At 38.7% G+C, this 57,671-nt stretch carries 53 protein-coding genes and 2 pseudogenes (2 of these 55 running past the window's edge); 48 read left to right on the forward strand and 7 right to left on the reverse strand.

The features are described 5' to 3' along the window. From ACY3XC_RS20400 to ACY3XC_RS20415, 4 genes and pseudogenes are all read left to right on the forward strand, one after another. On the forward strand, window positions 1-354 hold the 3' portion of the coding sequence (locus ACY3XC_RS20400) for a hypothetical protein (RefSeq protein WP_464870155.1). It extends 777 nt beyond the left edge of the window; the window shows 354 of its 1,131 coding nt (coding positions 778-1,131); its start codon lies beyond the left edge, outside the window; it ends in the stop codon at window positions 352-354. A 60-nt stretch (window positions 355-414) separates the two neighbouring features. Beyond that, window positions 415-600: a hypothetical protein gene (locus ACY3XC_RS20405; protein WP_464870156.1), complete on the forward strand. Its 186-nt coding sequence runs from the start codon at window positions 415-417 to the stop codon at window positions 598-600. Window positions 601-1,293: 693 nt separating this feature from the next. Further along, a pseudogene (locus ACY3XC_RS20410) lies at window positions 1,294-1,599 on the forward strand (hypothetical protein); the annotation flags it as partial. A gap of 897 nt (window positions 1,600-2,496) precedes the next feature. Then, entirely contained in the window at window positions 2,497-2,655 is a 159-nt protein-coding gene (locus ACY3XC_RS20415; RefSeq protein ID WP_464870241.1) for a transposase, read from the forward strand. A 788-nt stretch (window positions 2,656-3,443) separates the two neighbouring features. Here the strand turns inward: ACY3XC_RS20415 and ACY3XC_RS20420 are convergent. Continuing rightward, window positions 3,444-5,009: a sodium/solute symporter gene (locus ACY3XC_RS20420; RefSeq protein WP_464870157.1), complete on the reverse strand. Its 1,566-nt coding sequence runs from the start codon at window positions 5,007-5,009 to the stop codon at window positions 3,444-3,446. After that, on the reverse strand, window positions 5,009-5,365 hold the full coding sequence (locus tag ACY3XC_RS20425) for a hypothetical protein (RefSeq protein ID WP_464870158.1): 357 nt from the start codon (window positions 5,363-5,365) through the stop codon (window positions 5,009-5,011). Before ACY3XC_RS20425 ends, ACY3XC_RS20420 begins: the two co-directional genes overlap by 1 nt. A 226-nt stretch (window positions 5,366-5,591) precedes the next feature. Between ACY3XC_RS20425 and ACY3XC_RS20430 the strand changes: the two genes are divergently transcribed. The 17 genes and pseudogenes from ACY3XC_RS20430 (at window position 5,592) to ACY3XC_RS20510 (ending at window position 26,287) form a co-directional block, all read left to right on the forward strand. Beyond that, entirely contained in the window at window positions 5,592-6,833 is a 1,242-nt protein-coding gene (locus ACY3XC_RS20430; protein ID WP_464870159.1) for a helix-turn-helix transcriptional regulator, read from the forward strand. 109 nt (window positions 6,834-6,942) lie between these two features. Further along, window positions 6,943-7,932, forward strand: coding sequence for a LacI family DNA-binding transcriptional regulator (locus tag ACY3XC_RS20435; protein ID WP_464870160.1), 990 nt, complete (start codon window positions 6,943-6,945; stop codon window positions 7,930-7,932). Further along, window positions 7,925-8,803 (forward strand): ribokinase, encoded by an 879-nt coding sequence (gene rbsK, locus ACY3XC_RS20440; RefSeq protein ID WP_464870161.1) that lies wholly within the window; start codon window positions 7,925-7,927, stop codon window positions 8,801-8,803. Before ACY3XC_RS20435 ends, rbsK begins: the two co-directional genes overlap by 8 nt. Window positions 8,804-8,805: 2 nt before the next feature. Then, window positions 8,806-9,201, forward strand: a complete 396-nt coding sequence (gene rbsD, locus ACY3XC_RS20445) for a D-ribose pyranase (protein ID WP_464870162.1) — start codon at window positions 8,806-8,808, stop codon at window positions 9,199-9,201. A gap of 17 nt (window positions 9,202-9,218) precedes the next feature. After that, window positions 9,219-10,700, forward strand: coding sequence for a sugar ABC transporter ATP-binding protein (locus tag ACY3XC_RS20450; protein ID WP_464870163.1), 1,482 nt, complete (start codon window positions 9,219-9,221; stop codon window positions 10,698-10,700). Window positions 10,701-10,743: 43 nt separating this feature from the next. After that, complete coding sequence (gene rbsC / locus ACY3XC_RS20455; protein ID WP_464870242.1) at window positions 10,744-11,667, forward strand: ribose ABC transporter permease RbsC; 924 nt, start codon at window positions 10,744-10,746, stop codon at window positions 11,665-11,667. A 17-nt stretch (window positions 11,668-11,684) separates the two neighbouring features. Continuing rightward, window positions 11,685-12,602 (forward strand): ribose ABC transporter substrate-binding protein RbsB, encoded by a 918-nt coding sequence (rbsB, locus tag ACY3XC_RS20460; protein WP_464870164.1) that lies wholly within the window; start codon window positions 11,685-11,687, stop codon window positions 12,600-12,602. A 392-nt stretch (window positions 12,603-12,994) separates the two neighbouring features. Further along, window positions 12,995-13,552 carry a hypothetical protein gene (locus ACY3XC_RS20465; protein ID WP_464870165.1) on the forward strand — a complete coding sequence of 186 codons (558 nt, stop codon included), beginning with the start codon at window positions 12,995-12,997 and terminating at the stop codon, window positions 13,550-13,552. Window positions 13,553-13,796: 244 nt separating this feature from the next. Continuing rightward, complete coding sequence (locus ACY3XC_RS20470) at window positions 13,797-14,924, forward strand: C40 family peptidase (protein WP_464870166.1); 1,128 nt, start codon at window positions 13,797-13,799, stop codon at window positions 14,922-14,924. 204 nt (window positions 14,925-15,128) lie between these two features. Beyond that, window positions 15,129-15,302: pseudogene (locus tag ACY3XC_RS20475) on the forward strand (DNA-cytosine methyltransferase); the annotation flags it as partial. A 1-nt stretch (window position 15,303) separates the two neighbouring features. Then, the gene (locus tag ACY3XC_RS20480) at window positions 15,304-16,542 is read left to right on the forward strand and encodes a bifunctional metallophosphatase/5'-nucleotidase (protein ID WP_464870167.1); all 1,239 of its coding nucleotides are present in this window, start codon (window positions 15,304-15,306) and stop codon (window positions 16,540-16,542) included. A gap of 239 nt (window positions 16,543-16,781) precedes the next feature. Then, complete coding sequence (locus ACY3XC_RS20485; protein WP_464870168.1) at window positions 16,782-17,693, forward strand: DMT family transporter; 912 nt, start codon at window positions 16,782-16,784, stop codon at window positions 17,691-17,693. 129 nt (window positions 17,694-17,822) lie between these two features. After that, the gene (locus ACY3XC_RS20490; protein WP_464870169.1) at window positions 17,823-19,289 is read left to right on the forward strand and encodes a protein adenylyltransferase SelO; all 1,467 of its coding nucleotides are present in this window, start codon (window positions 17,823-17,825) and stop codon (window positions 19,287-19,289) included. A gap of 198 nt (window positions 19,290-19,487) precedes the next feature. Further along, a complete protein-coding gene (locus tag ACY3XC_RS20495) occupies window positions 19,488-21,863 on the forward strand; it encodes a polyprenyl synthetase family protein (RefSeq protein WP_464870170.1) in 2,376 nt (791 codons plus the stop codon). Window positions 21,864-22,178: 315 nt separating this feature from the next. Continuing rightward, window positions 22,179-23,918 carry an ABC transporter ATP-binding protein gene (locus ACY3XC_RS20500; protein ID WP_464870171.1) on the forward strand — a complete coding sequence of 580 codons (1,740 nt, stop codon included), beginning with the start codon at window positions 22,179-22,181 and terminating at the stop codon, window positions 23,916-23,918. Then, on the forward strand, window positions 23,915-25,705 hold the full coding sequence (locus tag ACY3XC_RS20505) for an ABC transporter ATP-binding protein (RefSeq protein WP_464870172.1): 1,791 nt from the start codon (window positions 23,915-23,917) through the stop codon (window positions 25,703-25,705). Before ACY3XC_RS20500 ends, ACY3XC_RS20505 begins: the two co-directional genes overlap by 4 nt. 408 nt (window positions 25,706-26,113) lie before the next feature. Next, window positions 26,114-26,287, forward strand: coding sequence for a hypothetical protein (locus ACY3XC_RS20510; protein WP_464870173.1), 174 nt, complete (start codon window positions 26,114-26,116; stop codon window positions 26,285-26,287). A 44-nt stretch (window positions 26,288-26,331) separates the two neighbouring features. On the opposite strand, the gene ACY3XC_RS20515 is transcribed toward ACY3XC_RS20510, so the two are convergent. Continuing rightward, the gene (locus ACY3XC_RS20515; protein WP_464870174.1) at window positions 26,332-27,978 is read right to left on the reverse strand and encodes an ABC transporter substrate-binding protein; all 1,647 of its coding nucleotides are present in this window, start codon (window positions 27,976-27,978) and stop codon (window positions 26,332-26,334) included. Between the two features lie 99 nt (window positions 27,979-28,077). On the opposite strand from ACY3XC_RS20515, the gene ACY3XC_RS20520 reads away from it, so the two are divergent. From ACY3XC_RS20520 to ACY3XC_RS20540, 5 genes are all read left to right on the forward strand, one after another. Further along, window positions 28,078-29,322, forward strand: a complete 1,245-nt coding sequence (locus tag ACY3XC_RS20520) for an MDR family MFS transporter (protein ID WP_464870175.1) — start codon at window positions 28,078-28,080, stop codon at window positions 29,320-29,322. A 16-nt stretch (window positions 29,323-29,338) separates the two neighbouring features. Then, window positions 29,339-29,884 carry a GNAT family N-acetyltransferase gene (locus tag ACY3XC_RS20525; RefSeq protein ID WP_464870176.1) on the forward strand — a complete coding sequence of 182 codons (546 nt, stop codon included), beginning with the start codon at window positions 29,339-29,341 and terminating at the stop codon, window positions 29,882-29,884. 137 nt (window positions 29,885-30,021) lie between these two features. Then, window positions 30,022-30,795 carry an amino acid ABC transporter substrate-binding protein gene (locus tag ACY3XC_RS20530; protein ID WP_464870177.1) on the forward strand — a complete coding sequence of 258 codons (774 nt, stop codon included), beginning with the start codon at window positions 30,022-30,024 and terminating at the stop codon, window positions 30,793-30,795. A 63-nt stretch (window positions 30,796-30,858) separates the two neighbouring features. Further along, entirely contained in the window at window positions 30,859-31,518 is a 660-nt protein-coding gene (locus tag ACY3XC_RS20535; RefSeq protein WP_464870178.1) for an amino acid ABC transporter permease, read from the forward strand. A 15-nt stretch (window positions 31,519-31,533) separates the two neighbouring features. Then, window positions 31,534-32,280, forward strand: a complete 747-nt coding sequence (locus ACY3XC_RS20540; RefSeq protein ID WP_464870179.1) for an amino acid ABC transporter ATP-binding protein — start codon at window positions 31,534-31,536, stop codon at window positions 32,278-32,280. Window positions 32,281-32,330: 50 nt separating this feature from the next. Here ACY3XC_RS20540 and ACY3XC_RS20545 read toward each other — a convergent pair whose 3' ends face one another. Beyond that, window positions 32,331-32,759: a VOC family protein gene (locus ACY3XC_RS20545; RefSeq protein WP_464870180.1), complete on the reverse strand. Its 429-nt coding sequence runs from the start codon at window positions 32,757-32,759 to the stop codon at window positions 32,331-32,333. A 362-nt stretch (window positions 32,760-33,121) separates the two neighbouring features. Here ACY3XC_RS20545 and ACY3XC_RS20550 point away from each other — a divergent pair, with 362 nt between their 5' ends. The 16 genes from ACY3XC_RS20550 (at window position 33,122) to ACY3XC_RS20625 (ending at window position 47,837) form a co-directional block, all read left to right on the forward strand. Continuing rightward, complete coding sequence (locus tag ACY3XC_RS20550; protein WP_464870181.1) at window positions 33,122-35,116, forward strand: IucA/IucC family protein; 1,995 nt, start codon at window positions 33,122-33,124, stop codon at window positions 35,114-35,116. Further along, complete coding sequence (locus ACY3XC_RS20555) at window positions 35,116-37,230, forward strand: IucA/IucC family protein (protein WP_464870182.1); 2,115 nt, start codon at window positions 35,116-35,118, stop codon at window positions 37,228-37,230. The genes ACY3XC_RS20550 and ACY3XC_RS20555 overlap by 1 nt, the downstream gene beginning before the upstream one ends. Window positions 37,231-37,236: 6 nt before the next feature. Further along, complete coding sequence (locus ACY3XC_RS20560) at window positions 37,237-38,460, forward strand: MFS transporter (protein ID WP_179161369.1); 1,224 nt, start codon at window positions 37,237-37,239, stop codon at window positions 38,458-38,460. 23 nt (window positions 38,461-38,483) lie between these two features. Beyond that, a complete protein-coding gene (locus ACY3XC_RS20565) occupies window positions 38,484-39,710 on the forward strand; it encodes a type III PLP-dependent enzyme (protein WP_464870183.1) in 1,227 nt (408 codons plus the stop codon). A 185-nt stretch (window positions 39,711-39,895) separates the two neighbouring features. Beyond that, entirely contained in the window at window positions 39,896-40,042 is a 147-nt protein-coding gene (locus tag ACY3XC_RS20570) for a hypothetical protein (protein ID WP_464870184.1), read from the forward strand. 127 nt (window positions 40,043-40,169) lie between these two features. After that, on the forward strand, window positions 40,170-40,673 hold the full coding sequence (gene hpt / locus ACY3XC_RS20575) for a hypoxanthine phosphoribosyltransferase (RefSeq protein ID WP_464870243.1): 504 nt from the start codon (window positions 40,170-40,172) through the stop codon (window positions 40,671-40,673). A gap of 30 nt (window positions 40,674-40,703) precedes the next feature. Beyond that, complete coding sequence (locus tag ACY3XC_RS20580) at window positions 40,704-40,934, forward strand: hypothetical protein (RefSeq protein ID WP_464870185.1); 231 nt, start codon at window positions 40,704-40,706, stop codon at window positions 40,932-40,934. Window positions 40,935-41,039: 105 nt separating this feature from the next. Beyond that, window positions 41,040-41,603: a LemA family protein gene (locus ACY3XC_RS20585; protein ID WP_464870244.1), complete on the forward strand. Its 564-nt coding sequence runs from the start codon at window positions 41,040-41,042 to the stop codon at window positions 41,601-41,603. Continuing rightward, the gene (locus ACY3XC_RS20590; protein WP_464870186.1) at window positions 41,600-42,352 is read left to right on the forward strand and encodes a TPM domain-containing protein; all 753 of its coding nucleotides are present in this window, start codon (window positions 41,600-41,602) and stop codon (window positions 42,350-42,352) included. Before ACY3XC_RS20585 ends, ACY3XC_RS20590 begins: the two co-directional genes overlap by 4 nt. A gap of 93 nt (window positions 42,353-42,445) precedes the next feature. After that, a complete protein-coding gene (cyoE, locus tag ACY3XC_RS20595) occupies window positions 42,446-43,384 on the forward strand; it encodes a heme o synthase (RefSeq protein ID WP_464870187.1) in 939 nt (312 codons plus the stop codon). Window positions 43,385-43,568: 184 nt separating this feature from the next. Further along, window positions 43,569-43,715 carry a hypothetical protein gene (locus tag ACY3XC_RS20600; protein ID WP_165979194.1) on the forward strand — a complete coding sequence of 49 codons (147 nt, stop codon included), beginning with the start codon at window positions 43,569-43,571 and terminating at the stop codon, window positions 43,713-43,715. 14 nt (window positions 43,716-43,729) lie between these two features. Continuing rightward, entirely contained in the window at window positions 43,730-44,197 is a 468-nt protein-coding gene (locus tag ACY3XC_RS20605; protein ID WP_179161377.1) for a cytochrome c oxidase subunit II, read from the forward strand. Between the two features lie 19 nt (window positions 44,198-44,216). Then, window positions 44,217-45,899: a cbb3-type cytochrome c oxidase subunit I gene (locus tag ACY3XC_RS20610; RefSeq protein WP_464870245.1), complete on the forward strand. Its 1,683-nt coding sequence runs from the start codon at window positions 44,217-44,219 to the stop codon at window positions 45,897-45,899. Window positions 45,900-46,015: 116 nt separating this feature from the next. Continuing rightward, a complete protein-coding gene (locus ACY3XC_RS20615; RefSeq protein WP_464870189.1) occupies window positions 46,016-46,648 on the forward strand; it encodes an SCO family protein in 633 nt (210 codons plus the stop codon). Between the two features lie 3 nt (window positions 46,649-46,651). Then, entirely contained in the window at window positions 46,652-47,209 is a 558-nt protein-coding gene (locus ACY3XC_RS20620) for a hypothetical protein (RefSeq protein WP_464870190.1), read from the forward strand. Window positions 47,210-47,231: 22 nt separating this feature from the next. Beyond that, window positions 47,232-47,837 carry a methyltransferase gene (locus tag ACY3XC_RS20625; RefSeq protein WP_464870191.1) on the forward strand — a complete coding sequence of 202 codons (606 nt, stop codon included), beginning with the start codon at window positions 47,232-47,234 and terminating at the stop codon, window positions 47,835-47,837. 33 nt (window positions 47,838-47,870) lie between these two features. Here the strand turns inward: ACY3XC_RS20625 and ACY3XC_RS20630 are convergent, their stop codons facing one another. Together ACY3XC_RS20630 and ACY3XC_RS20635 are read right to left on the reverse strand one after the other, a co-directional pair. Then, window positions 47,871-48,950: a UvrB/UvrC motif-containing protein gene (locus tag ACY3XC_RS20630; RefSeq protein WP_464870192.1), complete on the reverse strand. Its 1,080-nt coding sequence runs from the start codon at window positions 48,948-48,950 to the stop codon at window positions 47,871-47,873. A gap of 84 nt (window positions 48,951-49,034) precedes the next feature. Beyond that, window positions 49,035-49,400: a DoxX family protein gene (locus ACY3XC_RS20635; RefSeq protein ID WP_464870193.1), complete on the reverse strand. Its 366-nt coding sequence runs from the start codon at window positions 49,398-49,400 to the stop codon at window positions 49,035-49,037. A 272-nt stretch (window positions 49,401-49,672) separates the two neighbouring features. Between ACY3XC_RS20635 and desA the strand changes: the two genes are divergently transcribed. The 4 genes from desA to ACY3XC_RS20655 all read left to right on the forward strand — a co-directional run bounded on the left by desA (window position 49,673) and on the right by ACY3XC_RS20655 (window position 53,815). Then, window positions 49,673-50,704 carry a Delta(5) desaturase DesA gene (gene desA, locus ACY3XC_RS20640; RefSeq protein ID WP_464870194.1) on the forward strand — a complete coding sequence of 344 codons (1,032 nt, stop codon included), beginning with the start codon at window positions 49,673-49,675 and terminating at the stop codon, window positions 50,702-50,704. A gap of 144 nt (window positions 50,705-50,848) precedes the next feature. Further along, window positions 50,849-51,982 carry a sensor histidine kinase gene (locus ACY3XC_RS20645; RefSeq protein WP_464870195.1) on the forward strand — a complete coding sequence of 378 codons (1,134 nt, stop codon included), beginning with the start codon at window positions 50,849-50,851 and terminating at the stop codon, window positions 51,980-51,982. 3 nt (window positions 51,983-51,985) lie between these two features. Next, a complete protein-coding gene (locus ACY3XC_RS20650; protein ID WP_045522398.1) occupies window positions 51,986-52,585 on the forward strand; it encodes a response regulator transcription factor in 600 nt (199 codons plus the stop codon). 465 nt (window positions 52,586-53,050) lie between these two features. Next, a complete protein-coding gene (locus ACY3XC_RS20655; RefSeq protein WP_464870196.1) occupies window positions 53,051-53,815 on the forward strand; it encodes a MerR family transcriptional regulator in 765 nt (254 codons plus the stop codon). 78 nt (window positions 53,816-53,893) lie between these two features. Here the strand turns inward: ACY3XC_RS20655 and ACY3XC_RS20660 are convergent, their stop codons facing one another. Beyond that, window positions 53,894-54,481 (reverse strand): YdcF family protein, encoded by a 588-nt coding sequence (locus ACY3XC_RS20660; protein WP_464870197.1) that lies wholly within the window; start codon window positions 54,479-54,481, stop codon window positions 53,894-53,896. A 146-nt stretch (window positions 54,482-54,627) separates the two neighbouring features. On the opposite strand from ACY3XC_RS20660, the gene ACY3XC_RS20665 reads away from it, so the two are divergent. After that, window positions 54,628-55,731 carry an MFS transporter gene (locus tag ACY3XC_RS20665; RefSeq protein ID WP_464870198.1) on the forward strand — a complete coding sequence of 368 codons (1,104 nt, stop codon included), beginning with the start codon at window positions 54,628-54,630 and terminating at the stop codon, window positions 55,729-55,731. Further along, a protein-coding gene (fdhF, locus tag ACY3XC_RS20670; RefSeq protein ID WP_464870199.1) for a formate dehydrogenase subunit alpha crosses the window boundary here: on the forward strand, window positions 55,732-57,671 show its 5' portion. The gene runs 223 nt beyond the window's last position; the window shows 1,940 of its 2,163 coding nt (coding positions 1-1,940); its start codon is at window positions 55,732-55,734; its stop codon lies off the right edge, out of view.

The following is a 57,671-nucleotide window of genomic DNA, read 5'->3' on the forward strand; positions in this document are numbered from 1 at the left end:
GGTGGAGGTACTCTTATTGCGTTCGGCGGCGGAGGCGGCGGCGCTGGGGTTTTCGCTAGTGGTAGCGCTAGTCTCGGCGGTGGAGCAGGTGGCCAAGCTATTAATTCTGGAGGTGCCGGAGGAGCAGGCGGTGATAATGGAGGACCTGGCGGTTTCGGCGGAGGCGGCGGAGGCGGCTTTGCAGGCGGCGGAGGCGGCGGCTACAGCGGCGGTGCTGGCGGTAGTGAGGTAGTCGAATTACAAGCTAGCGGAGGCGGAGGCGGCGGCTCTCGTAATAATGGAACAAACCAAAACAATTCAGCTGGAGTTGGTTTTGGAAATGGTCAAGTTATTATTAGCTTTTTCGGTTTTTAAGGAGAGTCAACAAGCTTATAAAAATCGAATTTAAATTTTTGGGTAAAAGGAGGAGAATATATGAGTTTTGAAGAAGCATTTAAATCACTGGTAAATTGGCTGGAATCTGGTTATGGCCGTCCATTAACAGAAGATGAAAAAACACATGTCTCTGAAATTTTTAAAAATTTAGAAGCATCTAATAAAGATTTTTCTGACCTAATGAACAAAGTACAAAAGTTAAAGGTAATACCTAGAAGCAAATAACCCTCCATTTAAGCAGGTCCGATTAAGATTCATTTACTGCTTTTAAGTTAATACAACCTTAATTGGAGAGGAGATTTTTTGAAACCAGGTTTAAAGTCGGGCAAAAAGGTTGTTCCAATTATTAGAAGGAAAAGCTCAGATCTAAATGCATCTGAGCTTTTCTATGCAACAAAAATTTCTTAAACGTGGACTTAAACTATTTTAAAATTTATTTGTATTTTTCAAAAATTAAGGAACTTAGGGAAATCACTATAACCGTTAAGGATTAACCGCATGGCAGTTTTTAATGAGTAGATTCATGATGAGGACGCCTTACTTATTACAATGGTATATCGTGCTTCATCAGAAAAGGAGATAAATCTCTGTTAAGGAGGTTGATTTTTAATGATTTTCTAAAGATTAGTTTCTGTTTAATGTTGATAGAGTATTTCTCCGAATTGTTCCTATTATCAAAATGGACGAAACCTATTCCCTATAATCCTTTTATAAACACTGATTATATTTAGAGCACTTTTAAAAAAGGGCTCTTTTTAGTATAAAAATCCGCATTACAATGGGACAAGCGTTGAGTTATGTAAACATTAGCAGAATAAAATAGTAAGGAATAGTAGGTTAAAACGTTATTGGCATGTTGCTTTTAACACATCTATTAAGACCTATGTTCAACTAAAAATTTGAAAGGAGATATTTATAATGGCTTTTCCGAATATTCCCAATATTACTCCGCTTATTTCTGTGACTACTGAGCAGACGGTTCCACTGCTTTTAGCTTCCATTGCTTTGGAAGAATTGGCTCTTGCCCATATCATGAACGCTGAGGCAGAAAAGCTTCAATTTGTTCTAGGCACATTAGAAACAGGAGTTACGTTTACTCCTGCTGAGGTGTCATTAGGGGACCTTCTTGATGTGAATGCTAGTGTTCGAAGAACTCTTCGTGACGTGATCAAGAAGGAAATGCTTTTAGAATTCAAATTTGACAACATTATGGATTTAATCGCTGTAACAGATGGAGGAGGAGTAGCTCCACTTGCTTGTGAGTGTGGTATTGCCTTACCTGGTATCGTAACGATTCCTGGTATAGCAGTTACTATTCCTATTATTAGCCCTCTCCCTATCACGGCTTCAGCCGCGCTGAATTTGAGCATTTGTCCTAATTGTCAAGCAAACGGTTCATTTTTCAATTTAACATTGAGTGCAGCCGTAGCTACTGCTATTTTAAATATTGGTGCAGCGAACATTACAAGTGTTACGTGTGACAATGGTGTTGTGACCATTACTGGTACCGCAACTTTAAGCCTTAATGGAATTTCGATACCTGTTGATTTTAATATTGTAATTGATAGTAATACTGGTACAGTTACTGTATCCTTAACCGACCCTATTACAGGAGTTATTGTACTGAGTGCACCGATCCTAGGAGTAGTAGGATTAGTTTTGACTGATTGTTAACCGCATTCAATCAGGAAGCTTTTAATAGACTAGAAGAGACAGCATTTTTTGCTGTCTTTTTATGTGGGAACAAGAATGAATGAACTAGGTAAAAAGATCAAACTGGAAAACCGGACTTTGAAGCGATGATAAGCTGGTTCCAATCAAAGCAAAACAAAATAGAAAATGGCACATTGAGTTACGTTGTATTTGATGTTAATAAATATAAAGAGAAGACTGTTACTCGGCTGCCCTTGATTGAAATGGGAGCTGCTGCTGGAGGAGAATATCACAGAGGTTAGTAGTTTAGTAGTTAAGGCGAAATACTTTAGAAGGTAATGGTTCGACTTACTTTGATTTGGTCCGGCAGTAGACCGCAACTTAAAAACGGAATTTCTGTTTGTATGCAGCCCTGGGAATTTGGGGCTATCACGCAGGGCAACTGATTAAAAAAGAGGAACAAATCCAATTATTATACAGTCTGGTGGAACAGAAGGTTTTTATGGACGGATTTCTAAGCAAGGTAATAAAAATCTTCGATTTATAGTGTATACAGTTGGAAAACTACTAGCTCAACATAATCAAGATTTACGACCATATTATGAAGGTTTGAAAGCGCGTGGATAGCATGCACGAAAGGCTTTTATAGCATTAGGAAATAAGTTTATAAAAATAGCCTTTTCGATGTTAAAGCACAGAAAATCGTTTGAATCTAAACAAAAGGGTTATTCCATACTTCAAGAAATTAAGAAAAAGCTTCAGCACACAAAAATGAATACTTATTTAAACATTGCTTTAGCCGGATAATTAATAAAAAATAATGAATCTCTCTTCTGGGGTCAAGGGAAAATCGACTCTAGTGCCGGAGGCTATGACCTCGAGTGACAGCATGATTTACCTTGTCCTGTAAGTGCGAATTGTACGTTAATATTGACCGGTTTGAACTAACCAGGTTGCATCTCTGCAGTATTGAAGCAAGGTAGATTTCTATTCAGATCCGAGAAGAAGAGATTCATTCATAGTGTTTTCTGTCAGTTGCTTATTGTGAATTTTTTACATTTGATTACATGAGGTGTATTTCCTATACTCAAAAATCAAAAATTCTTACTTGACATAGTACGCTGTCACTACCCGAAAAATCTTGTTTCATAAGAATGGTTCACGGAACAAATACCATGGTAAATAAATGGTTACGGATTTTTCTTAATGATATTTGGTCCAATTCCCAAAATTGGCTCATTTTCCATGAAGTACACTTATTAATCTAGTATATTCTTCGACAAAATCTAACAAACTTCGGTTAGTGACAGGCACCGAAGTTGCTATTTAGAAGATTAGGCCATATTCTAATGCAAAAAAGGGTGTCCAAAAGCGATTTGCTTTTGGGACACCCTTTTTTTATACCTTTATTTTTTCTATGCTACTTCCGATTCTTTAGAGTGAACTTTTTTCATAAAGTCATTTACATCGGCAGGTACTCTGCGATCAAGCTTTGAAACGATATAGACAGATAGGAATCCAATTGGCACTGTAATTAGTCCTGGTACATTGAACTGCAGGAACTCAGGAAGAGTCGTCTTAAAGAAAATCATGTACATCGAAGCTAGAAGGCCAGCAACAAGCCCGGCAATTGCTCCTTTCTCTGTCATTCCTCTCCACCAGATGCCTAAGATAAAGATAGGAGTAAACGTACTGGCAGCAACGGTGAATGCTAGTGCGACCAGATGGCCGATGGATGCTCCTTTTACCATGAGACCGAGAGCACCGTATAAAATACCAAGGATAATAATTGCTACTTTACCCGCGAGTACGCGCTCTTTCTCTGTGATGTTCTTACGGAAGAAAGTTGCATACAAGTCATGTGCTAAGGCGCCAGAGCTTGCGATGAATAATCCTGAAAGGTTCGAGAAGACGGCTGCAAATGCTCCTGCGATAACAAGTCCAAGCAGCCATTCTCCACCTAATGCCTGTGCAGTAGATGGAACAACCATATTGTTTCCGCCCGCAATAAGGTCCTTCATAACAGCTGAATCTACATTGCCGCTTAGAAAAATAGAGCGGCCGACTACTCCAAGGTACACAGCGAATAAAAAGAACACGCTTGCAATACCAATTGCCATAAGAGCGGACTTACGCGCTGCTTTTGCACTTGGATTTGTATAGAAGCGAAGCAGGATGTGAGGAAGTCCAATCGTACCGAGTGAAAGTCCGATTGTCATTGATATTGTTTGCCAGAAAGATGGGAAGTAGTTTCCTGTACCGGTCCAAACAGAACCATCAAATGGTATATCTTTTCCGTCAACCGAAAACGCTGAAGTACCGGTAATGCTACCTTTAAATTCATTAATAGCTGCTAGAATCTCCTGATAATGAAGTCCGCCATAGATGGCTGCGCCAACCATGAGGAGAAAGGCGCCAAGACGAATCCATAATTCGAGCGCTTGGTTAAGAGTAGTACCCTTCATTCCACCGATACCAACATAAAAAATCATAACCGAACAGGTAAAGATAATTCCAAATTCATAGCTTGTACCAAAGAACATGCTTAAAATTTGTGCGGCACCCAATAACTGAGGAGCTGCATAGAAACCTGAAATTGCAAGTACTACAGCGACAGCAGCGAGGCGGGCACGTTTGCTGTGAAAACGATAGGCCAAAAAGTCTGCTACTGTATAGGCTCCGAACCGGCGCAGTGGACCTGCGACGAACATAGCAAGAAGAGTCAGACCAATTGAGAAGCAAAAGGCATAGTAAGCGCCATCATAACCAAGCTGATAGGTTAGACCGGCAATACCAAGAAAGGTTGCAGCACTTAAATAATCTCCGCCAATGGCTGAACCGTTTGTAAACCAGCCGAAGCTTCGTCCGCCAACGAAATAATCAGATGCAGTCGCACTTCTTTTTGATAAATAGGTGATATAAACAATCGTTCCCATGAGGAGGATTGTTAAAAGCATTTTAGGTTCAAATAACATGGCCATCAAATAATTCTCCTTTCTTCAGGGGAGCCAGAATTTTTTTGATAGTTTTTTAAACGTTTTTCATAAAGAGCAGTGTGAACGTAAGCAATGATAAAAGCCATTGCCATTGCAACAACACTGGTCAAAAACCAACTATATGTCATGCCGCCCCACATACGGGAAAACATAAAATCACCTGCGTACCAATTCAATATCGGAATTGCGAGAATAAAAATATAGTAGAAGACCGTAAGTTTAAGACCTGTACTAAATTCACCTTTCATGATTTTCCTCGTTTCGGGATCGAGCGGCTTTAATTCGCTAACATCGATTGTATCTGCTGCAACATAGTTGTACTCGGTATACTCTCCAGCCATATGTTACTCCTCCTTAATATTATTTAGGCTTTTGCCGTGTTCTAGTACCCCTTCCTTAGCCCGGCAATGATACTATAAAATTGATTTTACGTCATAAAATGGACATATACCTTACAATAAATTATCAGAAATGTACAAATATTTACCATAGTCTAATTTTTGTACTATAATTTGTATAGGAATATAACTTTAAATGCCACTTTTTAGAAAGGGGGGAGAATATCGAATGTATTCAATAAGTCTAGCAGTGGAAGATGAACTGGAATATGAAAAGCTGGCAGACTGGGTTAAAGAAGAATTTATGGGAAGTTGTTTACTGGCAGAACCTGAGTTGAATCAACATGATGTACATATAGCTGTTATCGAAGTGAAAAAATGGCATGATTGGGTTAAAATTCACCGATTCCGCAAACGTAATAAAGAATGCAGGATTATTCCCTTACTAGACCCAACCTTATTGTATACTTCACCGCTTGCCATTGAGTTCAAGCTAGAGTACTTACTAGTGAAATCCGTGAAAAAACATATATTTCTTCGTACATTGAAACGAGCTATTAGTGAGCTGTCAATGACGAATACTAAATCAATTGATTATGATGAATTCTTTTATCAGATTCATCAGGAACAAAAAACGGAGCGGAACACGTTACCATTTCAAGAGGCATTTTTGCGCAGGCTGCTTGCTGGCGATAAAACAACGGAAGAGGAATTAATTGAATCTCGTTTTTTTCTTCCAGGTGAGGCGATGCCGAATGTGGTTTGTTTTATTCAGGGATTTGTCCGAAGCCCTGGCAGCAGAGAACAGGAAGGCTGGGCACCGAGGGAGATTCAGGTTTTTTTTAGAAACCGCTTTCAAGGTTATCAGCTTACTTTTCTACCCTACCGAAAACATTTACTTATGCTCATCAAGGTGCCTCCCGAGTACGGTTCCTTAATACACTGGAAAGAAGGGGAGAATAGAATCCTTGATACTATTCAAGCTTTGGAAAAAGAGTTTGGCATTTATCTATATATAGGTGTAGGCTCCATCTACCGTGAACCGCTCCTCTTGCACCATTCCTATCGTGAAGCATGCAAGGCTAGACGCACCACGCCGTATGACAGGCCATCACTGCGTTATTTTGAAGAAATTACAAAGGATGTTCAGATTCAGAAATGTACAGACTATATTGCTCGGTATTGTATCGAGGATCTTTCGTTAAAACGGGTAGCCGATCAAATTAATCTGAGTGTTCCGTACTTTAGTCGGATATTTAAACAAGAAACAGGACGTAATTTTGTTGAATATGTCACCTTTGTCCGTTTACAGCGTGCAGTGTGGCTTTTGCGTCATACGAATCATACGATTGAGTGGATCGCTGAAGAACTAGGTTTCAATACACCAAATTATTTTAGTGGTACCTTTAAAAAGTATGTTGGCCTTTCTCCAAGAGAATACAGAGCGACAGAAGAAATTATCTTTGTTTAAAAAAGGCAAAGCATCTGCACAAATTGTGTTGGTGCTATTTTTTTATGTTGCGTGTGAAAAAAGATTATGCTACTATATGTGTAACCGGTTACACATAAGGAGTGAATCGATGGCTACCATACGTGATGTCGCAAAAAAAGCTGGAGTATCTGTGGCTACCGTTTCAAGAGTATTAAACAATAAAGGTTATGCACATGAAGATACTAGGAAGCTAGTAAACGAGGCAATTAAAGCATTAAACTACAAACCAAATGAAGTGGCAAGATCTCTTTATATGAAAAAATCAAGATTAATTGGATTATTGCTTCCGGATATTCGAAATCCCTTCTTTCCTGAGCTAGCTCGTGGAGTAGAGGATGAAATGCAAGCGCAAGGCATCCACTTGATTATCGGAAATGCTGATGAAAAACCTGAAAAAGAAATAGATTATATACAGACTTTTAAACAAAATAATGTAATAGGTGTTATTTCTGCAACAAATCAAGCTGAAACAAGTCTTTACGAAGACTTATCTTTTCCTGTTGTTTTTCTTGATCGGACAACTAATAGTCATCCTTCAGTTTATTCAGATGGATTAGATGGGGGGAAAAAGGCAGCACAAGAAATAATCAAAAGGGGAAGTAAGCGAATTGCTTTACTCCGAGGACCTATTGAACTAAGGACAGCGCAAGACAGATTCAAAGGTGCAGTGGATGAATTATGCAATGCTAATGTAGACTTTCAGGTGATTACGTCATCGTTTAGTTTTCACGATGCAGAAAAAATGGCCAAAACATTATTTGAGAAATTTCCTGAAACGGATGGGATCATTGCCAGCAATGATCTAAGTGCGGCAGCCATACTACATGAAGCACTAAGAATTGGAAGATCAATTCCTGATGATTTGCAAATTATAGGATATGATGATATACCGCTTAGCAAGCTGCTGTTCCCGCCACTTTCTACCATTAGACAGCCGGCCTATGATATGGGAAGAGAATCAGCAAAGTTATTGATGAAAATTATTAATAAAGAACCGTTAGAGCAAAAGAATATTCAAATGCCTGTTACATTTATTGAAAGGCAAACGACAAGAAAGGTTGAGAAGAAAAATGGTTAAAATGACGATTATTGGTAGTTCTTCTATGGATTTGGTTGTAACCGCTTCAAAGCGGCCGAATAAAGGGGAAACGATTCTCGGGGAGAGCTTTAAGACAGTCCCTGGCGGCAAAGGAGCTAACCAGGCTGTCGCAGCTGCCAGGCTAGGTGCTGAAGTGTATATGGTAGGATGTGTAGGTGACGATGGGTTTGGGGAGGAAATAGTTAACAATTTCACAGCTAATGGAGTTGTTACAACCTATGTGGAACCGGTTACACATTTAGAGACAGGAACAGCACATATTACCCTGGCAGAGGGTGATAACAGCATTATTGTGGTTAAAGGTGCTAATAATTATGTCACACCTGAATTTGTTGAAAAAGCACTGGATGTAATACGAGAATCAGATATTGTACTAATTCAGCAAGAGATTCCTGAGGAAACAGTGGAATTTGTAACCGAAATTTGCTTTCTGAATAATGTGCCCTTATTACTAAATCCGGCACCAGCAAGACACATTAGTAAAACTGTGATTGAAAAGGCAGCTTATATTACACCAAATGAATGGGAAGCTTCTGTTCTTTTTGAGAACAAGGATATCCATGATGCTTTAAAAGAGTATCCAAATAAATTATTGGTGACTGAAGGTAAAAACGGAGTCCGCTATTATGATGGTGAAAATGAGGTGCTTGTCCCGGCTTATGTGGTTGAGACTGTCGATACAACTGGTGCAGGTGATACATTTAATGCCGCATTTGCTGTTGCGGTAGCAGAGGGTAAAAGCATAAAAGATAGCATTCGTTTTGCTAATCGGGCTGCATCATTGTCTGTAACAAAATTTGGCGCACAGGGTGGAATGCCGACAAGAGAAGAAGTAGAAGGGAATTTATAAAAATGAAACGTTATGGAATTTTAAACAGTCATATTTCCAAGGTGTTAGCTGATCTTGGTCATATGGATTATATTGTGATAGCGGATGCTGGTTTGCCCATTCCTGATGGAGTTAAAAAAATCGATTTAGCACTTAAAACAGGAATGCCTTCATTTATAGATGTAGTGAATGCGGTTGATGAGGATATGGTTATCGAAAAAGTGATGATTGCCTCTGAGATAGAAGAAAGAAATCCCGAACATGCCAACTATTTAAAAGGTAAATTCGCTGATAAGGAAATAGAACATGTTTCCCATGAGGAGTTTAAACAATTAACAAAACATGCTAAAGCAGTCATTCGTACAGGTGAAATTACACCATATGCAAACTGTATTTTACAATCTGGAGTATTTTTCTAAAAGATGAGGTGATAAACATGCGTATTACGATGGAAAACATCTATAAAGCATTTGGAACCAATCAAGTTTTAACAGGTGTTGATTTTGATTTATTAGATGGGGAAGTACATGCCCTAATGGGGGAAAATGGTGCAGGGAAATCAACAATGATGAACGTTCTTACAGGACTGCATGCGGGTGATTCAGGGGTCATTAAAATTGATGGGAAAGAGACCTATTTTAAGAACCCAAAAGAAGCGGAGCAAAGTGGAATCACTTTTATTCATCAGGAATTAAATATTTGGCCTGATATGACGGTTCTAGATAACTTATTCATTGGCAAGGAATTAAAGAATACATTTGGCCTTTTAAAAATAAATGAAATGAAATCGCTGGCAAAAAAACAGTTCGATAGATTAGCTGTATCTATTCCGTTAGATAAAGAGGCGGGAAGCTGTTCTGTTGGGGAGCAGCAAATGATTGAGATTGCGAAAGCATTAATGACTGAAGCAAAAGTGATTATCATGGATGAACCTACAGCTGCATTGACAGAAAGGGAAATCAGCAAACTTTTTGATGTTATTTCTTCATTGAAAAAAGAAGGAGTATCGATTGTATATATTTCTCATCGGATGGAGGAGATTTTCTCCATTTGTGACAGGATTACAATAATGCGTGATGGGAAAACCGTTGACACGAAGGCGATTCCGGAAACAAATTTTGATGAGGTTGTCAGGAAGATGGTTGGAAGGGAATTAACCGACCGTTTTCCTAAACGAAATCCTAACCCGGCTGAAACCGTTCTTGAAGTAAAGGGTTTAACAAAAAAAGGGCATTTTGAAGATGTGAATTTTTCTGTTCGTGCAGGGGAAATAGTCGGGGTTTCAGGCTTGATGGGAGCCGGAAGAACAGAAATTATGAGGGCAATTTTTGGCCTGGATGGAATTGATGGCGGTGAAATTTGGTTGAAAGGTAAGAAGGTAACAATCAAAACACCGGAACAAGCTGTCAAGGCAGGAATCGGATTCATTACAGAAGATCGGAAAGATGAGGGATTAATCTTAGATTTCTCTATAAGAGATAATATGGTTCTGCCAACCCTCTATAGCTTCGCTCCAAAAGGGATTATCAATGAAAAAAGTGAGACAGACTTTGTTAATATGCTCATCAAACGCTTGACAGTTAAAACGGAATCCCCAGATATTGCCGTAGGAAAGCTATCAGGAGGAAATCAGCAAAAAGTGGTCATTGCCAAGTGGGTTGGGATAGGGCCGAAATTACTAATTTTAGATGAACCAACTAGAGGAGTAGATGTTGGAGCGAAGAGAGAAATTTATCAACTAATGAATGAATTAACTGATCGGGGTGTAGCTATCATCATGGTATCTTCAGAATTACCTGAGGTCCTTGGAATGAGTGATCGAATCCTCGTCGTTCATGAAGGAAAAATAAAAGGTGAATTATTGAAAGAAGATGCGACCCAAGAAAAAATTATGACATTGGCAACAGGAGGTCAGTAGGATGAATTCTATTAATGCAGGTACAAAACCTAATAAGACAAATATGATGAATGCCATCACCCAAAAGTTAGGACCGTTACTTGGTTTAATTATCTTAGTTGTGATTGTATCGATATTAAATCCAAGTTTTCTTGAACCTTTAAATATATTAAATTTATTAAGGCAAGTGGCGATTAATGCACTTATTGCGTTTGGTATGACTTTTGTTATTTTAACAGGCGGAATTGATTTATCTGTCGGAGCTATTCTTGCATTATCCAGTGCATTGACAGCAGGAATGATGGTATCAGGAATAGACCCGATCCTTGCGATATTAATTGGATGTATTCTAGGCGGCTTGATGGGAACGGTAAACGGATTATTGATTACCAAGGGGAAAATGGCACCGTTTATCGCGACTCTAGCAACAATGACAATCTTCAGAGGACTAACACTTGTTTATACTGGTGGAAACCCTATTACTGGTCTTGGTGATAATTACCTGTTTCAGTTATTTGGCCGTGGTTATTTTCTAGGAATACCTGTACCAGCGATTACGATGATTGTTACATTTGTTGTCTTATTCATTATTCTTCATAAAACTCCATTCGGCCGTAAAACATATGCGATTGGTGGAAATGAAAAAGCAGCATTAATTTCAGGGATAAAAGTTCCGAATGTAAAAATCATGATTTATAGTCTTTCAGGTATGCTTGCAGCGCTGGCCGGTGCAATCTTAACATCTCGTTTAAATTCAGCCCAGCCTACTGCGGGTACTTCCTATGAGCTTGATGCAATTGCTGCCGTAGTATTAGGAGGGACAAGCTTATCAGGGGGAAAAGGAAGAATTTTTGGAACATTGATCGGTGCTTTAATTATTGGAACCTTAAATAACGGTTTAAATCTTCTTGGAGTATCATCCTTTTATCAAATGGTGGTTAAGGGGATTGTTATCTTAATTGCAGTATTACTTGACCGTAAAAAGTAGCATAAGGAGAGATCACGATGAAAAAATTAGTAGCTATATGTCTATCACTAACACTTTTGCTCCTAAGTGCTTGTTCCATGCAACCGCCTGGGTGGGCAAAACCAGATAAAAAAGAAAGTTTAGAAGATATTAAAATTGGCTTATCTGTTTCTACATTAAATAACCCATTTTTCGTTTCTTTAAGGGATGGAGTGGTGAAAGAAGTAGAAGCATTGGGTATGGAAGTTATTATTGTAGATGCACAAAATGACTCTGCGAAACAAGTGAATGACGTGGAGGATTTAATTCAGCAGGGTGTAGATGCTCTGCTCATTAATCCAACTGATTCTGCGGCTATTTCAACGGCTGTCCAATCAGCGAATAATATTGGTATACCGGTAGTTACGTTGGACCGTTCAGCAGATAAAGGGAAGGTAGAAGCATTAGTGGCTTCAGATAATATAAAAGGCGGGGAAATGGCCGCAAATTATATGATCGAAAAGCTTGGAGAAAAAACACAAGTTATTGAATTAGAGGGAGTTCCAGGGGCATCGGCCACACGTGAAAGGGGTAAGGGATTTCATAACGTAGCAGATCGGAAATTGAACGTAACGGCTAAACAAGCAGCTGATTTTGATCGTACGAAGGGATTAACCGTTATGGAAAATCTTCTGCAGGCAAATCCTGATATTAAAGCTGTATTTGCTCATAATGATGAAATGGCTTTGGGGGCTATCGAGGCAATTAATAGCTCTGGTAAGGAAGTAATGGTCATTGGATTTGATGGGAATGACGATGCCATAAATGCGATTAAATCAGGAAATATGGAAGCAACAGTTGCCCAACAGCCAGAGTTAATTGGTAAGCTTGCTGTAGACGCTGCAAGAGACGTTTTGCAGGGTAAAAGCGTAGAGAAAATCATAGCAGCTCCACTAAAATTAGTAACAAAAGAATAGATAATTAGGAGTGCCTGTCACCCCCTCGCAATATGTCGGTAAATTTTCGACAAAATGGGGGAGTGACGGGCATTTTATATTTAGAAATGGAAACAGGTTGTATTCAGGAATGGGACTTTTTGATTAAAAAAAGTGAAAAATGTTGTTTAATGGAAGAAAAAGCAGGATTTTAATTTTTAAAAATGAATATATATAACAAGTAGTATCTCCAGTTTTTCTAAGTTGTTTTGACAGTTTAACTAAAAAACATACGATTATGAAACGGTAATAGGAAAACCAATCGATTCTTTATAACAGGAAGACCTTTCCTTAACTCATTAAATGCAGACAGAGAAGGATCGGAATAAGTTTATTCATCCAGCCCAATCCATTTATGAAAGAAGGTATGCCGTATGAACGAAAATTTTTTTGCTGACTATAAAAATTTTATTGTTGCACCGGTCGATGAAAAGCTAAATGGTAAAGAATCATATGATCCAAAAAGTTACTCTTCACATTATATCATGACACTGTCTATTTTTAATTCACGTATAACGAATTGGAAAGATGCTAGTAAATATGATATAGATATTGACAAAAGTATTAAAACGGTTCTGAAGGAATTTAATATAAAGCACCATGAAAAGTACCATCTTCAATTACTTGAATTAGATAGGTTTAAAAACTATTTTGTATTGGCACTTTCCTCAAAAGCAAAATTTGAAACAAAGGAGGAAAATGACAGGATATCTTTTATTGTTGATAGAATGCTAACGAACCCTTTTTATGTTGGACAAGGGTGGTTCAACTTAATTGGTGAAAAAGGAAGAATTGCACGAAAGCTCTTTTGTTGTTCCTTCATGAAATATGTAATAGAGAACAAAGATCATTTGAAAATAGACAAAAAATTAGGAAACATCAGTGAATTCACTCCTAAAAATGATGAGATTAAGCTTGTAAAAAATCTCTGAAAAAAATAACTGCTACATAGGAATTTATAAGCGTTATCAATGAAAAGAATGGCAGAAGGAAAGGCGGAATTTAATCTGCCTTTCTTTTTTTGCTCTAATATTACCAATGTGTCAGATTATTCTACATTAAATTACAATTTAATTACAAAATCGACTGTATTATTGTTTTTAGTCCTTTTGGAATATACACTAGGAATATATTAGAAGTTTTAATAAATGATAGTTTCCAAGAGGAGATTTAATAATGATAAAAAAGTTTATTAAATATATGGTCGCTACTACAGTGCTCGCTACAACCATTCAAGCTACACCTGCATTTGCAAATCCAGAAGTACCAGTGACAAATGGACAGATTGATGCTGTTAACAAAAATATTGATGACCTTGAAACAAAGTTTCAACAATTAGATAACGAAATCTCTTTATCTATGGAGAGAAGTCAAATACTAAATGAAAAAATTGTCACACAACAAGGTAAAATTGAAGAGACAGAGATTGAAATTAAAAAAGCTGACGAGGATTTATTAAACCATAAAGAGGTTTATTCAGAAAGATTAAAGAGCATTCAGGTAAAAGGAAATCAGTCAGTCGTTACTTACGCAGAACTTTTATTTTCAGCTGGCAGCGTCTCTGAGTTTTTTAATCGTTTTACTGCTATTTCTAAAATAATTGAAAATGATAATGAATTACTTGAAGGTTTAAGAGTAAAGGAAGTAACGTTAAAAGAGGCTAAGGAACAATTACAAAATCATATTAACCAATTAGAAAAGAGTAAAGTAGAATTAGCTAAAGAACAAAAACAGATTGAAGAAAACAAAATAAAAATTTCACAAGATTTAGAAGCTGCAAAAGGTGAATTAGAGAATTTAAGGGCCCAACAAGAGGCGCAACTGGCTGCTCAGCAAGCAGCATTACAAGAAACTGCTTCAGAAACTCAACCACAACCACAATCTCAAGCGCAAGTTTCAGTAAATACGCAATCAACAGCACCATCTGTCGCTGCATCCAATGTGACAAATTCTGCAACAGCAAATAGTGTTATTGCTAACGCTAAACAGTATTTGGGCGTTCCTTACGTTTGGGGTGGATCAACGCCAAGCGGGTTTGATTGTTCAGGATTTACATCATATGTGTTTCGTTCCGTTGGCATTAGTCTTCCAAGAACTTCTCGTGCACAGCAAAATGTTGGAACCAGAATTTCTCTAAGTCAGGTACAGCCTGGAGATTTAGTTTTCAGAGGTTCCCCTGCCTATCATGTTGGAATTTATATTGGAGGAGGACAATATATTCATGCTCCTCAAACAGGTGATGTAGTGAAAATCGCTCCATTTAACCCGTCTAAATTTTCTAGTGCTTCTAGAGTTTTACATTAATGACGGCAATTTTATTGAAGTATTAAAAGAAGGCAACTAACCTAAATGGTAGTTGCCTTTTAGTATGCTTTTTTACCATTAAATTTGTCATTGTCACTTGATATAAATATAAAGAGATATTGATTATCTATCTTTTAAATTTGAGGGATGTTAAAATCTAATTGTTGGATAATAAATGTGAGGAGCTGTTTTTTAAATGGAACACATTTCCAAGCAATTCTCCCATTAAGAGGAAAAATCCTTAATGTTGAGAAGGCACGTTTAGACAGGATTCTATCTAATAACGAGGTTCGTTCCATGATAACGGCAATTGGAACAGGTATTGGAGAAGATTTTGATATTGCAAAAGCTAGATATCATAAAATAGTCATTATATCATTTGAATGTTGCTGCTTCCGTCTATGGAAACCATGAATTTGATCATGGTTCACAGAATGCCAAGGATCTTCAGGAACAAGCAAAGTTCCCGATTTTGGCTGCTAACATCTTTTATAAAGATAGTGGCAAGCCTTTTTGTGATCCCTATAAAATTATTGAGGTAAATGGGATCAAAATTGGTATAATTGGAATTCTTGGTAAACGGGCAGCTGAGCAAACCATTTTTCGAGAGAATTTTGAGGATATCGAATTCAGGGAACAAATTCCAGTTATCCAAAAATATGTCGACGAAATTGAGCCTAAAGTGGATTTAGTGGTCGTTTTAGGACATGAAGGGCAGGCAGCAAAACAAGGACTGAAAGTCGATACTGTCAATGTTGAAGAAAAATTCGCAACCGATGTGGAAGTGGCGAATAAGGTAAAAGGAATTGACGTATTAATTTTTGGACATGCTCACTTACCTATTGAAACACCGTATGTAGCCCAGGAAACAGGGACACTTCTTGTTTCCACACGCGGTTTGGGAGTTGAAGTAGGCTACCTGAATCTGAATATTGAGGATGGTAAGGTAGTCAAACATACTGGCCATTTGGAACACATTTATGATGGTAAAATCAAACTAGATACAAAGGTTGCTGAGCGAGTTGATTATTGGAACAATGAAATCGCTCAAATTACTGGGGAGGAAATAGGTTCTACTCCAAACATGATCACAAGAACCTATAATGATGATTCTGCATTAGGGAACCTAACCGCAGACGCCATGCGCTTTGCGACAAAAGCAGATATTGCTTTTCAGCATCCGGGCGGACTCCGTGCAGACATTGATAAAGGTGATATCACGGTTGGAGATGTGGTTTCAGTCCTGCCATTTCCAAATAACGTCTATACGATGAAATTAAAAGGAAAAGACCTGCTCACGGTACTGGAGCAGAGTGCTGAAATGGAATACGGTATTCTCTCACCATCTGGAATTTCGATGACCATTGATGCTTCCAAACCTGCTGGGTCCCGCGTCTTAGAAGCAAAACATAATGGGGCCGTCATTGACCCAGACGCTGCCTATACAGTAGCAGTTGACGCTTTTATCGCCCTAGGCGGGGATGACTTTACCGGATTTATAAATGGAACTGATTTAAAAAGTGCGGATATGACAGCAAGTGAAGCTGTCATCACCTATTTCAAAGAGTCAGAAAAGGTGAACTTGGAGCAGGAAGACAGGGTTATGATCAAACAATAGGTCCTAAAAACAGACAAGTGAATAAAAGTTGTTTAAGTTTAAGGATGAAATATTAGAGGATGAAATATTAGAAGATTTCATCCTTTATTTTGATATCTGAAAATCAACTAACTTCAGGGTGAGCCTTGTACGTGAGTTGTATTTAATTCGCATTACTAAATAATATGCTATAATGGATACTGTTTTAATCTAAATAAGTTCATCAATGTCCAGACAGAAAGGTAAGGTTCATCAATATAATGATAAAGAATAATAAAGCATTCCTTAGTTTATTTTTAGTATCTGTTTTATGGGGATGTAATTATCCCATTAGTGCTTATTTGCTTCAAGGCTTTTCCCCTGTCTTTTTGTCAACCGTACGCATTTGTTTCACATCGCTCTTTCTACTCATAGTTGCAATGGTCCATAAAGGAATTAGACGACCAACTTGTTCCGAATGGAAACTACTATTTGGTGCTGGAATCTTTGGTACTTTGATTAATCAAACCTTCTATTTTACAGGACTTCACCATACAACACCTGCAAATGCCTCCCTAATTATTGCTTTGGCCCCGATCGCCACAATTTTTTTAGAACGTATTATTTTTAAAGTGAAATTTACCATAAAAAAATCAACTGGTGCCCTAATCAGTTTAATAGGTGTTTTTTCGATTATTGGCGTTGCAGGTGGATCAATTGGGATTTCATGGGGCGATTTAAATATTGTAGTAGCGATGCTCTGTTTGTCTATTAGTCTCTTATTTATTCGAGCGTTGTCAAAAACAATGAACACTTATATCATTACCATTTATGCGACAGTTCTTGGGAGTGTATTAATGATTCCTGCAGCCGGTGTTGAAGGAATGGTAAGTGGAACTGTTATAAGTCATTCCGTGATTATGTGGGTTTTATTGATATCTGCCGGTATTCTTGCACAAGGAATTGCTGGATTTTGGTGGAATAGAGGTGTCTCCGAGGTTGGTGCCGGAACAGCATCCATCTTAATGAACATTCAACCTTTTGTCGCCATTCTTGCTTCCCATTTTATTTTAGGAGATCCCATTCTAGTCAGCCAAATTCTTGGTGGAATCTTAGTTTTACTTGGAGTGTTTATTGCAAATATGCCATCAGGTAAAACTGAATTGGTTTTAGAACCAAATAAAAGTTTATAGGAAACAAGGTTTGGCTTACCATAAGTGCTTCGATTTACAAAAAAATTATTAATGGATTTGTGATGGGCATACTTTAATATGATTAAAGGTTAAACTAGTAAGAAAGATAAAAGTAGAAAAGGGGATACGATGACAAAGGAAAAAGCAGAAACAGGATGGAATTTTGATAATAGTTATGCTCGGTTGCCTCAAACATTCTTTTCCAGCCAGAATCCAACTCCTGCACGTTCACCAGAGTTAGCTATTTTTAATGAGCCATTGGCAAAATCTCTTGGGTTGGACATACAATCCTTGCAAAGTGATGATGGTGCAGCTATATTTGCGGGAAACAAAATACCCGAAGGTGCTTCTTCGCTTGCTCAAGCATATGCGGGACATCAATTTGGACACTTTACAATGTTAGGTGACGGCAGAGCGGTGCTTCTTGGAGAACAGATAACACCCACGGGTGAGCGATTTGATATCCAGCTTAAGGGTTCAGGAAGAACGCCCTACTCCCGCGGCGGCGATGGCAGGGCGGCACTTGGACCAATGCTGCGTGAATATATTATCTCGGAAGCCATGCATGGTTTAGGTATACCCACCACAGGCAGTTTAGCAGTGGTAACAACCGGTGAAGAAATTGCACGTGAATCTTATTTGCCTGGTGCTATTTTAACCCGAGTAGGTGCTAGTCATCTTCGTGTTGGTACCTTCCAATATGCGGCAAGATGGGGAAGCGAAGATGAGCTGCGTGAGTTGGCAGACTATGCAATAAAACGCCATTATCCTGAAATTGAAAATGATGAGAACCGTTATCTCTCGTTTCTTCAGGAAGTGATTAAACGTCAAGCGATGCTGATAGCAAAATGGCAGCTGGCAGGTTTTATTCACGGGGTAATGAATACCGACAACATGACGATTAGTGGCGAAACCATTGATTATGGACCTTGTGCCTTTATGGATACCTATGATCCAGCTACTGTGTTCAGTTCTATTGACCGAGAAGGCCGCTATGCCTATGGGAATCAACCGAATATTGGTGTCTGGAATCTAGCAAGGTTAGCTGAAGCTCTCTTACCGCTGCTACATGAGGATCAGGAAGAGGCAGTTACGCTCGCACAAGATAAGCTTTCCGACTTTGCTCAGGTTTTTGAAACGAATTGGCTTGAGGGAATGAGAGCCAAATTAGGATTATTTAATGAGGAGGAACAAGATAAGTCCCTTATTAAAGATCTGCTAGATATGATGCAGAAGCACCGTGCTGACTATACTAACACATTTAGAGCTCTAACTTTGGATAAATCAGAAGAAACCACCCTACATGAAACGACAGGATTCACTCAGTGGCTTGAACGGTGGCAGGCAAGACGAGGCAGGCAGCCGGAATCAAAGGAAGCTTCCATCCAGTTAATGAGGAACAGTAATCCTTCGGTGATACCTCGGAACCACCGTGTAGAGGAAGCGCTGGAAGCAGCGAATAATGGAGATTATACTGTGATTGAGAGGCTTCTTGAGGTCCTATCTAATCCATATGCGTACTCTCCAGAACAGATAGAATATACTGCTCTGCCAGCGCCATCACCTCGTCCTTATCGAACCTTCTGCGGAACTTGAGAATACTAAATTACAAAGCAAAAGCCTTTCTAGCCGAAAGGCGCATTACGATACGAGTAACAGAATTTAATTTTCCCTCAGATGTAAGGTCTGGGGGAATTTTTTAATTTAATTTGCAGTTTAATAGTTATAATGCTAATGCTTACGTGTATTATTAATATACATACAAAAGTGAACGTGAAGTTGAGGTAATGTTTAATGATTAAGACGTTATTAATAAATGAAGATAAGTGCTATGCAAGTGCTGAGCAAAAGGCAAATGAGTATTTTCAATCACTTTACCAGCAAGTTAAGAAAAAAGACTATATTCCTACGCTAACAAGAGATATACAATCCTGGAAGCACAACCATATTCATCATCATTCATTATTCTCTTTTTTTTCTCGTGGTAAAAGTAAAGCAGACCCCCGAGATTATCACAATTATATTAAATATTTGGATTACACTGGCAAACTAGACCATTACCTCGATCGTAGCATATCTTATATTTTTATGCGTGATTTGGGTAAAGCACTGGATGCAAAAGAGACGCAGGTTAGAATTAAGAGTATTGTTAACAGTTTAAAAAACAATCTTACGCAGCCAAGGGAACATCGTGAAAATAAGCATGAAATTTTCTCTATGGCCTGGTTATACAGGTGGGCCCAGCAGGAATCTATTGAATCTGCGATTATCTGGATGATAAATAAACTTAAGACTGTATCCAATCACCTTCCAGAGGGGATGGATGCTAATCATGCCCAGCGAAAACTTATCAAAATTATAGCTGGAGTTGTGATGCATGAGATTGAGGAGATGGGTGATAAAACTTCCACTGAAGAACGTACTCGCAGACTTGATAGAGCCATAAGGATAGGTTATGCCTATGGTTTGACCTATCCTTATATTGATGACCTTCTCGATTCAAAAGTCTTATCCGAAAAAGAGAAAAAACAATACTCTAACTTGATTCGTAGCACCCTTACCACAGGAGCAGTGCCGAAACTCCGTGGGGAGTGGGACGATAAGAACATAGCTTTGATTACGTTCATTCATTCGGAGCTTCGAGAGGGATTTGAATATATTAAGGCACAACAGCAGCCAGAGACGATTAAATCATTTTTCGAACAATCATATGTATTTTTTCATTCACAGGAAGTGGATCGTGAGAAGAATTTGTCTTATGGAAATTACACAAATGAAGAGCTTTATATTCCGGTTATCCTAAAATCTTCTTCATCACGATTGATCGTTCGCTCTGTTATTAATGCTGCTGAAGATGAGGGATTCGACAATCGAACCTTCTTTTATGGCATTTACAACCAGCTGGCAGATGACTTTGCTGATATGTTTGATGATTTGCAGAATGGTGCCGTAACACCCTATACCTATTATCTGAAATACCACGATAAAAGGGCTGATCTTATTAACCCATTTGAATTATACTGGAGTGTCATTTCTAATTTAATTCATCGTGTCTATCACTCGGATAAAAAGGCATGTGAAGTAATTTTAGATCGAGCAATAAACGGGTTAAAGAGATTTAAAGAACGAATGGGCGTAAAAAAATACAATGAAGTGATGGAACTTTTTTCTTCCGGAAATTCAAAATTCAATACCATTATTCAAAAGATGGCAGCTAAAGCAGACGACGTGGATTTCTTCGATAAACTCTTGCGTGACCATATGATAATCAATTTGAAAAATGAGAGAAAAGAGCAAGAAGAATTCTTAGATTTAATCGAAAATGTACGCAGCCAGATCAATCATCTTTTACCAATCCCTAAAGATGATACTTTGAATGGTCCAATTGTTGAGGCTGCAAACTATAGCCTAGAGGGTGATGGAAAGCGATTAAGGCCTATTATTACTTGGATCATGGGCATTAAGGAATACGGATTAAATCAGCCGGCAATTGTACCGCTAATAAAATCATTGGAATACATGCATACTGCCTCACTGATTTTTGATGATCTGCCTTCACAGGATAATGCTGCTATCCGCAGGGGACGTCCAACTCTCCATATGGTGTACGATAGTGCCATAGCTGAATTAACAGGCCTCTATCTAACACAGAAGGCAATAGAGGAACAAGCATCACTTGAACAGTTCAATTCGAAAACCGTGCTTAGCTTGATACAATATTCTTCTAGATTGACTGAAGCAATGTGTAAAGGGCAGGCAATTGATTTGAATTCCAAAGGGAAAGTATTAACAGTAGAAGACTTAAATACTATGTGCTTCTATAAAACTGGACTTGGTTTCGAGGCTTCCCTAATCATGCCTGCCATTCTTGCAGAAGCGAAAGAATCCGAGTTAGCAGCCTTGAAAAAGTTCGCCTATCATGTTGGCATTGCCTTTCAAATAAAGGATGACTTGCTGGATGTGGAGGGTAATTTGGACTTACTTGGAAAAGACGTTGGAAAAGATGTGGAGAATAATAATTCGACTTTTGTATCAATCTTAGGTTCTGATGGTGCCAAAAAAGTGATGTGGGAACACTATTGTGATGCGGTGGAAACCTTGCAGGAGGTTCCGAGAAATACCACCTTTCTAAAGCATTTGTTGAATTATATTGTGCACCGGGATCATTAAGATTTTATTCAGAAGAAAGGTAACAACCCAACGGTTGTTGCCTATTTTTTATTTTAGCTTTGTTAAATTTTATTGTTGATTATTAGTACAACGGTATAAAAGGTCGATGAAAGACATATCAGGAGAGTTCCCATTGAGATTAGTCCTTCAACGGGTCTTCGTGAGAAAAATCAACATCTTTCTTTAACAAAGCTTCATTTAAAACTGTGTTTACCTTCTTACTAACCAACATTAAAAATTAAAGCAACCATTGAATAAAATTAATGAATATTTTTACTTTTTGTAATACAATAAATTCCTGCGAGGGGGAATATTATGAATTTATTAAAAACGACAGTAGAGCATTTTAAACCATATTGGAGAAAGCTTTTGCTTGCCCTGTTTTTTTCTTTAGTAGGTGGAGCATTTACGATTTTGCCTCCTATATTGGCAGGAAAATTAGTGGACGAAGTAATTGGGGCAAGAGAGACGACCTTTTTACTATGGATTGTCGCTGGTGTTCTAGTCGCTTTCTTAGGAAAATCACTGTTTGAAACCTTGCAGGAATATGTACAAGTGAAAATCGGCTTAGATGTGATTACCGACATGCAGATTCGAGCTTTCAAAAAGCTGCACCGTACACCAATGTCGTTTTTTACAACCACACCAAGAGGTGATATGTTATACCGTCTAACGCATGATGTGGAGTCCATTCAAAACTTAAATAATACGGTGGTGCCGCGTATTTTACAGCAGGTTATTGGTGCGATTGCCGCATTTTCTGCGGTATTTGTTTTGTATTGGCCAGCAGCTATCGTGATGTTTGTTGTTTTTGCTATTTATATTTTTCCTTCGTTTAAATTAGGAAAAATTATGAGAAAAATGAGTGCCACGCAGAGAGATATGAGTGCAGATATGTATCAACATTTACAGGAAAGTATTGAAAGTATTCGATTAGTCAGGACTTTTCAGACACAAAAGGCTGAGGTAGAAACACAGCAAAAGAAATTGTCTGATTGGAAAAACTTCTCCATTCGTGCAGCTTTGATTGGAAAAGTTAACTGGCGCTTAGGAAATTTGTTCAATATTGCAACTCCTGGTGTTGTAATGTTAATTGGTGGATTTTCGATTTGGGAAGGAAATATAACCATTGGAACCCTCGTTGCTTGTCTTAGCTTTATTCCAATCATGTTTTTACCTGTCCGCTCATTAGCTGAAAATGCGCTAACCATTCAGCAGGCGATACCTGCTTTGCAAAGAATCTATGAATATTTCGATTTACCCGAAGAGCATGAGGAGACTCTTCCGTCCTTCGGAGAGGTAGAAGGACGGATAGACTTAGAAAATATCTGGTTTACTTATCCAAACAGTGATAAAAAAATCCTAAAAGGCGTTTCGCTCTCCATGGAACAAGGGAACCACATTGGGATTGTTGGTACAAGCGGAGGCGGAAAGAGTACACTCATTCAAATTCTACTAGGATTATATGAACCAGATAAAGGGGCAGTCCTTATAGATGGGAAGAACCTTTTCTCCTATAATCGAAACAGCTTTAGACAGCAGGTAGGAGTTGTTTCTCAAGAAACCTTTCTGCTAAACAGCTCGCTTCGCAATAATCTTTTATATGGCAAAAAAGAAGCGACGCAAGAAGAATTAGATAAAGCAGTAGAAGCTGCTGGATTGAAGGAATTAATAGAATCCTTGGAAAATAAGTATGAAACCGTGGTCGGTGAACGCGGCTTGAAGCTCTCTGGCGGCCAGCGACAACGTGTAGCGTTAGCAAGGGCTATTTTACGCCAACCACCTGTTTTAATTTTTGATGAAGCGACTTCATCCTTAGATGGGGAAACAGAGGAAAAGGTTCAAGAGTCACTTGAACAACTAATTCCAGGAAGAACCACCATTACGATTGCCCATCGATTAGTTACGGTTAGGAACGCTGATAAAATCCTCCTCTTAGACCAAGGCATGGTGGCGGAACAAGGGACACATGAAGAACTGCTTGCATTAAGGGGGCTGTATTACGAATTATATAAAGCCCAATATAGCGAGTTAGAAAAGGAGATGATTGGATGAATGGAAACACCGTCTCCCAACCAAAACAGAATCGTGATGGCCGCAGAGTGCTGGCTTTCTTAAGGCCCTATAAAAAGTGGGTCATTGCCGACTCAATTGTTATTGCGATTAGCCAGGTTTTTTCAGCATTAATACCAACGTTAGCGCTTAGCTGGTTAATTGATACGATTATTCCGAATGAAAACCACTCTTGGCTGTGGGGGTTAATGTGGTTATTAATCTTTTCGGCCATCTTTGATTTAGTCATGATGGTCATTGATGAATATTTTTGTCACCAGACAGCTAAGACGGTAACCAATTGGCAAAAGCTGCGTCTGTTTAGTCATCTACAGGTGCTTCCTTATTCCTTTTACCATAACAATTCATTTGGGGAACTACTGGCAAGAGTTTCGGATGACCCAGATACTCTCCACAATTTCCTTGCCTGGGAAGGTTCAACTTTTATGGCAAGTGTCCAGGGGGTTATCATTTATAGTCTGGTGCTGCTTTGGATACATCCTTATTTAATGATTACCAGTGTGGTTCTAGGTATTATCTTTTATTGGACCTCTAATTATGTGGGAGCAAGGACTAGAGCTGCCTCCGCGGATGCAAGACAGGAAGCTTCCCGATATCTTGAAAGACTGAGAGAATCGGTTACGGGAATCCATTTATCGCGGGTTATGGGTGTTTCTGAAAATGAGGTTGAAAGTGTCATTGCTATCAGGAACTCCTTCGTTAAGCATTCCATTAAGGAACTAAAGGCAAGAATGCAATCGGTAGTGGTCATTGCCAGCTATAATGGGTTTGCATTAGGAGTTGTCTACTTAATTAGTACTTTATTAATTTGGAATGACACTTTAACAAGTGGACAAATGCTTACCGCGGGCGGATTAGTCACGATTGCGGCCAACGAAATGCAAAAGCTGCTACGTAACTGGCTATCGGTGAGAAGAACGGGACCCGCGCTAGATCGTTCAGATATTCTCCTTTCGCATCAGCCAGCGGAAGCAGAAATAAAGGAAGGCATTCGTGGTGAAAGGGCAAGCGGCAGTATTAGACTGAAAGAGGTAACGTTTGCCTACCCAGAAAAAGAAGAAAATGTCTTATCAGGTGTTACGTTTGATATTCAAGCGGGTGAAAAAGTAGCCTTGGTTGGGCCAAGTGGTTCAGGTAAATCTACCATTGTTGATTTACTATTTAGATTATATGAAATGAATAATGGTCAGATTGAAGTAGATGGCAGAAACATTACCGAATGGGATACAGCATGGCTGCGGTCACAAATAGCGATTGTAACGCAGGATGTTCAATTACGAAGCGGTTCACTGGCGGATAATCTAAGAATCGGAAAGGCAGATGCTACGGACGAGGAATTACTAATGGCCTTGCAGGATAGCGGACTGGAAGAACTGGTCGAAAGCCTGCCAGAGGGCTTGAATACAAAGGTCGGGGAACGAGGAAGCCTTCTTTCTGGAGGACAGAAGCAACGATTATCGCTGGCTAGAGCAATCATTAAAGACGCACCAATCCTCATTCTTGATGAAGCAAGTTCAGCGCTCGATCCGATTACAGAAACAAAGATAAATGAGTCTGTTTTGAAAACCGGTAAGAAACAAACCATCCTCATTATCTCTCACCGTCTTTCTACAGTACTATCAGCAGATAAGATTATTGTTCTTGAAAATGGATCAATTGTCGAACAAGGTGGACACGCGGAGTTGCTGGAAAATAACAATGGTGTCTATGCAAGATTGTTTGGAAGAGAAGCGGAAATTGGGGAAGAAACCATTAACACCCCTGCATAATAATCCTATATTAAAAAAGGCAGCCCTGTGAAATTTTGGGAGCTGCCTTTTTTTTTAGGTAGTTTTTAAATACTTTTTAAATCTTGAGAGATACTATTTTTGAATTGGCTGTGTTAAAGCAGAATGTTGATTTTACTGTGTATAGAAAATAAGCGGAGAATTTCCGTTTAAATTGGGAAATAGTCATTTTTACCTTCATAATAAGCGGAGATTTCCGCTTATGGTATCCAAATCATTGGATTTTGTCATATTTAAAGCAGGTAACCGGAATATTTCCGCTTATATCGGCTTCTTAAGGTTCCTTTATATACAATAGCCGGAAATTCTCCGCTTATGAATGATCAACCCTACACGAAAATCAACATTGAATCATAACACAGCCTTTGAATGAATTAAGGAGGTGCACATATGCCAAAGGCGAAACAATACGTTGACCAAAGTATGTCATCGGTACAAAATACGGTAGATACATTACAGCAAGCACTAAGTACCACTGAAAAGCCAGATAACAAAAACAAGATTCAACAAGCAATCCATTCCCTTCAGTCTGTTCAGGAACAATTATCAGGATATCAAGATTAATAAGAAGAATACCTGACATTCGAAGGTCAGGTATTCTTTTTGTACTAATATTTAGGCTTCATCCATAATTTTGATAAATCTACATACCCAAAATGCTTAATCTCGACGTTCATCAAATTAATGGAAAATGGTATTTGCCGCTTAGAATAATAGAGTGGAACGCAAAGGGAATTTTCAATTAAATACTTTTCTATTTTCAAATGCTGACCAATCCATTGTTCAAAGGGTAATTCATCATAGGCTTGAATACATTTCTGTAGATAAGAATCACTTTGTGTTAATTTTCGAAGTGGGGATAGGTTATTTTTAATAAAATTAAAATAAGAAAAACTTTGGTTTAACTCAAAAATTTCTCCATGAATAAATATATCTGCCTCTGCTTTTAGATGATCATGGTACAGGGCATCATGAAACGATACTTCTTCTATCTCTGTATGTATTCCACCATGTTCGAGGATGGATTTTAACCAAAAGGATACATCCTTTGCATATCCTGTGTACTTCATTCTTAATGGCTTTGAAAGTGAGGGCTTTGCAATTTTTGGCATCGAATAAGGCTTTGAATAACCAATTAAACATCCAGAGTTGTTTTCTGAAATACGTGAATCTAAAGTAGAAATTAGTGAGCGATTTTCGTCTATCAGCATATGGATGTAATCACGTACTTCTTTTCTAGCGATATCCGATTGGCGATATGGATTCATCACCACAATACCGAAGCCAGAATCACTTTCAACTTCGAACGTGCCTACCTCTCTTGATTCATGTGCACCATAATAAACATTTCCAAACTCTCTCGAAACCTGAATGAATTCAACACTATCCAATAGTGGACGCTCCCGATAATAGTGTTTAAATGCATGTAGTACAGTTTTCTCTTCAGAATTTTCCCCCATATAGAAACTACCGGTTCCGATGACCTGGCCGTTGGATTCTTTATAAATACTAGCAGTCATCATACTTAGGAGCGGTAAAATATATGGACAACCATTAGGAAACTCAAGCTCAACAACGAGTGAAGCTGGAGAGGTTATTTTTGTAACTGGTTTCCAAAGTTCAGCATATATGATATCTTTTTGCATTCGAATAAAAGATCGGACGACGTCCTCTGCTCTTAGAATGGAACCATCATGAAAGGCTACATCTTTTCTTAAGTACAATGTCAACTTCGTTTTCGTTAATTCCCAGCTATGGGCTAGCTCAGGGGTTATTGAATTATCTTCCTCCAATGCTGCTACTCGGTTATATATGTTTGCTACTAGATTTGCGCTATGTACATCTGCAGCCTTTATTGGGTGATACGTTAGGAAACGGTAAAATCGAGGAATAATGAGTCGGTCCTTCCCCTCTTGATGAAACCCAAACTTGGATTGAAATTTAGTCATCAATCGCTGTTTTGTTTCAGTCGACCAGTTAAACAATAACAATTTACTTACTTGTTCAATCGAATAGCTATCCAATTTGGATATGAACTGTTTTTCATAAGCAGATTCTACATCCTTCTTCCATTGCAATTTCGAATCGTTTCCTCTTCCTCGACCAGCCTGAAACGTTAGCCAGCCTTCTTCTTGCCACTGACTCAGTTTGCGACGGGTTTGCTTTGCGCTTAGATTTAGAATCTCAGCCAGATCTTGTACTTTGACTTCCCCCGTAGAGGATGAATTCCATATTGTTAATAAATAATGGTCCATGTTTTCATTCCTTTAAAAGTAGACATTTTTTTGAAAATTGGTCATTTTTAAACTGTTACGTCTAGTTTACTATAAGAATTATGAAAGGTGTTGATAAATATGGCTTGGAAAGACTATCCCCAAAACATTAAAGTAAGATTGATAACGTCGTTTTTTAACCGAACGATTGCCAGCTCTGTAATGCCGTTTATGGCGCTATTCTTTGCGCAGCATAAGGGTGCGGTATGGGCAGGTATTTTCTTAGCAATCACGGTCATCATAGGCTTTTTTATAAACTTTATCGGCGGCTATATTTCTGACCGCTTCCCTCGGAAAAAAATAATCATCTTATCGTCAATGTCCAGTGCGCTAATGTTTGCGCTAATGACGGTAAGCATATTGCCTGACGAAAAATGGATTGTATTATTTGCGATCAGTTATATCATTTTCACAATCACCAGCAGTCTCGGCCGTCCTGCTGTACACGCGATCATCATTGACTCGACAACACCCGAAAATCGAAAGAGTGTATATGCCCTCGATTATTGGCTGGTTAATTTAGCAATGGCTATCGGAGCTGCATTAGGCGGACTTTTATATGTGAATCATCAATTAGAGCTTTTTATCACATTAACGATTGTGTCCACTAGCTTACCGGTTGCCTATGGCATCTGGCTACAAGATACACGTGTGAAGCTGCTTGAGAAAAAACATGAAAACATTTTTGTAGATCTTTTCCAGAACTACAAAGTTGCATTTCAGGATAAACCATTTGTCATGGCTGTGGCAGGGTCGATGTTTATCTTTGCAGCAGAATTTTCTTTAAATAGTTACATAGGTGTTCGATTGGCGGAAGAATTTAAGTCTGTGTTTGTAGGCGATTTTGAGGTTGCTGGCGTAAGGATGCTTAGTTTTCTAAATATCGAAAATATGCTGATGGTCGTGGCCCTAACCTTCTTTGTTACGAAAATGACGGATAAATTTCCGCCTCGGAAGATGCTGCTGCTAGGACTCCTGCTCTATAGTGCAGGTTATACCATTGTAACATCGGCGAATATCTGGTATGTCTTAATATTATTTAATGCTATTGCAACAATTGGCGAGCTTATTTATTCACCAATTGCTAATGCTGAAAAGGCAAATATGATGCCGGAGGATAAACGCGGTTCCTATTCTGCTTTTTCTAATTTGGGTTTTAGCGGTGCAGATTTAATCGCTCGTGGTGCCATCGTATTGGGCGCATTTTTAGTACCGACGATGATGTCTGTTTTCCTTGGAATGATATTAATGGTGGGGACATTCCTTCTTTATAGTGGACTTTTTGTAGTCAATAAAATCAGAGTTCAAAAAAATATGTCAATGTAATTTAGGGGGCTATGGGTTGCGAAAAGTCGAGATACGAAGACCTAGAATAGAGGACATAGTGGAACTGAAGCGATTTTTTAGGATTGTCATTACCGATACCTTTCGAAGAGAAGGACTAGCGGGGTTAATTGACGATATCGAAGCTGAGATTGATAGTAAGAAAAAATATTTGCAATTGGATTTGGATAGCAATGGCGAGAAAAGGTATTTTTTAATAGCTTTAGCTGAAAACAAAATTATCGGCACAATAGAATATGGTCCTGCTAGTAAACTGATTCATGACTGTACCAATGGAAAACTGGGGAATTTTGTTGAAGTAGGAACGGTATTTGTGCTCCCTGATTATCAAAGACAGGGCATAGGAAATAGGCTGCTGGCTGAAATGCTTCATACTTTACAGACCCGGGGAATCGTAGAATTCTGTCTCGACAGCGGCTATAAGAATGCCATAACCATCTGGAAAAAGAAATTCGGCGAACCTGATTATTTACTAAAGGATCATTGGGGGCAAGGGCAGGACCATATGATTTGGAAAATATCAACGAGTGGAGTCTATTCTTAAAGGAATAGGCTCCTTTATTATTATTATTATTTTTCTTACTATTGTATTCGATAATATTATAGTGTTATAATGTGGTAGTATGATAATATGGTAACGCACTAAAGTGAAATTAATTTAAATAAAAGGGGTAAATTTAAATGAAAAAATTAGCAACTATGTTTCTTATATTAACTGCAGTACTTGTTATTTTTACGGGTTGCTCAAAATCATCAAGTAAAGAGGAAGATAAGCTTGTCATCGGAATTGATGATAAATTTGCGCCAATGGGGTTCCGCGATGAGGATAACAATATTGTCGGTTTTGATATCGATTACGCTAAAGCAGCAGCAGAGAAAATGGGAACAGAAGTTACATTCCAGCCAATTGATTGGAAAACAAAGGAAGCAGAGCTGAGCAGCGGACGAATTGACCTAATCTGGAATGGATACACGATTACGGACGAACGGAAAGAGAAAGTCCTTTTCACAAAACCATATCTGAAAAATGCACAGGTAATTGTTACCCTTTCTGATTCAGAGGTTTCTAAACTAGATGATTTAGAAGGGAAAGTAGTTGGTTTGCAGTCACTTTCTTCAGCTTCCGATGCTTTGAATGGATCACCTATTAAAGAAAAGGTTAAGACAGTAACGGAATTTGCTGACAATGTACAGGCTTTAACAGATTTAAAAAATGGACGCTTGGACGCAGTGGTTATTGACGAAATCGTCATCAATTACTATATGACGAAAGAGAAGGAAACCTTTAAGGTACTTGATGAATCACTTGCTCCTGAAGAATATGGTATTGGTGTTAAAAAAGGCAATGAGGAATTACTTGAAAATCTCCAAAAGGCACTTGATGAAATGAATGAAGATGGAACAGCTGCAGAAATCTCAAAAGAGTGGTTTGGAGAAGATAAAGTACTAAAGTAATATGAAAATAAGATAAAACAGGATTTCCTTGGGGAACCCTGTTTTGTTTTTGGAGGAGTTTTTATGACGTTAGACTATTTCACGTCCATTTTGGTACCAATGCTTGAAGGTGCCCAGATGACTGTTTTATTATTTATTATTGCGATTATCGTCTCAATTCCGCTAGGTTTCCTGCTGACTCTTGCTGTTAAAAGCAGCTTAAAGCCTTTATCATTTCTAGCTCAGGGCTATATTTATATCATGAGAGGAACCCCTCTATTACTGCAATTATTATTGATCTGCTTCGGTCTGCCAATGCTGCCAGTGGTCGGAGAATATTTAGTTTTAGATAGATTTGTTGCTGCTTGTTTAGGGTTCGTATTAAATTACGCAGCTTACTTTGCAGAAATATTCCGTGGCGGTCTTTTGGCCATTGATAAAGGACAATATGAGGCATCAAAGGTTCTTGGTTTAAGTAAATGGCAGACAACAACAAGAATCATTTTACCACAAATGTTTCGGGTAACACTCCCTGCGATTGCGAATGAATCCGTGACCCTCGTTAAGGATACCGCACTGCTCTATGCAGTTGCCGTGCCAGAGTTGCTTCATTATGCTCAGACAGCTGTGAACCGTGACTTTACGATTGTCCCATTTTTCGTTGCTGGTTTGATTTATCTCATAATGACGCTGTTTTTAACTTTTGTATTTAAAGGTATTGAAAGAAGATACAAATTTGAATAAGAAGGATTGGTAAATGTGGCTATCATTGAAGTATCCAACCTGAAAAAGTCATTTGGGAAGGTGGATGTACTAAAGCAAATAACATTTGACGTGAACAAAAATGATGTTGTAGCGATTATCGGTCCTTCTGGGTCGGGGAAAAGCACGCTGCTTCGGAGTTTAGTTCACTTAGAGGAAATAAATGCAGGAAGCATTAAGATTTCTGGTGACACTTTTGTTAAGGATGGAGTCTACGCAAAACCGCAGGATATCAAAAAGATTACCGCGAAAATGGGTATGGTCTTCCAGCATTTTAATCTATTCCCACACCTGACGGTTAAGGGGAATCTAGAAATGCCTCCAAAATTGGTAAAGAACGAGCCGGTTGCATCCATTCAGCAAAGAAGCACGGAGCTGTTAAGGAAAACTGGTCTGACAGAAAGAGCGGATGCCTATCCAGCAAGTCTTTCAGGCGGTCAAAAACAAAGGGTGGCAATTGCGAGAGCACTGATGATGAATCCTGAAATCCTACTATTTGACGAACCTACTTCAGCTTTAGATCCTGAATTGACGGGAGAGGTTCTTGAAGTCATGAAGGCATTAGCACAGGAGCAGATGACAATGATTGTTGTGACACATGAAATGGGCTTTGCCAGGGAAGTGGCAAACCGGGTAATTTTCATGGACAACGGCGAAATTATTGAAACTGGGCACCCTTCGGAATTGTTTACAAATCCTCAGAACGAACGGACAAAAGCCTTCTTAAGCAGAAGCTTGAAATAAGGAAAAAGGATACAGCCATGAAAAGGCTGTATCCTTCTTTGTGTGTAAAATTAACTTCCATATTCTCCGGTATCGTGGCTTATCTGCCAGTGGATCCCGAATTTATCCGTTACTTGTCCATAAAGTTTAGCCCAGAAGGTTTCTTGGAGCTCCATCGTAACCTTTCCACCTTCTTTTAGTTGATCATACCAAGTCTGGATATCATCTGAATTTTTGCTGACTAAAGCCATTGTTATATTATTGCCTTCAATAAATGGTGAACCAGGGAAGTTATCAGAAAACATGACAGTGCTTCCATCAATGTTAAGTCGTGTATGCATAACCCAATCTTTTACTTCCTCTGGCATTTGATAATCAGGATGTTGCGGTTGTTCTCCAAAGGTCATGATATTCGGTGTTTCAGTCTTAAAAACCTTCGCATAAAATTCTACTGCTTCACGGGTGTTACCATTAAAAACAAGGTAAGCATTTACTGGCATTCTACTTCACTCCTCTTATTGGGCTATGTACAAAATCTATTCTATCCGTTTAATTCTAGCTTAGACGACTTTCTCCTTCTTTTTATTAATAAAATAAATTCCTTTAGGAAATGGTTATCAAGTGTCGAAGATCCAGCTGCCATCAAGGGTGGCTTTTCTTAATTTGTCTCAAAATTATATCAGACTTTCACGCTATTACAGTGAAAAAATTTTTTTAAGTTATTCTATAGGACTTAAGTTGGTTGACAATGGTAATCATTATCAATTACGATAAAACTCGAGTTAGGTGTTGATAACGATTATCATTATCAACTGAATGAATGGTATTTAACAACAAAATGTCTGGTAAAGGATGAGTTGAAATGAACACGATACATACCAAAAGTACGAGAATTAAACAAAATGAGGTATTGGATGAAGAAGAATCAAAAACTTTAGCTTACATTAACGAAGATCCTGAATTGGAAGAATTGTACTTAATGAATGTTCAGGAAGGTAGAAGAGGTATCTCACAACGGTTATTTCAGGCACTCATACGAGAAAAACTAATCGAAGAAGAGAGAGTTTCATGGCTGGAAGGCGCTAGAACAAGTATCTGTATTAAGCTCCCCAGTGGAAAAACGCTGCAGGCTGTCGTCAAAAAGAGGCATTCACTTGGAAGATTTGATCTAGAAGGGGATGTAATGGAGTATCGTCAAGAGCATTCTAGAGTCATTATACATCCAGCCGAACTTCTAGTGTTGGTAAGGCAAGAAGGATTGTTAAAAGATGCAGAGGAAAAGCAGTTTCACCGATTTAAAATGGAGATTCAAAACGGAGTGGCTAATCTAACCTTAGCATTGGCAGGTGCTGCTCGAAGAAAACGAGAGTTAGTTACGATAGCTAAATTAGAACGTATACAGACTTCCTTAGAATGGGTGCTAAAACAGAGTAAGGACAACAAGAACTTTAGTCCACTCGCTTTTTTTGAACAATGGGTCGTTGAAGGTCATCCCCTGCATCCTGGAGCAAAGACGAAGTTTGGTCTTGGGGTAGCAGATGTCATTCGGTATTCACCAGAATGGGGTGCCACACCAGATGTAGCTTTTATAGCAGTTGACAAAGAATATTGCCAAACCACATCCATCGATGAACACACTGTGACAACACGTCTAAACCAAGAGTATGAGGGCTTACAATCATTTGTTGGAAAAACATTACACAAGCAAGGATTAGACCCTAACCAGTTCGAATTGATTCCTGTTCATCCTTGGCAGTTTGATCATACTTTATACACCATGTACAAAGAAGAGATCGAACAAAAAAGAATTGTTCCTATTTCAGATTTTCGTATTCCAACACAGTCATTGGTCTCTTTTCGCTCGTTAGCCCCCATCCAAAACCGAGGGCAGAGAAAGCATCATCTAAAAACAGCGGTAAATTTACAAACCACCAGTGCTATACGTACCGTTTCACCCAATTCTGTGGAAAATGGGCCCATTCTTTCAAAAATAGTAGCCAGTATTCAAGAAAAAGAGAAGAATTTTGGCGGAAGCTTTGTTGTACTTCAAGAACGAGCAGGTATCTATTTTCGACCAATAAATCCAGCATTGTCGGAAGAGGATCGATGGACACTACAAGCAAATTTGGCGTCCATCCTGCGGGAGAATCCTGAGAACCATGTTAAAAACGAAGAGGAAATTCCCATGGTTGCTGCGGCGCTTCTAGCGGATTCACCGATTAGCGGCAAGCTTATTGCTGTTGAACTAATAGAGGAACTTGCTGGCCATCATGGTTTGTCTGATCTAGCAGAGGCGGCAGCTTTATTTATCCTAAGATATGCTCAAGCATCGATACCAGGCTTTTTAACTTTGATGGTGCGTTATGGAATTAGTTTAGAGGGTCATATGCAGAATAGTGTTTCTGTTTTTCGAAATGGTGAGTTAGTACGTATTCTTATAAGGGACTTCGGTGGAGTTCGAATTTTACCAGAAAGATTAAAGAAACAAGGATTTCAAGCAGAGTTTTATCCGGGTTCTTCAACAGTGACGGAAAAGGTAGACCAACTGCGGAATATTATTTTGTATTCCGTCATGCAGAACCATTTTGCCGAATTGATTACATGCATCGTCCGTGCCCTGGGAATCAATGAGGAGAACCTTTGGAAACCGGTGCATGCAGTATGTAAAGCTATTTTTGAAGATCTGAAGAAAGACCCTTACATTGGAGAACAGGCTAAAGCAGATGAGCAGGCTTTTTTCCACCCTATGATTTCTTTAAAGGCCCTAACAACTATGAGACTAAGAGGAGACATTACTGCCTATTCGTTTATGAAAGTTCCCAATCCTATGATGGAATCGAAAGGAGAGATTCAGTGATGAGCGCAAGTTCAACTCAACTTCTGGAGTACGATGTTTTGCGTACGGCATTTATGAATTTCAGACAAGGAAAAATGCTGCAGGATGAATTGAAAATTCTTAATTTTCTCCAAAACAATTATCCTGATATGGTCCCTGCATATGAATTATCTCTCACAAGAGGGCGTCTAGGGATTTTGCGCCGGTTAGCAGGAGCCATGTTGCGTGAAGATATCATGGGACTTCATTCAAGTTCGCATGATCTGTACATTATTGATTCCATTTATGCACTAAATGTTCCAGCCATAGATGAGTATTGGCAGATGATGATTCAAACACTCCATACATATGGCTTAGAAAGTGGTGAAATCTACAAACTATATCCTCTTTGTGAGAGAGAATGTCTTGTTATTCCTGTAAGTCGAACCTATGCATTTAATCGGGTAGAAGTAGATGGTATTATTTTGCATATCTCTAAAGATGGAGTGAGAACAATAGAACACGCAGTTGAGCTGCTTCACTTGATGCGCCGAAAGGAAGAGTTTGAACAAAGCGCTTGGGTAAAACTGGCTTTAGAATTAGTAAACGGAAGTGCTAATTTAGCACTTTCATATGCCTATTGGGAACAGATGAAAAAAGAACTTCAACAAAAAGCAGATGAACATGGAATCACAACTACAATCGATTGGGTACTGTCACAAAAACTGCAAGATCATAAATTTGATTCAAGTTTGTTTTTTGAACAATTATCCGTTGAAGGGCATAATCTTCATCCAGGAACCAAAACAAAAATAGGCATGGAACCAGAAGATGTGTTTCGTTACGCTCCAGAATATAATGGTGTAGCTGATATTCAGTTTGTCGGAATACGGAAGGATTATGCGGAGTGGGGCGTTATAGAGGAAAATGAAGAGGATGCGAATGCTCTTCTCTTTAAAGAGTATCCAGAATTACCAAAGGTAGTTGAACAAGAATATTCAGAACAAGGTCTTTGTGTTAACGATTATGTGTTGGTCCCTGTGCATCCATGGCAGCTGGAAAAGGCGATACTAGAAATTTACCACCAAGAAATCAAGAAACAGATCGTTGTACCTATAAGAGGTATGAGGGTACCATGCGGTTCAACATCCTCTTTTAGAACGGTAGTACCTCTTGCGAATGGGGAGGAGCCTAAACATGCGATTAAAGTAGCCGTCAACAGCCAAATGACTTCTACTGTGCGTACCATATCCGCAAATACCACAAACAACGCGACGGTCTTTACTCGACTCATTCGTTCGATTATGAAACAGGAGGAACAAGACCTGATTGAGAAGTTTGTCCCTGTTTGTGAATGCGCAGGATTTAATTTCAAATTCAAAGAAGCAGAAAACCCCACAGGTATTCATTTGCAAAAAAACAGAAATCTTTCTGCTGTTTTACGTTTGAATGTAGACACATTTGTAGCATTGGACGAAATAGCCGTCGTTGGCAGCTCCCTTTTTTCTGAATCACCTATCACGGAAAAGCCGATTCTCGTCGAATTAATTGAAAGATTTGCTGAAGAAACGAATGAAATGTCAATTCGTACAGCAGCGTTCCAGTTCGTCTCAGAGTATGTTTCTGTTGCACTTCCAGGCTTCCTTACTCTCATGACAAAGTACGGAATTGGTTTAGAGGGTCACTTGCAAAACAGTGTTATGGTATTTAAAGATGGTCGCCCAGTTCGAATGCTATTCCGTGATTGGGGAGGAGCAAGAATTTATCGAAGCAGGATCGAACAACATCAAGGTCAAGTGTCATTTTATCCTGGTTCCGTTACGCTAACGGATAGTTTAAAGGAAATGCATAACAAGGTGTTCTACACCGTATTACAAAATCACTGTGGTGAGTTAATACTACAAGTATGCAAGTATTTTGGGTTAGGGGAAAGAGAGTTGTGGAAAGAGATTCATAGTATTTGTGAACAAGTTTTTGATCAACTTGAGTCCTTCCCCGAATACGCAGAAAGTGTCCGTATAGATAGGGAAGCATTGTATCAAGCAGAAGTAGATCACAAGGCACTTGTGAGAATGCGCTTAGAACCTGAAGGGAAAGAATATTTCTACGCAATCGTTCCTAATCCTCTACACGAGTTTAGGAGGAAGGAAGAGTAAGAAGTCATGGCACAAATCGAAGTTCAGTATCATCAGCCGACACGCTTTGCTCTTCACTCACGGACGTTTAGAATTTTTATGTCTGGCAGTTTGGTGACACGAGTAGGGGATTGGATGGATTTAGTCGCTTTAAATTGGGCAGTATTACAATTTACGAACTCGCCGCTTCTATTGGGGTTAATGAATGCCTGCCGTTTGGTCCCAACTTTTTTGCTAAGTGTACCAGCAGGTATCTTGGCTGATCGATACGATAGACGAAAATTATTGATTTGGCTTCAAATTGGAATGATGTTGATGACGTTTTGCCTTGGTTATCTTATCGAGGCAAGACAGTCATTTTGGCTCTTTGCGTTCATTGTCACGCTGAGGTCTATGTTTGCAGCTATGGATCCGCCTATTAGAAATGCACTGGTGCCGAATCTCGTACATCAAAGTTCTCTGGCAAGTGCAATCGCTATTAATACAATGGTTATAAATCTCTCTCGTATAATTGGACCTGCGATTGCGGGAGTGTTGCTTTCCACCATAGACATTGCCTATTTATTTTATATCAATGCGCTGGGTACGTTAGGGGTACTATTATCTTTGCTCACGATTCGTTCTCATTCCATTCCAAAACCGGATAAAAAGGAAACTGAGAAAACAACGCTTCGGGCAGCAACAGACTTTGTGAAAAGTCAGCCTTCAGTTCAATCTTTACTCATTTTGGCCATTGTACCGATGGTATTTGGATTTCCTTACACAACGATGATGCCTTTATTTGCCAGAGATCTTTTAAGGCTTGGGCCAGAAGGGTTCGGATTGCTTCTATCTGTTTCATCTATCGGTGCATTAGTTGGTACAACCTGGCTTTCTCTTGGTAGAGAAATCAAAGGTAGGGGAAAGTGGTTGATTTGTTCCATAATGGGTTTTGGTTTTTCTTTGTTGCTATTTATAGGAGCACAAAACGTTTTTGTGGCAGGAGTGGCTATGTTCCTTGTCGGATTAACGAGTCAAACATACCGAACGATGAGTCGGATTACTTTACAGATGCAGGTTCCTGACCACCTGCGAGGCAGAATACTAAGCATTGCCTTAATGGATAGAGGCTTTATTCCGATTGGGGCCGTACTTATAGGGGCGATTGCTGCATTGGCAGGTGCTTTACCTGCTGGCGTTGTCATGGGTATAGGTTGTATTGCAACAACCTTAGTTATTGTATCAAGAAGACGGCAAATCTGGAAATTGTAATATGTATGGGAGTGTACAAACAAATGATGGAAAATATTATAAAATCTCTCAAGATGGAACGAGAAAACCCATTTTGTGCCTATTTATATGACATACGGAAGCTGCGCAGCCATGTCAATCGATTAATCACAACTCTTCCTTCACCCTGTCGTTTATTTTATGCGATTAAAGCAAACTCAGATCCGATTCTACTTAAATCCTTAGCTTCAATCGTTCATGGGTTCGAAGTAGCTTCACTAGGAGAAATCGAGAAAGTCCGGGATGTGGATGCGGAAATACCCATCCTATTTGGGGGACCTGGGAAAACACAGGAAGAAATTGAAGGAGCTATAAGACACGGAGTCACTTTGCTTCATGTCGAGAGTAAACATGAATTACAGTTGGTGAATCACATTGCCAGCCAAAAAGAGACAACCGTATCTATTTTGTTGCGTGTAAATCTACGTGGTTCCGTTCCAAATGCGCAATTAAAAATGGCGGGTGTACCGACTCAATTTGGAATTGATGAAGTAGAAGTGCCTAATGTAATTGGTTTAGCAAAAAGTTTGCCGCATGTGAAGCTCCTCGGTTTTCATTTTCATGCGATGTCTAATAATGGTGATTCCAAGACCCATGCAAACTTTGTTGATCATTGCTTTGATAGGGCGAAACATTGGCGAAAAGAGTGGGATGTAGACATTTCTTATTTAAATGTAGGCGGAGGAATTGGAGTCAACTACCAAGACGTAGAATCGCAGTTTGATTGGAACGACTTTATAGAGCGTTTGGAAACGGTACTAGAAAAACACAATGATACGGATTGGCAAACATTGTTTGAATGTGGACGCTATATCACTGCTGCGTGCGGCTACTACGCAGCAGAGGTATTGGATATTAAACAAAATCATGGTCAATATTTTTGTATTGTTAGGGGGGGAAGCCATCACTTGAGACTCCCTGCAGCTTGGAAATCGAGTCATCCTTTTACGATCGTACCAGTAGAAACGTGGTCATATCCCTTTGAACGTCCTGGTGTAAATGAAGCTGTTATTACTGTGGCAGGGGAGCTATGTACTCCTAATGATTTACTTGCAAGAGATATATCCATTCCACGTGTGAGAGTTGGAGATATTCTCCTTTTCAGTTATGCGGGGGCGTATGGCTGGGCTATTTCTCATCATGATTTTCTCAGTCATCCACATCCAGAGCATCTTTACATAGAGTCTAACTCTATTAATTATGGACATGAGAGTTTGGCTGCTCTTCTATAAAGTAAAAAAACAGGCTGTGTATCCGTTTTCCAGAAGGGGTGAATGCGTCCTGCGATAGGAAACGGAACCGTTACAAAAAGGCAGCTCATTCTTTTATGCACTAGGCCAGCAGGGAATTCACTTACAAAAAGCTGAAAGAGTTAATTAAACACCAGCAGGAGAAATATAACTGGGAGTTCATCTTCTTGGGAGCAAACATCGATGCTGAGAAAGAGGCTGACAGTCTTGGAATTCATATCGAGAATGCATATAGCTTTGAAGCTTCTGAAGAGGGAGTTGAATGTATGTACAAGATGGTAAGCGAGGCAGTTACGGAAAAAAGAAGGGTTTAGTTAAACCTATATCAATTAGTCTTTCTGAAAATTTGTATTCAGTATTATTTTTTGGAATAATAATGAAGTCTAGCCAGGAACTTTTAGAAAGAAGGTATGATTAGTGCCCTATAGAGTGAAAGATACAATGATTTCGGAAAATGAAATAAAACAAAGAGTGAAGGAATTAGTAGAGGAAATTGAAAGAGATTTTAACAATGAGCCAATCATGTTAATCGTGGTACTTAAAGGATCTTTTGTATTTGCAGCAGATTTGATACGTGAGATGAAGGGAAATATAAACGTCGATTTTATTTCGGTTTCAAGTTATAGTGACCAAACAGAAACAACTGGAAAAGTAAAACTTTTAAAGGATCTTGATGAGGATATCACGAATAAAAATGTTTTGGTGGTTGAAGATATTATAGACAGCGGATTAACCTTGCATTTTTTGAGAGACCATTTGAATATGCATAAGCCGAAACAAATTAAGATTTGTACACTTTTAGACAAGCCTGAAAGAAGAAGAGTGGAATTACCAGTAGACTACGTTGGATTTGTCATTCCAGATGAATTCATCGTCGGTTATGGAATCGACTACGCACAACAGTATAGAAATTTACCTTATATTGCGACCGTGGAAGAGTATTAATTTTTCCCCACCTTAGAGGAGGTTGTATGCTTGACTGCAAATATTTTTAAAGGAAAGAAAGAGGAAGAAAAAAATAACCTTGAAGAAATACTAGAGCATTCGATTGAAGTGGAAGAAGATCTCATGAGGTCTTATCTCATTACAGCTGAGCGGATTCACGATGATGATGAATTAAAGGAACGACTCGAAAACTTTGCAGAAGGAAATGCGAAAAGAACAAAACAGCTTATAGATGAATTAAATGGAAATAGAGAGAAGTAATAGGAAGCTGTGAGGATGGAATAAATCCTTGCAGCTTTTCATATTTCGAATAGGTAGTGATACATACTATACGAAAGGAGTGTGTTCAAATTGAAAAAAGGATATATGATTATAGGAATAATTGTTACTGTAATCGTGCTGCTTGCTGCTATGTTAATACCGAGCTATAACAACTTTGTTGAATTAGAAGAAAATGTTGACCAATCATATGCTCAAATTGAAAATCAGCTGCAAAGAAGGCTGGATTTAATACCTAATCTTGTGAATACAGTAAAAGGTTATGCATCACATGAAAAAGAAGTGATTGCTTCGATATCAGATGCACGTGCAAGATTAGCAGGAGCGAATACAGTGGAAGAAGAAGCAACAGCGAATGCTGAATTAACAGGTGCATTAAGCCGGTTGCTAGTAGTAGTAGAAAACTATCCAAATTTAAAAGCAGATCAACAGTTTACTCAATTAATGGATGAGCTGTCAGGAACTGAAAATAGAATTTCAGTAGCACGGAAGGATTACAATGATCAGGTTGCACTTTATAACAAAAAAATAAAACGATTTCCTGGTTCACTTATCGCAGGAATGACTGGTTTTGAAGAAAAGGAATATTTCACAGCTGGCCCTAAAGCGGCTGAAGCTCCAGAGGTTAACTTTGGAGGAAATGGCGAATGAAATCGAAAGCGGTCTTCAGCCTTCTTTTTTTCTTTTTCTTCCTATTTCAAGGTGAAGCACTTGCTCAAAAAATTAAAATGCCGGCTCCGATTGGCGATATTTATGTGCAAGACTTTGCTAAAATATTAACCGAAGATGAAATAGCGGAACTAAGAAGTATAGGGAGAACCATAGAAGATCAAACTACAGCGCAAATTTCTGTCTTAACGGTAGATACGATTGGCGAAAATACGATTGAGGAATATGCGAATGAGGCCTTCAGACAATATGGAATTGGAAATGAAACAGAAAACAATGGAGTATTGCTTGTTATAGCCGTTACTGACCGTTTAATTAGAATCGAAGTAGGCTATGGTCTGGAGGGAAGAATCCCAGATGGAAAAGCGGGGCGGATTCTTGATGAACATGCTGTTCCGTTCCTTCAAAATGACCAGCCAAACCATGCAATAATAGAAACATATAAGGCACTTGCCAATGAAGTTTTAGCCGAATATGGTCAAGAAGGCGGGCTGCAGGCTCCTGAAAAGCAAGCTCAACAGACTACTGCTGATGAAGGGGTAGGAATCCCCTCTTGGCTGCTCATCATTATAATCGTCGTTGTAGTGTTTCTTGATTTTAAGTTTTTTGGAGGGACACTCACCTATCTTCTTCTTTCTATCATCTCACGTGGAAGAGGAGGTGGAGGAGGCGGCTCTAGAGGGGGCGGTGGAGGTTCTTCAGGAGGCGGCGGTGCAGGACGAGGATGGTAAGTGTAAGTGCAAAAAGTGATTCATATCATGCAAAAGGATTTGATGTATGATTTAATAGTAGGGAAGGAATTATGTCTGGAGGTTTAGTGAAAAATGAGTAAAAATGAAATATCTTCTTTTCAGAAGGTTGGGAAAGAACTTTTAATAGATGAACGAAATCCCTCTAGCTTAATCTCTGACCTAAAGTCACTTTTTAAAGCAGGGGTTTTAATCGCAAATGTCCTGCCTGTTTTTACTGGATTCTGGTTAGCGCTGCATTTTACTAATCATTCGTTTAGTGATTACTGGGAAGTGTTTTTACTAACCATTGTTGGCAGTACAATGGTTATGGCAGGAGCTCTCGTTCTTAATAATTGGTATGATGTTGATATTGATACTGTAATGGATAGAACAAAAAATCGGCCAACGGTAACGGGAAATATCCCATTAAACGTCGTTTTAACACTGGGAATTGTTATGACTATATTGGGATTAATCCTGTTACTTTTTACTACAATGGAGGCGGCCATTTATGCATTCGTGGGCTGGTTCACGTATGTAATTTTGTATACGATGTGGTCTAAGCGAAGGTTTACCCTTAATACGGTAATTGGGAGTGTGTCAGGAGCTGTTACCCCGCTAATCGGTTGGGCAGCCATTGAATCTAGCAATCATATTGTTCCAATTATATTGTTTTTAATCTTATTTATTTTTCAAATGCCGCATACCTTTGCGATCGCTATGAAGAAATGTAAAGAATATAAAGCGGCGGGTGTTGCCATGCTTCCCGTTGTACATGGGTTTGAAATGACAAAACGACAAATTGTCGTATATGTCGCATGTTTACTACCCTTACCTTTTTACTTAACGTCTCTCGGTACACCATTTATTGTTATTGCAACTTTACTTAACGTAGGGTGGTTAGTCGTAAGTATTAGCGGATTTTTTACGAAAAATGACCTAAAATGGGCTCATATCATTTTTCTGTATTCTGTAAATTATGTAACGATATTGTTCCTTACAATGATAATTGTTACACTGCCTCTTTTCTGAAAAATTGTTAACTATATTTAAAAAAGGCTGTCCCTGCTGACTTTGAGGGGGTAGCCTTTTTTGTCGTTCATAAATTTGTCACTTTTAAAACATCAATATGACACAATGTGATTCAGTTCACTTCATTGAGAATCAGTCGCAATTATTATAAGGGTAAGAACAAATTAAGGGGGTTGATTTTTCGATGGCAGCTACAAAGGTTACTCATAAAGGTAAAAAAGAAGAGCACGAAGCACCGCTAAAAGGAACATGGATTTCCGTAACAGTGGTTGGAGTCGTAATTGTTGCAACGTATATAGTTCTATACGGTCTTTATATGGCCAGAATATAAGGGGGATTAGAGAGATGAAAATGCATCTTGATGAAAAAATATGGCTTACAATAAGTTTTGGTATCATTATGGGATTCATGTTTATCACAGGTTACCAAGCTTTTGCACTAGAAATGGGACCACCAAGTAATATGGAAACAATTGATCCACAGAAGGTGGATCAAACTGCACCATTCGATAACCCGGGAGTTAAAAAAGTTGGTGACAATGAATATGAAGTCGTTATGACACTACAAGCGTTTGGATTCACTCCAAATAACATTGAAATACCAGCAGGGGCAAAAGTTACGTTTATTCTGACCTCAAAGGATGTTGTTCACGGATTTGAAGTTGCTGGAACAAATTTAAATGCAATGGTTATGCCAGGGCATATTCAAAAAATCACACAAACATTTGATAAGCCAGGAAGTTATTTAGTTATCTGTAATGAATATTGTGGTGCAGGTCACCAAGTAATGAGTACAACGATTACGGTTAAATAAGGGGGGACAGTAGATGAAAATGGAAGCAGATTTAAAAGTAGGTTTTAAAGATAAAGCAAATAAAATGCTGGGATATCACCCAGAGGATGCAAAATTATCGAAATCATATATAGCTGTAGCATTTATCGCATTATTGGTTGGTGGATTTTTAGGATTATTACAAGGTCTAAATCGAGCAGGATTGTTAGAGTTACCAACTTGGTTTAATTATTACCAAGTATTGACTGCACATGGTTTACTGCTAATCCTAGTGTTAACAGCATTCTTTACCATTGGATACTTTTATGCAACACTTTCACATAATTTAGGGGGGCTTCTTCCGAAAGTAAGAAAGCTCGCTTGGGTTGGATTCTTTGTTAAGCTTGTAGGATTTGTATTAGCCGTTATTCCAATCTTAATGAATGAAGCATCGGTTATGTACACCTTCTATCCTCCGATGGCTGCACATCCTATATTTTATATCGGTTTAGCATTAATCGTAGTGGGTGTTTGGTTGTGCTGTATTGGAGCATTTATCCAAGTAGCGAATTGGAGAAAAAATAATAAAGGACAACACGTTCCAATCCTATCTTACTTTGCAACTGCTGTCTTCATCCTATTATTTTTCGCTCTAATGTTCGTAGCAGTTGAAGTATTATTTATGATTATTCCTTGGGTGTTTGGCTGGGTTGACACGATCAACGTGATGGTCGCTCGTACACTGTTCTGGGCATTTGGACACACATTGGTTAATATCTGGTATTTAACAGCTGTTTCTGCATGGTACGTAGTGGTACCAAAAGTTATCGGCGGAAAGCGCTGGAGTGATTTACTAACACGTGTGGTTATTATCGCTCTAGTCATTATGAACATCACTGGTGGATTCCATCACCAAATCATAGACCCTGCTATCAATGAAATCGTTAAATTTATGCATGTATTTATGAGTTTGGCAATTGGATTCCCATCTCTCATGACAGCATTTGCACTATTTGCAGTATTTGAGCGTACGGCTAGAAGAAAAGGCGGCAAAGGTTTAGTTGGCTGGTGGAAGAAAATGCCATGGGGCGATGTTCGCTTCCTAGCACCATTTATTGCAATGGTTGCCTTCATCCCAGCTGGAGCTGGCGGTATTGCACAAAGCACAAACCAATTAGACCAAGTTGTTCATAATACAATGTGGATTGTTGGACATTTCCACTTAACATTAGGTATGTCAGTTGTTATGACATTCTTTGGAATCAGTTATTGGTTAGTTCCTTTTATTTCAAACCGCGTATTAACACCGCAAATCAATCGATTAGGTGTTATCCAAACTTGGATTTGGACAATTGGTATGATCTTTATGTCCGGTTCTATGCACTACGTTGGATTACTTGGTTCACCAAGAAGAACTTCTTACTCCACTTATGGGGATCATGCAACAGCATTAGGCTGGGACCCATACTTGATGTTATTAGCAGTTGGCGGTACGTTGTTAATTATTGGTGTAATTCTTCAAGTGTACGCCGTATTCAATATGATGTTCTTTGCACCAAAAGGTGAAACAGAATTCCCAATCGCAGAGGAAGAAGAAAACGCAACAAAAACTCCTTATTGGACAGAGCGTTGGGGTGTGTGGATCGTATTAATGCTTATTGTTGTCGCAATGGCATATGTAATACCATTGACGGATATGATTGTAAATGCACCTCCAGGATCACCACCAATTAAAACTTGGTAATAAGAAAAGCGGAAGCGCCTAGGCGCTGGAGCTAGACAGTTCCCATTAAAAGAGATAGCTCAAAGTGCTTGGGCTGTCTCTTTCTTCTTAAAAAAACAAATTTGGAAGTGATCACTATGATCAATAATAGATATACGAAAATTTCATTTTTTCTCGTTATGTTATTTGGAATCGGATTGTTTTTTATAGGAACCGATGGATTCACGGCATTTACTGCAGAAAAAGCCAGAGTGCAGCAGCTAAAAGATGATAAACCTAAATTCCCTGATGTTACCCTTGAAGACAGCATGGGACGAAAATATTCAATATCTGAATTTGAAGATAAATATGTATTTATTACATTTCTCTATACATCATGTACCACGGTTTGCCCTGAATTAGAATACAACATGAAGCAAGTTTACGATAAACTGCCGGGTGGCGTTAAAGGGGAAGAAATAGTCTTTTTGAGCATAAGCTTCGATCCGCAAAGAGATACCCCGGAAGTTTTAAACAAATACAAAGACCATTTTAAAAGTGATGGTGAAACCTGGCGGATGGCAAGAGTTCCAAATCAGGCTGAGTTAGATTCATTATTAAAAGCATTTGGTGTCATTGTGATCCCAGATGAATACGGTAATTTTGCTCATAACTCTGCTTTTTATTTAGTGGATAAAAAAGGTAGCCTGATTGATGTAATGGATTATAAAAAAATCGACGAAGCTGCTCAAAAGGTTGCTAACATCTTAGAAAACAAAGGGGAGGAATAATTGATGAATCAGTCATTTTATGGCTTACTATTTTTCATTTTCTTAGTTATTCCTCCTGTTGCAGATTTCATGGAATCCGTAATGGCTATTCATATGCATATGCAAATGCCAATGCTGGTTATTGCGGGAATGTTAATGGCATCTTTTTTCAAAAAACGATTTCCGCACTTTTTTGAAAAATGGAACAGCAATGGGGTACCGGGAATTACGTTATTTGTCATCATCATGGTATACTGGATGTTACCGCGGTCAATGGATGAAGCATTGACTACACAGACGGTAGAAGTTTTTAAATTTATTAGTTTGCCATTTTTAGCGGGAATTCCTTTAAGAGATAGTTGGAGAAAACTCAGTTCTTCAGGAAAAAATGTTGTGATCATTAGTTTCACTCTTATGTTTATTGGACTGGGATGGTTATATGTTTGGTCCCCTGTGCAATTATGTAATAACTATTTGGTGATCGAGCAAGTAACGCTTGGATGGGCATTTTTACTAACTGCAATAGCTATGGTAGTCTATTTAGCCTATAACTTTTTTATCGACCCTTCCGCATATGAATGAGAGGACAGGCAGGAGTGAATGAATGAAAGAAACGAATTATGATGAATTGCTGAATATCGAAACGGAAGGAAATCAAAGGGGATATAACAAGTCCTTCCATTATCACAGATATGAACCAACTCCCTACACTGCACTTGAAAATTTATTTGCTGAATATGAATTAAATAGCAGTGATCATATTGTTGATTTTGGCTGTGGAAAGGGAAGACTTAACTTCTTTATTCATTACCTATTTCATTCTTCCGTTACAGGGGTTGAGATGAACGAAAAGCTTTACGAAGAAGCGATAGAGAACAAAGAAAATTATTTGATAAAAGCTAAAAATAAAGGTGAGATACAATTTCAATGCTGCTTGGCAGAAAAATATGAAATTAATCCTCTGGATAACACTTTTTATTTTTTTAACCCATTTACGATCCCGATTTTTTGGAAAATCATTAATAATATTTTGGTTTCGGTAGAGAAATTCAAACGGGAAGTAGACGTGATTTTATATTATCCATCTGAGGATTATATCTACTATTTAGAAAACCATACCTCATTTGAATTAATAAAAGAAATTCAACTTCCTGGTTTATATGAGAACAATTCCAATGAGCGATTTTTAATTTATCGTTTAGCCTATTAAATAGCCCTCGCAGTCTAATTAAGACATGGAGGGCTATTTTTTGATGGATTGTTTTTTATAAATTAATTTTGTTACTGCATTTTCAATGCTCATATCTTTGTGGTTTGTAATCCATTTATCAGGAATCGTCTTATAGCGGCAATGGCTGCTTTTTAAATAGTTATAAATAATTTGAGCTTCGTCAATCTCATCTCTCTTGATATGGCTGCCGGAAGGGAAATCAGTATGGTTAAAGGTTGTGGTGATGAGGCTGCTGAGTTGATTAACCTCAGCACTATCATAGTTAACTATTTTACTAAAAAGAATTTCGCTGCGTTTTATTAGAAAAAGCTTGAAGGTATTCTCGCTTAGATTTTCCAGGACCACAATATTTTTATTTTCTTCCGTAAACTCGATGACCTTTTCTTTTCGAAGTAGAAACTGAATGGCATCGATCCTATCTCTATATCTAGCGGCAGCCTCAAAGTCAAAATCGGCGGAGGCTTCAGCCATTTTCTTCTTCATATCATCAAGGATTACCTTATTCTCACCATTTAGGAATGCAATGATATCGTTGAGTATGGCATGGTACTTTTGTAAAGCTGGTCCACCGCCGCACATTCCTATGCATAGCCCAATAGAATGATTGAAGCATAGCGAATCCTGTCGCTTAGGATTACTGCAAAGAATTTTAAAGGCTTCTTTGATGCCGATGATCGCCATTTCGACCCTAGCTTTGCTAGGAAAGGGACCAAAATAAAGTCTGCCATCCTGTTCATCTCGATGGTTTGTGATTACTATGTCCGGGTATTTTCTATCCTTATTAATCGCAATGTAAGAGTAGGACTGGGGGCTTTTCATCATTTTATTAAATAGAGGTTTTATCTCGCGAATTAATTTACATTCCAGCATAAACGCATCAAATTCTGTATCTGTTAACAGAATATCAAAATCTCGAATATTGCTGACAAGCTTAATAATCTTTTGCGGATGTGCTTTCGATTGCTGGAAATAGGATTGAACACGTCTTTTTAGATTTTTTGCCTTGCCGACATAAATAATTGAGCCGCGGGCATCCTTCATTAAATACACTCCAGGGGTTGAGGGAAGATTTTTCACTTTTTCCTTTATCAAATCATACTCTCCCCCTTTCCCATTTTTCTTCATTTTAACATAAAAAAATAACCAGATTGAGTATAACAATCTGGTAAAAAGCATTTATGAAGGTGATTTTGAATAAAGGATATACAATAGTAGTAACATGACAATATCCAATCTCGCCTTAAATGCAAAAGGCAGTATTCCGCTGTTTAGGAGTGGGAGTTTTGTTAGCAGAATGGCCGCAATCATAATCCCAATTAAGGGGATAACTGCATTTTTTACACTGCGGTTAAGTAAAATTAGTAAGCCGCAAATAATCTCTAGAAAGGCTGTTACATACAACAGAATATCTGGGAAAGGCAGTCCTAAACCGATAAATACTTCCAGAAGTTCAGTGCTGAATAATTTCATCACACCTGACGTAATAAAGACAAAAGCAACAGCATATCGGATTAAACTAGCTGTCGTCAACGAATGATTCATGTCCATTCCCCCTTTGTTAAATGTATTCAAAGGATAGGACAAACCATGAATGAAATAGTAAAATTTTTAAAAATTAGGGTTAATATTGACGACTAAAGCAGAAAATATAACTGCCCAAAAGGGGAGGAGAGGCTCGAGACTTGAGCTTCTCCTCTCTTGCGTAATAGGGGGAATATGACATTTATCATGTTTCGCATATGACAGCTATATCTACAAAAGGGAGTTTTACTAGGGCTATAATTTTGATAACAAATGAAAGAAGGGATAAAGTTATGATGGAACAAAACCAAAAGAATATACGAAAGCAAGTAGCACCTTATGAAAAATCAAATCTACGAGCAAGCATTTGGCAGATGACAAATACCCTGGCACCGTTCATTTTACTATGGTTACTTGCTTATCAAAGCCTTACCATTTCGTACATACTAACTTTGGGGATTTCTGTCCTTGCAGCAGGATTCTTAGTAAGGACTTTCATCATTTTTCATGACTGCTGTCATCACTCCTTTTTTAAAAATCGGAAAGCAAATACAATTCTTGGGACGATTACCGGAATATTGACCGTTTTTCCCTATCACCAATGGCAGCATGACCATTCTGTGCACCACGCAACGAGCAGTAATTTAGATAAGCGGGGAACGGGAGATATCTGGGTACTGACTGTGGATGAATACTTAGCTGCTTCAACATGGGAAAGATTAAAATATCGTTTGTATCGGAATCCACTTGTTATGTTTGGATTAGGTCCGATTTATGTATTCCTGCTTAAAAACCGCTTTAATAGAAAAGGTGCACGGTTCAATGAACGAATGAACACCTATATAACCAATGCAGGGATTGCAGCTTTAACTGCTGTGCTATGTTTAACACTTGGATGGGAGCAATTCCTATTGGTACAAGGACCTATCTTTTTAATTTCAGGCTCACTTGGGATCTGGCTGTTTTATGTGCAGCATACGTTTGAAGATTCATACTTTGAGGAAGATAAGCATTGGGAATATGTGAAAGCAGCGGTTGAAGGCAGTTCCTTCTATAAACTTCCGAAGGTTTTACAATGGTTAACGGGAAATATTGGCTACCATCATGTACACCACCTAAGCCCGAGAGTACCTAATTATAAGCTGGAGGAAGCGCATAATAACACACTGCCCTTGCAAAATGTTCCAACCATTACATTAGCAACAAGTCTAAGTTCGCTCAAATTCCGTCTCTTCGATGAACAAAACAAGAAGTTTGTTGGCTTTAAGGAAATTAAGGTTCTAGTAAAAGAACAGAAGAAGTTTCTTAGACCGGAGAAAGTATGAAACGACAAGCCCTGTTAGGGGGCTTGTCGTTATTTCTGTTCTAAAATATGGTATGGGTCGAATAAATAGTAGTAAATGAAGATAGTGGGTAATTGTGGTAATATTAAGGTGATAAACTATTTAAGCTGAAAATGAGGTTCTATTATGATAAAAAGGTATATGACATTCCAGAAAAATAGCGGCATATCACCATATATTTGGACCATTCTTTGCATACTGCCCTTTTATTTTATTTTCCAAACATCCTCACCTATTAAAATCATCGTTGGTCTTATCCTAACCATTCTCTTTTTTATCTTCTATCGAATTGCATTCATTTCGAAAGGGTGGCCGGTTTATCTCTGGACCTTCATCTTAATAGGTATTTCGATTACATCAACCAGCCTCTTCAGCTATGTGTATTTTGCTTTTTTTCTCTCCTATTTTATTGGAAATATCAAGGAGCGAATTACCTTTCTAACCTTATATTTTATTCATTTGATTAGTACATCCGCGTCTATTAACTTTAGTATTGTCCAGCAGGATGAACTGTTTCTTAAGCAATTGCCTTTTGTCATCATCATTTGGATAAGCGTCATATTGCTTCCATTTAATATTCATAACAAGAAAGAAATGGGGCAGTTGGAAGAAAAGCTTGAGGATGCTAATAAGCGGATTTCAGAGCTAGTTAAGTTAGAGGAACGTCAACGGATTGCCCGTGACCTGCATGACACATTAGGTCAGAAGCTTTCACTTATTGGATTAAAAAGCGATTTAGCTAGAAGATTAATCACAAAAGACCCAGAGCAGGCACGAAATGAATTAAAAGACGTGCAGCAAACGGCAAGGACAGCGTTAAGTGAAGTCAGAAAAATGGTGTCTTCAATGAGAGGAATCCGGTTAAAAGATGAGATTGTCCGGGTGAAACAAATATTGAAGGCCGCTGAGATAGACTTCGAGGGAAACCAGGATATTTCTATTAAAAATGTTCCTTTATTGACCGAAAACATTCTTAGCATGTGCATGAAAGAGGCGGTTAACAATGTCGTCAAACATAGTGGTGCCAGCTCCTGCTCCATTTCAATCGAGCAATCATGGAAGGAAATGGTGATGACCATCCATGATAATGGAGTGTTTAAAAGCGAAGGTGATAAAGAACTGAGGGGAAGCGGTCTTTTAGGAATGAAAGAACGCCTTGAGTTTATTAATGGCAGCTTAGAACTTCTAACAAAAGAAGGCACAACTTTAGTCATTAGAGTGCCCAATGACGTAAAGCCATTAAATAAGGAGGAGGCGTAATAAATGATTAGAATTGTAATAGCGGAAGACCAGCAAATGCTGTTGGGCGCCTTCGGTTCGCTTCTAAATTTGGAAGAGGATATGGAAGTGGTTGGCAAGGCATCAAATGGGGAAGAAGCAGTGTCTTTAGTTAGGAAGCATCAGCCTGATATTTGTATTATGGACATTGAAATGCCAGGTAAAACAGGATTAGAAGCGGCAGAAGAGCTAAAAGGTTTAAACTGCAAAGTAATTATCCTAACCACATTTGCCCGGACTGGTTATTTTCAACGTGCCCTCAAAGCAGGAGTGAGAGGCTATCTGTTAAAGGACAGCCCAAGTGAGGAGCTGGCAAGCTCCATCCGACGGGTAATGGAAGGAAAACGAATCTATGCACCAGAGCTTATGGATGATGTATACTCCGAAGAAAACCCGCTTACAGATCGTGAAAAAGAAGTATTGGAACTCGTTGCAGATGGCAAAAATACACAAGAAATCGCAGAACAACTCAGCATCAAAACCGGAACCGTGCGCAATTATATCTCGACCATACTAGACAAACTAGACGTCAAAAACCGAATCGAAGCGATCAAACAATCCAAAGAAAAAGGCTGGTTCAAATAGGTTGGTAAATTGAAACAGGAGAATCCTAACGGGTTCCGTTTCTTATCGCAAAACGTCAATTTGCACATATCGATTTCGTATAGGTATGAGAATTCATAGACGGAGAATTTCCGGCTAATGTAAATAGAGGAGCTTCAGGAGCCGATATAAGCGGAGAAATTCCGCTTAACTGCTCTAAATATGACAAAATCCAAAGATTTGGATGACATAAGCGGAAAAACTCCCCTTATTTATAGGGAAATATAGGTATTTCCTAATTTAAGCGGAATTTCTCCGTTTATCATACACAGTCAACATTCAGTTATGTATCAGGAAACAGCCTTAGCAGAAATCAAATAAAACATTTCGGCCAGCCATTGTCCTCCACACAAATGGCTGGCTTTAGTTTTATAAAAAATAGGCAAACTAAGGTATTGACCTTAACGTTGCGTAAAGGTGTATGGTTATTTATGAGGAGATGATCACATGGATTATACAATACAAAAATTAGCTAGTCTCGCAGGTGTCAGCACTCGTACACTCAGGTATTATGATGAAATTGGAATTCTTAAGCCGGCAAGAATCAATTCATCAGGATATCGGATCTATGGTCAGGAGGAAGTAAACACTCTTCAGCAAATCTTATTCTATAGAGAGCTGGGAGTCGGGTTGGACAGTATCAAGGAAATTGTAACGGCGCCTTCTTTTGATGGGGCAAAAGCACTGCGGGAGCATCGTGAAAAACTCCTCGAAAAAAAAGAACGACTAGATTTATTAATCGCCAATGTCGATAAAACAATAGCACTTACGGAAGGGAGAATAACCATGTCAAATAAAGAAAAATTTGAAGGCTTTAAGAAAAAGATGGTTGAAGATAACGAGAAAAAATATGGCAAGGAAATCCGTGAAAAATATGGCAAGGAAAGTGTTGAGGCTTCAAATGCAAAAGTATTGAACATGACAGAGGAGCAATATCAAGAGGTAACAGCTTTAGCAGAACAACTGCATACCACATTAGCTGAAGCATATAAATCAGGAGACCCTGCAGGTGAGTTAGCACAAAAAGCAGCAGATCTCCACAAGCAATGGCTAACCTATTATTGGAAAGAATACAGTAAGGAAGCCCATGCGGGTCTAGCTCAAATGTATGTGGATGATGAAAGATTTACAGCTTATTATGACAAAGAACAACCTGGTACAGCAGTATTCCTAAGGGATGCGATTCATATCTACACAGGTCAAAAAAACTAAAGGTTAAGGAAAAGGGAAGAAATAAATTATCAAATTTATAATGACCAAAAAACCGGCTAATGTTTTATTGGCCGGTTTCTATTTTTTGAAGAATATTACTAGATAATATTTAGTTATCGCGAGATACTCCCTAGCGTAGGATTTTGGAATGGCTACGGTCGGAGTTTCAGCAGGAATCCCTTGTAAGCTCAATCCTTGGTCTTTTGCTATGGACTTGGAACGATAAAGATGAAAATCGTTGGTCACGAGCAATCCAGTTTCGAGATGATCCGGAATAAGCTTTTTTGAAAAAGTGATGTTTTCAACAGTGTCAGTTGATTTATCTTCTAGTAATATTCTATTACCATCTACCCCATGTTGAAGTAATCCTCTTTTAATCGCTTCTGCCTCTGTAATATCCTCTCCTGGTCCTTGTCCTCCCGATGCAATCGCAATGGTTTCTTTATTTTTCTTCATGTATTTTGCTGCAGTATCAATCCGATATTGAAGTGCCAGTGAAGGAATTTCACCTTTAACACGTGCCCCAAGAATAATGATATAGTCAGCATCCAACGGTACTTCACTATTTATGTGGTCCCTAATCTTAAAATGTAAGATAGCGAAGTAAAGTAATACACTGAGTGTAAGCACACCTATAACCATAAAAATTTTCTTTCTTTTCCCCATCTAATCCGCGTCCCTCTATGTATAATCTTTTTACTTTTTATTCTACCATAGTCGAATTACCTTTCTCTTTATATGTTAAATTACTGGGAATTTTTTTACATACCCTTGGCATACTAAACAAGATAAAGAGTAAAGGAGTTTAGCATATGAACTTTTATCCATATGAAGAAGATTCACTGCTTTTTTCAAAGAAATCAGCACGAAATGTTTTTATTGTGTTAGTGATTGTATTTTTTTCTGTCTATATTGGATCAGAACAATTTGGATATTTCGATATGGCCTTATACGGATATTTATGGGCAACTGTTTTGTGCTTCGTGCTGCTGACAATCAGAATCACCTCGTGGACCTTACGTCCTCCAACTAGAAGGCTGTGGAAGCAAGGCTTCAAAATGATGTTTAGTGCTAAAGGGCTTGCATTTATCTTTAAGACTTTGTACACCAATATCGGAGAACAAAGGTTTATAAGAAATCGGTCTGTCTATCGCTGGGTACAGCACATGTTCATTTCTTGGGGAGTCATATTCTCATTTGCGATTACCTTTTCCCTTGTACTTAATTGGCTTCATTTTGAATTAGTTGAACCTAAAACCTATGCGGCAGTGGTTTTTGGGATTCCAATGTTTCGAATGGGAGTTGACTCACTTCTCGCTATTGCCATTTACCACGGTTTAAATTGGACAGGAATTGCTGTCATTATTGGCTGCGGTATGGCGCTGTATCGAAGAGTTACAGACGAGAAAAAGATCGTTGAACAATCAAAAGAATATGATTTCTTTCCACTCTTTCTACTAATAGCAATCTCAATAACTGGCTCTTTATTAACCGTGTCAGCCTTGTGGATGGAGGGGGCTTTCTATTTAGGAATTGCGATTGCGCACCAAGTTACCGTCATCGTTTTTCTTTTATATTTTCCTTTCAGCAAGTTCTGGCATTTACCACTTCGATTCTTAGCGGTAATGGTACCGATGTACCATGCGATGGGAGAACAAAAACAATGTGCTAGATGTGGAATAGAATATGCGACGGCTACACAAATCAAGGATGTTCAATTAGCTTTGGAAAAAAGACATTTGTCTGTTCCGATTGATCATACAACACTTCATTTTTCAGACTTATGTTCACAGTGCCGGAGAGTTAGTCATAGATTGAGTGCCTATGGTGCTAAAGTTCATTTCCGTAAAGCGAACCTCGTGTTAGAAAGTAATGAGAAAAACGGACTCCAATTAAAGAAGGGAGGAGATCAATAGATGGGTCATGCACAAAATAAAGACTACGCGCAAAGAGATTACGATGCGATTTTACGAGATGGCGAGGAACTGATTTCTACGCATTGCTGCTTCTGCGGGATGCAATGCGGGATGAATATTCGCGTCAACAAAGAAGATCAATCGGTCCTCGGTGTGGAGCCTAGATATGATTTTCCAATGAATGGGGGCAGGCTTTGTCCGAAGGGAGTAAGTGCTTACCGGCAGGCAGAGCATGTGGAACGCCTTAAGCACCCGCTTATTCGAAAAAATGGAAAGCTAGAACAAGCTACATGGGATGAAGCAATGGATTTGATTGTATCGAAAATCCAAGAAATTCAAGGCAAGTATGGAAAAGATGCCTTTGGAATTTATAGCGGCTCCTCGATGACAAATGAAAAATGTTACTTAATGGGTAAGTTCGCACGGATAGGACTTGGGACAAAAAATATTGATTACAATGGCCGCTATTGTATGTCATCGGCATCTGTCGGCTTCAACCAAAGTATCGGCATTGATAGGGGATCAACCAATCCTTGGTCTGACATAAAGTTTGCAGATGTATTGTTGATTGCAGGCTCTAACACAGCTGAGTGTCACCCGTTATCGATGCCATATATATGGGGTGCTAGAGACCGCGGAGCAAAATTAATTGTCGTCGACCCTAGACAAACGAAAACAGCACTTGTAGCAGATGTCCATCTAGATATTCGGCCAGGAACCGATGTGGCGATAGCGAATGGCTTACTGCATGTCATGATTGAAGAAGATTTAGTTGACCATGACTTTATTCAAAACCACACAACTGGTTATGAAGAATTAAAGGAACTAGTTAAGAAATATACACCTGCCCATGTTTCTGAGATTACAGGTGTTGCGGTTGACAAAATCATAACAGCTGCTCGACTATTCGGTCAGGCAAAAACCGGGATGACCATGTTCGCACGCGGGGTTGAGCAGCATGCAACAGGTACAGATTCCGTTTCAAACTATGTGAATCTTTGTTTAGTAACAGGGAAAATGGGTAAAAAGGGTTCTGGGGTTGCAACCTTCACAGGTCAGGGGAATGGCCAAGGCGGCAGGGAACACGGACAAAAAACAGACCAGCTGCCTGGGTTCCGAAAAATCACCGACCCGAAAGCACGAGAATATATTTCTGGTGTGTGGGGTGTTGATGAATCCGAAATTCCAGGACCGGGATTATCGGCCTTTGAAATGCTTCAAGCTCTAGGAAAAGAAATTAAGGGATTGTTATTAATCTGCAGCAATCCGATTGTATCCTCCCCAACAGTGGGTGATGTGGGTGAGTATCTAAAGAGTTTAGACTTTTTTGTTTGCATGGATTTCTTTTTATCGGAATCGGCAGAGCTAGCGGATGTTGTTCTTCCTTCGACCGTTTGGATTGAAGACAATGGAACCATGACGAATGTTGAAGGAAGGGTATTACGAGTGAAAGGTATTGATCGTACACCTGGTGAAACAAAACGGGACTGGAAGGTAATTTGTGAAATTGCGGAACGACTGGGCAGGGGGCAATACTTCCAATTTAATTCACCAGAGGATATCTTTAATGAGCTTCGGGTTGCAAGTAAAGGCGGGACCGCAGATTATTACGGAATCACCTATGAAAAGCTTGATAAAATGCAGGGGGTTTTCTGGCCTTGCCCAACAGAGGAATCGGAAGGGTTACCAAGATTATTTGAGGATTTGAAATTTAATTTCCCTGATGGAAAAGCAAGAATCCTAGCATTTGAACATAAAGGTCCAAATGAGAAAACGAGTAAAGAATACCCAATCATTTTATCGACTGGACGAGTTGTATTTCACTATTTAAGTGGGAATCAAACAAGGAGGATTGAGGCTCTGCGTAATTTATGTCCAGATCCATATGTGGAAATTCACCCTAACTTAGCGAAAAAATATAACATCGAACATGGAGAACC

The organism is Bacillus sp. CZDM1, from assembly GCF_055502545.1.

Coding starts and splice junctions, on each gene's coding strand:
- ACY3XC_RS20405 (WP_464870156.1), top strand. CDS start 415: ATGAGTTTTGAAGAAGCATTTAAATCACTGGTAAATTGGCTGGAATCT.
- ACY3XC_RS20420 (WP_464870157.1), bottom strand. CDS start 5,009: ATGGCCATGTTATTTGAACCTAAAATGCTTTTAACAATCCTCCTCATG.
- ACY3XC_RS20425 (WP_464870158.1), bottom strand. CDS start 5,365: ATGGCTGGAGAGTATACCGAGTACAACTATGTTGCAGCAGATACAATC.
- ACY3XC_RS20430 (WP_464870159.1), top strand. CDS start 5,592: ATGTATTCAATAAGTCTAGCAGTGGAAGATGAACTGGAATATGAAAAG.
- ACY3XC_RS20435 (WP_464870160.1), top strand. CDS start 6,943: ATGGCTACCATACGTGATGTCGCAAAAAAAGCTGGAGTATCTGTGGCT.
- rbsK (WP_464870161.1), top strand. CDS start 7,925: ATGGTTAAAATGACGATTATTGGTAGTTCTTCTATGGATTTGGTTGTA.
- rbsD (WP_464870162.1), top strand. CDS start 8,806: ATGAAACGTTATGGAATTTTAAACAGTCATATTTCCAAGGTGTTAGCT.
- ACY3XC_RS20450 (WP_464870163.1), top strand. CDS start 9,219: ATGCGTATTACGATGGAAAACATCTATAAAGCATTTGGAACCAATCAA.
- rbsC (WP_464870242.1), top strand. CDS start 10,744: ATGATGAATGCCATCACCCAAAAGTTAGGACCGTTACTTGGTTTAATT.
- rbsB (WP_464870164.1), top strand. CDS start 11,685: ATGAAAAAATTAGTAGCTATATGTCTATCACTAACACTTTTGCTCCTA.
- ACY3XC_RS20465 (WP_464870165.1), top strand. CDS start 12,995: ATGAACGAAAATTTTTTTGCTGACTATAAAAATTTTATTGTTGCACCG.
- ACY3XC_RS20470 (WP_464870166.1), top strand. CDS start 13,797: ATGATAAAAAAGTTTATTAAATATATGGTCGCTACTACAGTGCTCGCT.
- ACY3XC_RS20485 (WP_464870168.1), top strand. CDS start 16,782: ATGATAAAGAATAATAAAGCATTCCTTAGTTTATTTTTAGTATCTGTT.
- ACY3XC_RS20490 (WP_464870169.1), top strand. CDS start 17,823: ATGACAAAGGAAAAAGCAGAAACAGGATGGAATTTTGATAATAGTTAT.
- ACY3XC_RS20495 (WP_464870170.1), top strand. CDS start 19,488: ATGATTAAGACGTTATTAATAAATGAAGATAAGTGCTATGCAAGTGCT.
- ACY3XC_RS20500 (WP_464870171.1), top strand. CDS start 22,179: ATGAATTTATTAAAAACGACAGTAGAGCATTTTAAACCATATTGGAGA.
- ACY3XC_RS20505 (WP_464870172.1), top strand. CDS start 23,915: ATGAATGGAAACACCGTCTCCCAACCAAAACAGAATCGTGATGGCCGC.
- ACY3XC_RS20510 (WP_464870173.1), top strand. CDS start 26,114: ATGCCAAAGGCGAAACAATACGTTGACCAAAGTATGTCATCGGTACAA.
- ACY3XC_RS20515 (WP_464870174.1), bottom strand. CDS start 27,978: ATGGACCATTATTTATTAACAATATGGAATTCATCCTCTACGGGGGAA.
- ACY3XC_RS20520 (WP_464870175.1), top strand. CDS start 28,078: ATGGCTTGGAAAGACTATCCCCAAAACATTAAAGTAAGATTGATAACG.
- ACY3XC_RS20530 (WP_464870177.1), top strand. CDS start 30,022: ATGAAAAAATTAGCAACTATGTTTCTTATATTAACTGCAGTACTTGTT.
- ACY3XC_RS20535 (WP_464870178.1), top strand. CDS start 30,859: ATGACGTTAGACTATTTCACGTCCATTTTGGTACCAATGCTTGAAGGT.
- ACY3XC_RS20545 (WP_464870180.1), bottom strand. CDS start 32,759: ATGCCAGTAAATGCTTACCTTGTTTTTAATGGTAACACCCGTGAAGCA.
- ACY3XC_RS20550 (WP_464870181.1), top strand. CDS start 33,122: ATGAACACGATACATACCAAAAGTACGAGAATTAAACAAAATGAGGTA.
- ACY3XC_RS20555 (WP_464870182.1), top strand. CDS start 35,116: ATGAGCGCAAGTTCAACTCAACTTCTGGAGTACGATGTTTTGCGTACG.
- ACY3XC_RS20560 (WP_179161369.1), top strand. CDS start 37,237: ATGGCACAAATCGAAGTTCAGTATCATCAGCCGACACGCTTTGCTCTT.
- ACY3XC_RS20565 (WP_464870183.1), top strand. CDS start 38,484: ATGATGGAAAATATTATAAAATCTCTCAAGATGGAACGAGAAAACCCA.
- hpt (WP_464870243.1), top strand. CDS start 40,170: ATGATTTCGGAAAATGAAATAAAACAAAGAGTGAAGGAATTAGTAGAG.
- ACY3XC_RS20585 (WP_464870244.1), top strand. CDS start 41,040: ATGATTATAGGAATAATTGTTACTGTAATCGTGCTGCTTGCTGCTATG.
- ACY3XC_RS20590 (WP_464870186.1), top strand. CDS start 41,600: ATGAAATCGAAAGCGGTCTTCAGCCTTCTTTTTTTCTTTTTCTTCCTA.
- cyoE (WP_464870187.1), top strand. CDS start 42,446: ATGAGTAAAAATGAAATATCTTCTTTTCAGAAGGTTGGGAAAGAACTT.
- ACY3XC_RS20600 (WP_165979194.1), top strand. CDS start 43,569: ATGGCAGCTACAAAGGTTACTCATAAAGGTAAAAAAGAAGAGCACGAA.
- ACY3XC_RS20605 (WP_179161377.1), top strand. CDS start 43,730: ATGAAAATGCATCTTGATGAAAAAATATGGCTTACAATAAGTTTTGGT.
- ACY3XC_RS20610 (WP_464870245.1), top strand. CDS start 44,217: ATGGAAGCAGATTTAAAAGTAGGTTTTAAAGATAAAGCAAATAAAATG.
- ACY3XC_RS20615 (WP_464870189.1), top strand. CDS start 46,016: ATGATCAATAATAGATATACGAAAATTTCATTTTTTCTCGTTATGTTA.
- ACY3XC_RS20620 (WP_464870190.1), top strand. CDS start 46,652: ATGAATCAGTCATTTTATGGCTTACTATTTTTCATTTTCTTAGTTATT.
- ACY3XC_RS20625 (WP_464870191.1), top strand. CDS start 47,232: ATGAAAGAAACGAATTATGATGAATTGCTGAATATCGAAACGGAAGGA.
- ACY3XC_RS20635 (WP_464870193.1), bottom strand. CDS start 49,400: ATGAATCATTCGTTGACGACAGCTAGTTTAATCCGATATGCTGTTGCT.
- desA (WP_464870194.1), top strand. CDS start 49,673: ATGATGGAACAAAACCAAAAGAATATACGAAAGCAAGTAGCACCTTAT.
- ACY3XC_RS20645 (WP_464870195.1), top strand. CDS start 50,849: ATGATAAAAAGGTATATGACATTCCAGAAAAATAGCGGCATATCACCA.
- ACY3XC_RS20650 (WP_045522398.1), top strand. CDS start 51,986: ATGATTAGAATTGTAATAGCGGAAGACCAGCAAATGCTGTTGGGCGCC.
- ACY3XC_RS20655 (WP_464870196.1), top strand. CDS start 53,051: ATGGATTATACAATACAAAAATTAGCTAGTCTCGCAGGTGTCAGCACT.
- ACY3XC_RS20660 (WP_464870197.1), bottom strand. CDS start 54,481: ATGGGGAAAAGAAAGAAAATTTTTATGGTTATAGGTGTGCTTACACTC.
- ACY3XC_RS20665 (WP_464870198.1), top strand. CDS start 54,628: ATGAACTTTTATCCATATGAAGAAGATTCACTGCTTTTTTCAAAGAAA.